The organism is Novosphingobium sp. KN65.2 (assembly GCF_001368935.1).
In the GTDB taxonomy this organism is placed as follows: domain Bacteria; phylum Pseudomonadota; class Alphaproteobacteria; order Sphingomonadales; family Sphingomonadaceae; genus Novosphingobium; species Novosphingobium mathurense.
In genome coordinates, this window is sequence record NZ_CCBH010000152.1 from 1 (window position 1) to 56,632 (window position 56,632).

At 61.5% G+C, this 56,632-nt stretch carries 54 protein-coding genes and 1 pseudogene (1 of these 55 cut by a window edge); 18 read left to right on the forward strand and 37 right to left on the reverse strand.

From position 1 onward, the window contains the following. Positions 1-48: 48 nt before the first annotated feature. Positions 49-987 carry a phytanoyl-CoA dioxygenase family protein gene (locus SPHV1_RS11825; RefSeq protein WP_197277712.1) on the reverse strand — a complete coding sequence of 313 codons (939 nt, stop codon included), beginning with the start codon at positions 985-987 and terminating at the stop codon, positions 49-51. Positions 988-1,104: 117 nt separating this feature from the next. Beyond that, positions 1,105-1,794 carry an SDR family NAD(P)-dependent oxidoreductase gene (locus tag SPHV1_RS11830; RefSeq protein WP_054946251.1) on the reverse strand — a complete coding sequence of 230 codons (690 nt, stop codon included), beginning with the start codon at positions 1,792-1,794 and terminating at the stop codon, positions 1,105-1,107. A gap of 270 nt (positions 1,795-2,064) precedes the next feature. Between SPHV1_RS11830 and SPHV1_RS11835 the strand changes: the two genes are divergently transcribed. The 5 genes from SPHV1_RS11835 to SPHV1_RS11855 all read left to right on the forward strand — a co-directional run bounded on the left by SPHV1_RS11835 (position 2,065) and on the right by SPHV1_RS11855 (position 6,585). Continuing rightward, a complete protein-coding gene (locus tag SPHV1_RS11835; RefSeq protein WP_054946252.1) occupies positions 2,065-2,604 on the forward strand; it encodes a cupin domain-containing protein in 540 nt (179 codons plus the stop codon). A 63-nt stretch (positions 2,605-2,667) separates the two neighbouring features. Then, positions 2,668-4,188, forward strand: a complete 1,521-nt coding sequence (locus tag SPHV1_RS11840; RefSeq protein ID WP_054946253.1) for a fatty acyl-CoA synthetase — start codon at positions 2,668-2,670, stop codon at positions 4,186-4,188. A 25-nt stretch (positions 4,189-4,213) separates the two neighbouring features. Next, positions 4,214-5,023, forward strand: a complete 810-nt coding sequence (locus tag SPHV1_RS11845; protein WP_054946254.1) for a TauD/TfdA family dioxygenase — start codon at positions 4,214-4,216, stop codon at positions 5,021-5,023. 256 nt (positions 5,024-5,279) lie between these two features. Then, complete coding sequence (locus SPHV1_RS11850; RefSeq protein ID WP_082430977.1) at positions 5,280-6,002, forward strand: glutathione S-transferase family protein; 723 nt, start codon at positions 5,280-5,282, stop codon at positions 6,000-6,002. 118 nt (positions 6,003-6,120) lie between these two features. Continuing rightward, positions 6,121-6,585 carry a nuclear transport factor 2 family protein gene (locus SPHV1_RS11855; RefSeq protein WP_082430978.1) on the forward strand — a complete coding sequence of 155 codons (465 nt, stop codon included), beginning with the start codon at positions 6,121-6,123 and terminating at the stop codon, positions 6,583-6,585. Between the two features lie 114 nt (positions 6,586-6,699). On the opposite strand, the gene SPHV1_RS11860 is transcribed toward SPHV1_RS11855, so the two are convergent. The 4 genes from SPHV1_RS11860 to SPHV1_RS11875 form a co-directional block, all read right to left on the reverse strand. Beyond that, a complete protein-coding gene (locus SPHV1_RS11860) occupies positions 6,700-7,323 on the reverse strand; it encodes an EthD domain-containing protein (protein ID WP_054946256.1) in 624 nt (207 codons plus the stop codon). A gap of 74 nt (positions 7,324-7,397) precedes the next feature. Next, a complete protein-coding gene (locus SPHV1_RS11865) occupies positions 7,398-9,062 on the reverse strand; it encodes a class I adenylate-forming enzyme family protein (protein ID WP_054946257.1) in 1,665 nt (554 codons plus the stop codon). 3 nt (positions 9,063-9,065) lie between these two features. Continuing rightward, positions 9,066-9,488, reverse strand: a complete 423-nt coding sequence (locus SPHV1_RS11870) for a nuclear transport factor 2 family protein (protein WP_054946258.1) — start codon at positions 9,486-9,488, stop codon at positions 9,066-9,068. Positions 9,489-9,528: 40 nt separating this feature from the next. Beyond that, positions 9,529-10,284, reverse strand: coding sequence for an SDR family NAD(P)-dependent oxidoreductase (locus SPHV1_RS11875; protein ID WP_054946259.1), 756 nt, complete (start codon positions 10,282-10,284; stop codon positions 9,529-9,531). Between the two features lie 240 nt (positions 10,285-10,524). Here SPHV1_RS11875 and SPHV1_RS11880 point away from each other — a divergent pair, with 240 nt between their 5' ends. The 4 genes from SPHV1_RS11880 (at position 10,525) to SPHV1_RS11895 (ending at position 14,407) form a co-directional block, all read left to right on the forward strand. After that, positions 10,525-11,349: an alpha/beta fold hydrolase gene (locus tag SPHV1_RS11880; protein ID WP_231634648.1), complete on the forward strand. Its 825-nt coding sequence runs from the start codon at positions 10,525-10,527 to the stop codon at positions 11,347-11,349. Positions 11,350-11,513: 164 nt separating this feature from the next. Next, the gene (locus tag SPHV1_RS11885; protein ID WP_054946261.1) at positions 11,514-12,290 is read left to right on the forward strand and encodes a nuclear transport factor 2 family protein; all 777 of its coding nucleotides are present in this window, start codon (positions 11,514-11,516) and stop codon (positions 12,288-12,290) included. A 59-nt stretch (positions 12,291-12,349) separates the two neighbouring features. Further along, positions 12,350-13,882 (forward strand): class I adenylate-forming enzyme family protein, encoded by a 1,533-nt coding sequence (locus SPHV1_RS11890; RefSeq protein WP_054946262.1) that lies wholly within the window; start codon positions 12,350-12,352, stop codon positions 13,880-13,882. A 69-nt stretch (positions 13,883-13,951) separates the two neighbouring features. Continuing rightward, complete coding sequence (locus SPHV1_RS11895) at positions 13,952-14,407, forward strand: VOC family protein (protein ID WP_054946263.1); 456 nt, start codon at positions 13,952-13,954, stop codon at positions 14,405-14,407. Between the two features lie 302 nt (positions 14,408-14,709). Here the strand turns inward: SPHV1_RS11895 and SPHV1_RS11905 are convergent, their stop codons facing one another. The 3 genes from SPHV1_RS11905 to SPHV1_RS26045 form a co-directional block, all read right to left on the reverse strand. Then, positions 14,710-16,152, reverse strand: coding sequence for an aldehyde dehydrogenase family protein (locus SPHV1_RS11905; protein WP_054946265.1), 1,443 nt, complete (start codon positions 16,150-16,152; stop codon positions 14,710-14,712). 151 nt (positions 16,153-16,303) lie between these two features. After that, the gene (locus SPHV1_RS11910) at positions 16,304-17,404 is read right to left on the reverse strand and encodes a CaiB/BaiF CoA-transferase family protein (protein WP_054946266.1); all 1,101 of its coding nucleotides are present in this window, start codon (positions 17,402-17,404) and stop codon (positions 16,304-16,306) included. Positions 17,405-17,492: 88 nt separating this feature from the next. After that, positions 17,493-20,162 carry a LuxR C-terminal-related transcriptional regulator gene (locus SPHV1_RS26045; protein WP_082430980.1) on the reverse strand — a complete coding sequence of 890 codons (2,670 nt, stop codon included), beginning with the start codon at positions 20,160-20,162 and terminating at the stop codon, positions 17,493-17,495. A 266-nt stretch (positions 20,163-20,428) separates the two neighbouring features. Here SPHV1_RS26045 and SPHV1_RS11920 point away from each other — a divergent pair, with 266 nt between their 5' ends. Continuing rightward, positions 20,429-21,208, forward strand: a complete 780-nt coding sequence (locus SPHV1_RS11920; protein ID WP_054946267.1) for an SDR family oxidoreductase — start codon at positions 20,429-20,431, stop codon at positions 21,206-21,208. Positions 21,209-21,302: 94 nt separating this feature from the next. Here the strand turns inward: SPHV1_RS11920 and SPHV1_RS11925 are convergent, their stop codons facing one another. From SPHV1_RS11925 to SPHV1_RS11945, 5 genes are all read right to left on the reverse strand, one after another. Continuing rightward, positions 21,303-22,130 carry an SDR family NAD(P)-dependent oxidoreductase gene (locus tag SPHV1_RS11925; RefSeq protein WP_054946268.1) on the reverse strand — a complete coding sequence of 276 codons (828 nt, stop codon included), beginning with the start codon at positions 22,128-22,130 and terminating at the stop codon, positions 21,303-21,305. 35 nt (positions 22,131-22,165) lie between these two features. Continuing rightward, on the reverse strand, positions 22,166-23,323 hold the full coding sequence (locus SPHV1_RS11930; RefSeq protein ID WP_054946269.1) for an acyl-CoA dehydrogenase family protein: 1,158 nt from the start codon (positions 23,321-23,323) through the stop codon (positions 22,166-22,168). Beyond that, the gene (locus SPHV1_RS11935) at positions 23,320-25,476 is read right to left on the reverse strand and encodes a 3-hydroxyacyl-CoA dehydrogenase NAD-binding domain-containing protein (RefSeq protein ID WP_197277713.1); all 2,157 of its coding nucleotides are present in this window, start codon (positions 25,474-25,476) and stop codon (positions 23,320-23,322) included. The genes SPHV1_RS11930 and SPHV1_RS11935 overlap by 4 nt, the downstream gene beginning before the upstream one ends. A 23-nt stretch (positions 25,477-25,499) precedes the next feature. Next, positions 25,500-26,702 carry an acetyl-CoA C-acetyltransferase gene (locus tag SPHV1_RS11940; RefSeq protein WP_054946271.1) on the reverse strand — a complete coding sequence of 401 codons (1,203 nt, stop codon included), beginning with the start codon at positions 26,700-26,702 and terminating at the stop codon, positions 25,500-25,502. Between the two features lie 120 nt (positions 26,703-26,822). Further along, on the reverse strand, positions 26,823-27,692 hold the full coding sequence (locus tag SPHV1_RS11945) for a tyrosine-protein phosphatase (RefSeq protein WP_054946314.1): 870 nt from the start codon (positions 27,690-27,692) through the stop codon (positions 26,823-26,825). Between the two features lie 228 nt (positions 27,693-27,920). Here SPHV1_RS11945 and SPHV1_RS11950 point away from each other — a divergent pair, with 228 nt between their 5' ends. From SPHV1_RS11950 to SPHV1_RS11960, 3 genes and pseudogenes are all read left to right on the forward strand, one after another. Beyond that, a complete protein-coding gene (locus tag SPHV1_RS11950; RefSeq protein WP_054946315.1) occupies positions 27,921-29,603 on the forward strand; it encodes an MFS transporter in 1,683 nt (560 codons plus the stop codon). A gap of 65 nt (positions 29,604-29,668) precedes the next feature. Continuing rightward, positions 29,669-29,986: pseudogene (locus tag SPHV1_RS11955) on the forward strand (transposase); the annotation flags it as partial. A gap of 80 nt (positions 29,987-30,066) precedes the next feature. Next, positions 30,067-31,194, forward strand: a complete 1,128-nt coding sequence (locus SPHV1_RS11960; protein WP_054946272.1) for an IS5 family transposase — start codon at positions 30,067-30,069, stop codon at positions 31,192-31,194. 173 nt (positions 31,195-31,367) lie between these two features. Here SPHV1_RS11960 and SPHV1_RS11965 read toward each other — a convergent pair whose 3' ends face one another. The 4 genes from SPHV1_RS11965 to SPHV1_RS11980 form a co-directional block, all read right to left on the reverse strand. Beyond that, positions 31,368-31,898: a lytic transglycosylase domain-containing protein gene (locus SPHV1_RS11965; protein WP_369817899.1), complete on the reverse strand. Its 531-nt coding sequence runs from the start codon at positions 31,896-31,898 to the stop codon at positions 31,368-31,370. A 31-nt stretch (positions 31,899-31,929) separates the two neighbouring features. Next, positions 31,930-34,893, reverse strand: a complete 2,964-nt coding sequence (gene mobF, locus SPHV1_RS11970) for a MobF family relaxase (RefSeq protein ID WP_054946273.1) — start codon at positions 34,891-34,893, stop codon at positions 31,930-31,932. After that, a complete protein-coding gene (locus SPHV1_RS11975) occupies positions 34,890-37,007 on the reverse strand; it encodes a type IV secretion system DNA-binding domain-containing protein (protein ID WP_054946274.1) in 2,118 nt (705 codons plus the stop codon). Before SPHV1_RS11975 ends, mobF begins: the two co-directional genes overlap by 4 nt. Positions 37,008-37,155: 148 nt before the next feature. Then, positions 37,156-37,455, reverse strand: coding sequence for a hypothetical protein (locus SPHV1_RS11980; protein WP_054946275.1), 300 nt, complete (start codon positions 37,453-37,455; stop codon positions 37,156-37,158). A 514-nt stretch (positions 37,456-37,969) separates the two neighbouring features. On the opposite strand from SPHV1_RS11980, the gene SPHV1_RS11985 reads away from it, so the two are divergent. Further along, positions 37,970-38,212, forward strand: coding sequence for a hypothetical protein (locus SPHV1_RS11985; protein ID WP_054946317.1), 243 nt, complete (start codon positions 37,970-37,972; stop codon positions 38,210-38,212). Between the two features lie 224 nt (positions 38,213-38,436). Here the strand turns inward: SPHV1_RS11985 and SPHV1_RS11990 are convergent, their stop codons facing one another. From SPHV1_RS11990 to SPHV1_RS12005, 4 genes are all read right to left on the reverse strand, one after another. After that, positions 38,437-39,417: a DUF2493 domain-containing protein gene (locus tag SPHV1_RS11990; RefSeq protein ID WP_054946276.1), complete on the reverse strand. Its 981-nt coding sequence runs from the start codon at positions 39,415-39,417 to the stop codon at positions 38,437-38,439. Positions 39,418-39,826: 409 nt separating this feature from the next. After that, entirely contained in the window at positions 39,827-40,069 is a 243-nt protein-coding gene (locus SPHV1_RS11995) for a DUF6117 family protein (RefSeq protein WP_054946277.1), read from the reverse strand. A 68-nt stretch (positions 40,070-40,137) separates the two neighbouring features. Further along, the gene (locus tag SPHV1_RS12000) at positions 40,138-41,136 is read right to left on the reverse strand and encodes a DUF2493 domain-containing protein (RefSeq protein ID WP_054946278.1); all 999 of its coding nucleotides are present in this window, start codon (positions 41,134-41,136) and stop codon (positions 40,138-40,140) included. 92 nt (positions 41,137-41,228) lie between these two features. Beyond that, a complete protein-coding gene (locus tag SPHV1_RS12005) occupies positions 41,229-41,690 on the reverse strand; it encodes a DUF736 domain-containing protein (protein ID WP_054946318.1) in 462 nt (153 codons plus the stop codon). 195 nt (positions 41,691-41,885) lie between these two features. Between SPHV1_RS12005 and SPHV1_RS25455 the strand changes: the two genes are divergently transcribed. Further along, positions 41,886-42,077, forward strand: a complete 192-nt coding sequence (locus SPHV1_RS25455; RefSeq protein ID WP_054946279.1) for a hypothetical protein — start codon at positions 41,886-41,888, stop codon at positions 42,075-42,077. A gap of 84 nt (positions 42,078-42,161) precedes the next feature. On the opposite strand, the gene SPHV1_RS12015 is transcribed toward SPHV1_RS25455, so the two are convergent. The 15 genes from SPHV1_RS12015 to SPHV1_RS12085 all read right to left on the reverse strand — a co-directional run bounded on the left by SPHV1_RS12015 (position 42,162) and on the right by SPHV1_RS12085 (position 51,924). Then, the gene (locus SPHV1_RS12015) at positions 42,162-42,374 is read right to left on the reverse strand and encodes a DUF5818 domain-containing protein (protein ID WP_054946280.1); all 213 of its coding nucleotides are present in this window, start codon (positions 42,372-42,374) and stop codon (positions 42,162-42,164) included. Between the two features lie 186 nt (positions 42,375-42,560). Then, entirely contained in the window at positions 42,561-42,701 is a 141-nt protein-coding gene (locus SPHV1_RS12020; RefSeq protein WP_231634649.1) for a hypothetical protein, read from the reverse strand. Between the two features lie 77 nt (positions 42,702-42,778). Continuing rightward, the gene (locus SPHV1_RS12025; RefSeq protein WP_054946282.1) at positions 42,779-43,168 is read right to left on the reverse strand and encodes a type II toxin-antitoxin system VapC family toxin; all 390 of its coding nucleotides are present in this window, start codon (positions 43,166-43,168) and stop codon (positions 42,779-42,781) included. Further along, positions 43,165-43,410 (reverse strand): AbrB/MazE/SpoVT family DNA-binding domain-containing protein, encoded by a 246-nt coding sequence (locus SPHV1_RS12030; protein WP_039286629.1) that lies wholly within the window; start codon positions 43,408-43,410, stop codon positions 43,165-43,167. The genes SPHV1_RS12025 and SPHV1_RS12030 overlap by 4 nt, the downstream gene beginning before the upstream one ends. Before the next feature lie 144 nt (positions 43,411-43,554). Further along, on the reverse strand, positions 43,555-43,761 hold the full coding sequence (locus SPHV1_RS12035; protein ID WP_054946283.1) for a hypothetical protein: 207 nt from the start codon (positions 43,759-43,761) through the stop codon (positions 43,555-43,557). A gap of 59 nt (positions 43,762-43,820) precedes the next feature. Then, complete coding sequence (locus SPHV1_RS12040) at positions 43,821-44,210, reverse strand: hypothetical protein (protein WP_054946319.1); 390 nt, start codon at positions 44,208-44,210, stop codon at positions 43,821-43,823. A 113-nt stretch (positions 44,211-44,323) separates the two neighbouring features. Continuing rightward, positions 44,324-46,003 carry an ATP-binding protein gene (locus SPHV1_RS12045; RefSeq protein ID WP_054946284.1) on the reverse strand — a complete coding sequence of 560 codons (1,680 nt, stop codon included), beginning with the start codon at positions 46,001-46,003 and terminating at the stop codon, positions 44,324-44,326. A gap of 165 nt (positions 46,004-46,168) precedes the next feature. Continuing rightward, on the reverse strand, positions 46,169-46,480 hold the full coding sequence (locus SPHV1_RS12050) for a type II toxin-antitoxin system RelE/ParE family toxin (RefSeq protein ID WP_054946285.1): 312 nt from the start codon (positions 46,478-46,480) through the stop codon (positions 46,169-46,171). Continuing rightward, positions 46,477-46,731: an antitoxin gene (locus tag SPHV1_RS12055; protein WP_054946286.1), complete on the reverse strand. Its 255-nt coding sequence runs from the start codon at positions 46,729-46,731 to the stop codon at positions 46,477-46,479. Before SPHV1_RS12055 ends, SPHV1_RS12050 begins: the two co-directional genes overlap by 4 nt. A gap of 131 nt (positions 46,732-46,862) precedes the next feature. Then, complete coding sequence (locus tag SPHV1_RS12060) at positions 46,863-47,150, reverse strand: hypothetical protein (protein ID WP_054946287.1); 288 nt, start codon at positions 47,148-47,150, stop codon at positions 46,863-46,865. 73 nt (positions 47,151-47,223) lie between these two features. Continuing rightward, complete coding sequence (locus SPHV1_RS12065; protein WP_054946288.1) at positions 47,224-48,429, reverse strand: hypothetical protein; 1,206 nt, start codon at positions 48,427-48,429, stop codon at positions 47,224-47,226. 116 nt (positions 48,430-48,545) lie between these two features. After that, complete coding sequence (locus SPHV1_RS12070) at positions 48,546-49,247, reverse strand: hypothetical protein (RefSeq protein WP_054946320.1); 702 nt, start codon at positions 49,245-49,247, stop codon at positions 48,546-48,548. A gap of 55 nt (positions 49,248-49,302) precedes the next feature. Next, the gene (locus SPHV1_RS12075; protein ID WP_054946289.1) at positions 49,303-49,917 is read right to left on the reverse strand and encodes a hypothetical protein; all 615 of its coding nucleotides are present in this window, start codon (positions 49,915-49,917) and stop codon (positions 49,303-49,305) included. Beyond that, entirely contained in the window at positions 49,910-50,395 is a 486-nt protein-coding gene (locus tag SPHV1_RS12080; RefSeq protein ID WP_054946290.1) for a hypothetical protein, read from the reverse strand. The genes SPHV1_RS12075 and SPHV1_RS12080 overlap by 8 nt, the downstream gene beginning before the upstream one ends. Before the next feature lie 113 nt (positions 50,396-50,508). After that, entirely contained in the window at positions 50,509-51,924 is a 1,416-nt protein-coding gene (locus SPHV1_RS12085; RefSeq protein WP_082430981.1) for a strawberry notch C-terminal domain-containing protein, read from the reverse strand. Between the two features lie 30 nt (positions 51,925-51,954). Between SPHV1_RS12085 and SPHV1_RS12090 the strand changes: the two genes are divergently transcribed. From SPHV1_RS12090 to SPHV1_RS24995, 3 genes are all read left to right on the forward strand, one after another. Then, the gene (locus SPHV1_RS12090) at positions 51,955-53,949 is read left to right on the forward strand and encodes a hypothetical protein (protein ID WP_054946292.1); all 1,995 of its coding nucleotides are present in this window, start codon (positions 51,955-51,957) and stop codon (positions 53,947-53,949) included. A 119-nt stretch (positions 53,950-54,068) separates the two neighbouring features. Further along, positions 54,069-56,231, forward strand: a complete 2,163-nt coding sequence (locus SPHV1_RS12095) for a site-specific integrase (protein WP_197277715.1) — start codon at positions 54,069-54,071, stop codon at positions 56,229-56,231. Beyond that, positions 56,228-56,632 carry the 5' portion of a hypothetical protein gene (locus SPHV1_RS24995; protein ID WP_152567572.1) on the forward strand. The gene runs 39 nt beyond the window's last position, so the window shows 405 of its 444 coding nt (coding positions 1-405); it begins with the start codon at positions 56,228-56,230; its stop codon lies off the right edge, out of view. The genes SPHV1_RS12095 and SPHV1_RS24995 overlap by 4 nt, the downstream gene beginning before the upstream one ends.

Here is a 56,632-nt window from a genome sequence, read left to right on the forward strand (position 1 = left end):
CCCCCCCCAGCCATGCAGCGAGCGCGTCCTTGCATTCCTTATTGTATCTCAGGGTTCACCGATGATCGGGAAATTCGGGTGATCGAACGGTTCGTTGACGCCGATACCCAGTCCATCGAAGGAACGGTGCGGCGCGCCAGTGTAAAGCGCATCCGAGGGAAAATAGGTCATTGCGAGACCCCAGCGGACATTATCGGTAAGGTTCGGACCGGCCGAATGTGGCGTCAGTGCATCGTGAATGGTCGCGTCACCCGCATTCAGGTGTAGCGGCGGGCTGACCCCACACTGCTCCTCTATTCCCGGATAGGCTTCCACCATGTCCTGATCCTCGATATGTGAGTAGCGGCCCATCATGCCCAGCCGGTGCCCGCGATCGATGAAACGCAGCGAGCCCATTTCCGGGCTGACCGGTGCGAGCGCGAGCCAGAGCATCACCATCGATTCCCGATCGAACGGAAAATAGGGGCGGTCCTGATGCCAGCCCGTCGAACCTGACCCGGTCGACGCCTGACGCCCTTTCACGAAAAGCGTGTTGCCGATGCGCCGCGCCTTGCGCGGACCCGTGAACGGATTGCTCATCAAACGCGCCGCGACATGACCCAGACTGCGGGAATCGTAAAGGCGCTGGAACGCCTCGCTGGCCTTCGACGGTTCGTTATAGATGTGGAACTGCGCCATCTGGTGACCGCGTAGCCCCTTATCCGCGGCGTTGCCGACGCGACTGACATTTGATTGCAGTTCACCGTTGGCATCACCCATCATCAGCCGCTGCGCTTCCGACCGCAACAACTCGGCATCTTCCGCGCTGATGAGCTGCGGCAGCTTGACCCAGCCATGCTCGTAAAAAAATTCGCGCTCTGCCTCCGTGACATCGCGCGCCACGATTGTCCGATCCTCCACCATCAACTCTGTCATATCGAAAATATCCTCATCCTTGTTCAGATTACACGCGCACGGCGATGCGACAGAAACAGATGCCCGGCTCAAGCTTGCCAAAACATCCTATAGCACCCTGATTTCATATATTACATGTAATTTTATGTCAATATCTCGCCAAGATCTCTAACGCCAGGAGAGTATTATTCCTGCCGGGCCGACGTCAAATCAGGTGGACTGGCCGCGCGTCACGGGGAGCAATGCTCCACTGATCGAACGAGCCGCAGGCGAGGCAAGGAACAGGATCACATCTGCTATCGCCTGTGGCTGCACCCATTGTGCAGTATCCGCGTCCGGCATGTCGGCCCGATTGGCCGGTGTATCGATGATGCTGGGCAGTATCGCATTGACCGTGACGCCGCTGCCCGCCAGTTCAGCCGCCAACGCCTCGGTCAACCGATGTACGCCAGCCTTGGACGCGGCGTAGGCGCCCATGCCCGCGCCCGCCTGGACGGCTGCCTCAGCCCCGATATTGACGATCCGGCCTGCGGGCGAGCGTTTTAGCATGGGAAGCGCCGCCTTGGTGATCGTCATGTTGGAGCGAAGGTTCATGGTGAACATCTTCTCCCAGACCTCAGCCCCGCCCTCTTCAACCGTCTGCCAGGTGAAACCTCCAGCAACATTCACGAGGACGTCTACGCCGCCGTGCGCGTCCGCCGCGTCAGCCACCGCGCGCTCAGCCATAGCGGAGTCGGTCAGATCAATCCCTGCGAAATCCAAGCCCCGCTCAAAGCTGTCCGGGGCAACAGGTGCGAAATCGACTCGCGCGACCCTGTCGCCCTGATTGGCGAAGGCGGCTGCCACGACGCGGCCCAAAACCCCAAAAGCACCCGTTACAATGATACTGCGTCCACTCACGAATTAGCTCCCATATTGAAAATTGTGACAGATAACAGTCGACATCCTCTCCGTGCTTTATTCAAATCGCCGGCGGCTGCACCGCACTTATCGACTGTCGGGATCGCTTGCACAACGCCTGTTATACCCGATCAGAACTTTGGAACCTACGTTCGGCTTGGTCATGAATGGCGTATCTGGCCGAAACGCTCGCAGCCAACGATCCCCGATTGACTCACCTCCGATTACATGTAATATTTGATATGTGCTACCGATGATAGGAGAGAAATCTTGCCTGAACTGATCACTCCCAAGAATCCCGCGGCTGCGCCGGAAGGCGAGCGCCCCAAAATCAAGCTTTTCCGCTTCGCGGACACCTACCCCGTGCAGTGGCACGAGAACAAAATCGGTGCGACGCACCGCCCCTGGTGGTTCTACGACGTTCGCGACTCATCGGACTGGTTCAACATTTTCTGCATTTCCTGCCTCCAGCCCGGCCAGTCGGAAGGCTTCCACAGCCACCTGCCCGAGAATGAAGGCCCGTATGAGTGCTGGTACTTGGTCTATCAGGGCAAGGGCCAGGTGCGGACGGAATTTGCCGACTATAATGTCGAAAAGTTCGATGCTGCCTTCATTCCGCCGCACGCTTCGCACCAGATGCGCAACAATTCGGACGAGCCGCTCTGGTACGCCACGCTGTCGTCGCGCGGCGGCCATCCGCTGCGTGTTGATACCTATCAGATGGAATGTTCCGAAGCGCGTCCGGGCTACATGGAAGAATATGAGCGCATCATGGCGGTCCGCCGCGAGAATGGCCTGCCGGTTCCATAAGCGGGCCAGTCTCCAACCTTGAACAAAACGAAAAGCCACTAAAAAAACGACACAGGAGTGGACATGGCCGGGGAACCGAATGCGATTTTCAGAGGCGTCGTGCGCAGTGCCCGACGCGCACCCGGCGCAGTGGCTATTCGTTTTGTTGATCGTAGCTGGACATATGGGCAGTTGGTTGCGGCCGCGGTTGCCTTTGCCGATGAACTGACCCGTCAGGGCGTTCATGCGGGCGACCGCGTCGCATTTCTGGGGCGCAACAGTGACGCCTACGCAATCGGCTATCTCGCTGTCCAATATCTGGGTGCGATCCACGTACCGATAAACTTCATGCTGCGGGAACATGAGGTGGCCTATATCCTCAATCACAGCGCCCCGCGGCTGTTGTTGACGGACGATGAATTTTCAGCCGTCGCGCAGGCCGCCGTCGCGGCCACCGGTCCGCACGTCGATTGCCTGCCGCTGAGGGCGCCACAGTCGTTCCAACCCTTCGACTTTGCCGAAGATCAGCGCGAACCGACGGAACTGCCGCGACCGGCGCAGATCGCCTATACCAGCGGCACAGAATCCGCACCCAAGGGTGCGTTGCTCTCGGACCAGGGACTGGTCCATCAATATCTGAGCTGCATCGCCGTAGGTGAATATCTGGAAAGCGATGTCGTCGTCCACGCGCTGCCACTCTACCATTGCGCCCAGCTTCATTGTTTCCTGATACCGTCTTTGTTCCTCGGCAGCGAAAACATCATTCTCGATCGCGTCGACATTGGCGAAGTCATCGAAACGATCCAGACGGCCGGCGCCACTTCCTTCTTCGCGCCGCCGACGGTCTGGATCAGCATATTGGGTCATCCCGGTTTCGATCCGCAGAAATTATCCTCCCTGCGCAAGGGCTATTATGGCGCCTCGATCATGCCGACAGAGGTCATCCATCGGATGCAGGAGCAACTGCCCTGGCTACGCTTTTGGAACTATTATGGCCAGAGCGAGATCGGTCCGCTGGCGACCGCGCTTCGGCCTGAAGAACATGAGGAGCGGCCCGCTTCCGCCGGTCGGCCAGTGCTGTTCGTCGAAACACGCGTGGTCGACGACGACATGCACGACGTGGCGCAAGGCGCGGTGGGCGAGATCGTCCATCGCTCTCCGCAACTCCTGATGCGCTATTATCGCGACCCAGAAAAGACCGCAGCGGCCTTCGAGGGGGGCTGGTTCCACAGCGGCGATCTCGGCGTGATGGATGACAAGGGCTATATCACGATCGTCGACCGTAAGAAGGACATGATCAATTCGGGCGGTGAGAATGTCGCATCGCGCGAGGTGGAAGAAGCCATCTACAAGCATCCCGCTGTGGATGAAGTTGCGGTGGTTGGCCTGCCCGACGCCAAATGGGTGGAGCGGGTCTGCGCCGCCGTCGTATTGAAGACAGGCAGTTCCGCGACCAGCGAGGACATTTTGCACGTCTGCAAGGACATGGCCCCGTTCAAACGCCCCAAGGACATCGCCTTTGTCGAAAGCCTGCCGAAAAATCCGTCGGGGAAGATTTTGAAGCGAGAACTGCGCCTGTTGCTTTCCGACGCGGCGAATATCTGAACACCTTAGTTTTGGGAGATCGACGATGAGTATTCATGCAAAACCGCTTTCATCCTCGTTCGGCGTCGAGATCATTGGCCTTGACCCGCGCAATCTGGATGCCGAAGGCAAGGAAGCCGTCAAGCTTCTGTTTGACAATCATCATTTTCTTCTCTTCCGCAATGCCGGCGTGGACGAGGACCAGCATCTCAACATCGTCAAGGCAATCGGCCCGATTTCGGGCGGCGATGCGCTGATGAAGGACGGCAAACAATTCACTTACATCTCCAACGTCCATACCGACGGCCGCCTGCCCAATGGCGAGCTTTTCTATCATTCGGACCACATGTTCCTGGCAAAGCCGCTCAAGGGCATCTCGCTCTATTCGATCGAAGCGCCACGACAGGGCGGTGAAACCCGCTTCTTCAACGCGGCCGCCGCTTATCAGGGCCTGCCGGCCAGTCTCAAGGAAAGAATCAAGGACCTGTCGGCCCGGCACGTCTACGACTACAGCGTTAATCGCGGAGACAAGCGGCCAGATGCAGAGCATCTGAGCGACAATGCCGACACCTACATCCACCCGCTTGTCTGGCATCACCCCGAAAGCGGCACGCCACTGCTGTTCCTGAGCCGCCTGTTCACGACCGACATCATTGGCCTGGACAAGAAGGAGAGCGACGAACTGCTGGACCAGTTGCTGGACTATGTCGACAGCCGCGGCGACGACTATGTGCACAAATGGGAAGCAGGCGACCTCATCATCTGGGACAATCTGCATCTCCAGCATGCACGCAACGATTTCCCCGCCGGGGAGCGCCGCGCCCTGCGTCGCGTACCGATCGCCTTGGCCGCGTAAATGACAGGCGGGAGGGACGGATGGCCCTCCCCCGCTTATGCGGCGCAGATGTGGTTAGGCTCAGGCCTGACACGATGTTTTTGTGTACCGTCCATGCCGGGAATGGTCGTGTTGTCATGCGCGACAAACAACGGGGCGCGATTATCGACGACTGAATACTAGCTGAAAGATAGGTTCAGGTATATGGCATGCGCAATACCGTCAAGCGGTACTCAAGCCGAAATCGGCAATAAGCGGGCCATAATAGGAGCAAAGGATGATTGAACTATTTGGTGGCGACACGCCCAATGTTATGAAGGTCGTCATTGCTCTGGAGGAACTAGGTCTAGAGTATAAGCATAATTATTTTGATATCGTCAACGACAAGGATGATCCGAAATTTCGTGCGGTAAACCCGAACGGCCGGATTCCAGCGATTATCGATAGTGAAGGTGTTGACGGTAGCCCGCTGCCGTTAGCCGAGTCTGGCGCAATTCTCTACTATTTGGCAGAAAAGCACGGAGCATTCTATCCTACCGATCTTAAGAAACGCTATGCCACCATGCAGTGGCTGATGTTTCAGATGTCGGGTATCGGCCCGATGTTCGGTCAATATGTCTATTTCAGCCGTCGTGTTCAGAACCAGCAGCATGGTCACGATCGCTATGCAACAGAAGTGCTTCGCCTTTATGACGTTGTGGAAAAACGTCTCGGCGAAAGCCGTTTCCTGGCATGCGACGAATATACGATCGCGGATATGGCGACTTTCCCGACGCTTCACTATGTCAAGGTAACGGGCATGAATCGCGCCGATTATCCCAATATCGGGCGTTGGATGGAAGAGATCGCCGCTCGGCCGGCTGTGGATCGCTCATTCAAGGCGATGGGTGATATAGATCTGGAGGCCCCCATGAGTAGCTATCCTTTGACCGAAGATCAGTGGGATCGCATGTTCGGCCGAGGCAAATATTCCCGAGCAGATAGCCTCCGAGACGCCTGATCGTCTCGGTCTTGCCGGTTGTGTAGAAATTTCCGGATCACCAAAGGAGCGGTCGCCAAACTGTCGCCAGATGGTTTGGGGCCGCCACATCATGTTATGAAGAAGGAAGCGCGCTTCCATGACTGTTTCAGGATTGACCGATCGAGAGCAGATTTACGACCTTAAAGTCCGCTATGGTCGCGCCGTCGATACTTACGACACGGACCTGATGCGCTCCTGCTTCACCGAAGGCGCCACCTGGCGCTATGATCCGATCGGCGGCGAGGGCCAGCTCATGCGCGGTTGGGACGAGTTTTCGATCTTCTGGGCGCAGATGCAGGAACCGATGCAGTGTACGCATCAGTTTACCAATTTCACCTTCGATATACAGGGCGATGACGCGGCCTATTCCTGCCTGCTGCTGGCGCAGCACTGGCCACGCGATGCGGATTTTGCCGGCGGCAAGGTGCCTCTTTTCACTGTCGGAGGACGCTATGACAGCCGCGCCCGACGGACGAAAAGCGGATGGCGCATCTATGAGCATCGCGAGACGACGCTGTGGGAATGTGGCGAGGCGGGCGCGATATGGGGTCAGTCCGGTTAGGCTTCTGCCCGACCACACTTCCGACCGGTCAGATAGCCCCCAGCGTCATGTGCCGAGCGCGATATGACCGCGAGGACGCGACCCACCTCACCTTTCATCCATGGGGCCGCATGGTCACGATCCTCCCCAAGAGGATGGTGCGCCGATGAAACAATATTCGCTAGCGTACAATGCGTCGCCAGTATCCTCACCCACGCTCTCCATGTCGGGGAACCAGGACATGCGGATGATCCGGGCAGCCGATTCCACCTTTTCCCAGTCATAGCTGTCGGTCATGACAAGCTGGTGGGCGACCAGATTGTCCACGACCCTGCATGCGCGGGAATGCGGCGGCGGCACATTGTCAGCGTCAGCAAAGGTCTGGATCAACTTGATGCCGGGCGTCCGCTGCTCCAGCGCGGAATCGATCGGCGTTCCGGCAACCATGATGTTCTCCTCGGTGACGACATAAAGTTCGAAACCGCTGAACAGTGACTGGTCGTCCACCAGCACCTGCTGGAAATCCTCCATCGACTTATAGGCCTGAGCGGGCGTCAGTAGATGCATGACATCAGGTACGACCCAATGCTCTGTGACGGCAGCAGGAAATCCGTCACCATCGACGATGTTGACGGTGTAACCGCGAAGCCCTTGCGTCAGCTTTTTCCCCAGTGGCGCATGGTTGTTGATGTAGTGATGGACAAAGTTCTCAGTCGTCCTATTAGGATGTTTCCTGAAAAAAAATATGCTCTTTTCCATGATCGATCCTGCTCCTTTTCAATTATTTGACCTTCCATGCACCTTCCCGGAAAATCATGCTATCGAGCGCGTCGTTATTTCTTCCCCATATAGGCCCCGACATCGATCTTCCCATCTGGAACGAAGCTCTCGGACAGTTTGAACTTCTGGATTTTGGTTGCGCTCATAGGCCATTCGGTGACAAAACGGACATAGCGGGGGACTTTGTAGCTCGCGATATTGCCTGCGCAATATTCTATGACTTCGGCCTCTGACATGGTTTCGCCGAATTTGAGCTCGATATAGGCGGCTACAACTTCTACCAACCGGTCATCCGGCGCGCCGATGATCTGGGCCATCTTGATCTTGGGGTGGCGCGACAGGAAGCCCTCGACCTCAACTGCCGCGACATTCTCGCCGCCGATCTTCAGCATGTCCTTGATGCGACCGCCATAGGCAAGTTGGCCATCCTCATCGATCCAGCCGGTGTCCCCGCTGCGGAGCCACCCGCCGGGCAGCATCGTCTTGGCCGTCTGCTCCTCATCCTTGAAATAGCCGGAAAAGAGAGGGCCCGCGATCTGAATTTCGCCCTTTACGCCGGTGGGCAGTTCTTCGAGCGTTTCCGGGTCTACGATGCGGATGCGATGCGTGCGCAGAGGCTTGCCGACGCGTTCGACCCGCTGGTCGAGCGTGTCGTGTGGGCTGGCCATAGCGCTGATGCCGCCGCTTTCGGTAAGGCCATAGCAACCGATCTGCGTCGCCTGCGGAATGGCTTCGGCAAATTTGCGCAGCAAATCGGGCGCGCCGATATTGATCATCAGGCGCAGGCGTGACAGGTTATGGCGCTTGAAATCGCGATGGTCGATCATGGCCGCGGTCAGCGCCGGGAAAGCCGAATAGCAGATGGTCGCCCCGGTGCGAGCTATTTCCTCTAGAGCGGGGCCGGCCTGGAAATGAGTCTGGCATACGAAGGTCGCGCCCACCAGGCGGCAGGCGTTGAGCGGCAGATGCGACGACAGGTGATAAAGCGGAAGTGGATCCCAGAAAACATCCTCCTCGGCCAGTTCCAGACGCTCCGCAATCGCCCCCGCCACCTCCTCGACCACGCCATGGCTGATCATGCACGCCTTGGGCTGCGCCGTGGTGCCCGATGAGAAGATGATCATCGCGGTGTCATCGGGCGAAACCGCCGCAACACGCTCGGCCAGCATCTCATTCGAAATGTTGAGGCCCCCCTTTTCGAATTCGACTTCGGTCGGCCACTTGTCCTCATCGCGCGCGTTAAAGTGAAATACGCTGAGAAGCCGCGGTGCAGCCTCCACACGCAATTCTTCGCCGGCGCGCCATTTGCCGAGTTCCGGGAACTGACTACACAGCAGCGCGCGAAGGTCCAGATGCGGACGCGCCGCGCCAGTAATGAACAGCTCCGTGATTTCTGCGTGGCGCAAGACATATTGCAGGTCTTCGCCGCGATAGCGCGCATTGAGAACGACCGCACAGGCGCCGATCATGTTGATGGCGCCGACAAGGATGGCATATTCCCAACTGTTGGGCATCAATATGCCGATATGTTCTCCCGGCTGGATCCCCAGCGCCAGCAGGTTTCGCGCACAGGCGATCGTCTGGCGCGCGAATTCGGCATGGCTGGCCTGACGGTCGCCCAAGATGAAGGCAGTCCGGTCAGGCCATTTTTGCGCGGCCTGCAAGATGGAATGGCCGATAGTATTGGGTCTCGCATGGAGATCCAGCGCAGAAGTCATGTTTTATTCCTTGGCTGCAAATATTGTGTCGCGGTAGCCAATCTTCCATTCGCCATCCTCGACCACGAACTTGTCGACATATTTCGCGACGACATAGGGCGCCTCCAGCTTGGGCTGGCCCGTCGCATTCTGGCGATAGCTGCGATAGACGGTGACATAGGACACTGCTTCGGCGGTTTCAGGGCCGGTGACAGTCACCAGCAGGTTGGTCGCCGCATGGATCAGCGGATCGGTCGTCAGCTTGTCGAAGAAGGCGCCGATCGCGGCATGGCCCTTGATCTCGCCCGTGTCGGTGCGGTTGAGTACCCCGTCCCGCGCGAACAGCGACACCAACCGTTCGAACTGACGCGTGTCGACACATTCGCAATAGTCCAGCATCAGCCTTTGGCACGCGCGCTCGGCCAGAAGCGTGTTCAGATCAGTCATTTTCCGTCTCCCAAGTTGCAAGAGCTCACCCCGAATGAGGTCACAGAGATAAACCACCGTCGGCGATGATTGTCTGCCCCGTAATGAAACTTGCCTCGCTCGAACACAGGAAGGCAGTGATGCCGGCGACATCCTCGCCGCTACCGAAACGGCGTAGCGGCGTATTTTTCCTGGCCTGTTGCCAGATTTCGTCGCTGTAGATCGTGTTCATCAGCGCGCCGCCGATGCCGACCTCCATGATGCCGGGCGCGACCGTATTGGCGCGCACGCCGAACCGCCCTTCCTCCTTGGCGACGGCGCGACAGAGCGTTTCCGATCCCGCCTTGGGAACGGCGGACAGGGCATCGCCAACGACGAACCAGTGCGGCGCGACCGATCCGATATTGACGATGCTCCCGCGCGTCTCGCGCAACACGGGAAGGACCTGCCGGACGAGGGCAATGAATCCCATCAGTTCCGCCTGCACGGCCTCATGCCACTGGCCGGGCTGCAATTTCGACACATGAATCTGCGGGATGTGGACGCCGGAGGAAAAGATCACCGCCCGCAGCGCCCCGCTGCGTGCGTGGGCGGACCGGACGATCTCGGCCAACGTCTGCTCATCGGCGACATCGAGCCGGTGGGACGCAACATCGGCGATCCCGCCAAGCTCCTCGCACAGCGCCTTCGCCTTCGCCTCGCTTGACCGATAGGTGAAGTCGACGTGATCCCAATCCTGGGCCAGACGGCGGACGATAGCGCTTCCCAGCCCCCCCGTGCCGCCCAGAACCAGAGCACCACCTTTCTCCTTGTTCACCCCTCACTTCCCTTCCCGAGGGCGCGGACGACCCCCATTCAAAACTCTTGACGCCAATCTATCGGAGCCGCCGCGCCCAAAACCTATCTTGCGACGAGTATCGGTGGGAACGGCGAATCCGACGCCAGCAATTTCGTCGTTCCATGGACCCGGGTGGATTATGACCTTTCTTTGGGTAGGTTACGGCGGGGAAGCGGTCGCCATCATGGACGCATGAAAAGGGCTACACCCCTTCACCAAGTGCGCCTGCTCGGCGACGGCCTGTCGCTGGCGGCCGACATCTATGGCCCAACATCGGGGCAGCCGGTGCTGTTCTTTCACGGCGGCGGGCAGAGTCACCGGTCCTGGCGCGGCCCGGCACAACTGCTGGGCGCGGCAGGATACCAGGCGATCGCGGTCGATCTGCGCGGGCACGGCGAGAGCGATTGGGCAACGGACGGAGACTATCTGCTCGACGCCTATGCGCGCGATGTGGAGGCACTGATCGATCGGCTGGAGGGGCCGGTCGTACTTGCCGGCGCTTCGCGCGGCGGACAATCGGCGTTGGTCGGCGGATCGCGCAGGCCGGGCCGCGTCGCGCTGATCATGCTTGCCGATGTCGCCCCAGCGCTGCGCGATAAGGGGGTTGATGAAATCCGCGCCTTTTTCGCTGCGAGCATGAATGGATTTCGCAACGCTGATGCTGCAGCGGACGCACTCTCCCGTCACCTGGGCCGCGAACGGATCGCCGACACGTCGGGCCTGCTCGCGGCGATGCGCCGGGGCGAGGACGGGCGGCTCTACTGGCGCTGGGACCCGGCGACGGTGAGGCCCGAATTCCTCCATCCGCCATCGGAGGGAGAGGCTCTGCTGGCCGCCGCCCGCCGGCTGCGCGATCCGGTTGTTCTGGTCCGGGCGGAGCTTTCCAGCATCGTCACCGATGAAAGCGTCGCCCTGTTCCGCAAGCTGACGCCGCAACTGGAGGTCGTGGTCGCCCATGGTGTCGGCCATATGTTCACCGGCGATCAGAATGACGCCTTTGCCGAGACGCTGCTGGAGCGGTTGCGGCGGATGGCTGGCGGCTGACGATCCTCGTCGCCTATCGTCGGAAAGGTGCGCGCACGCCCACCCCGGCGTCATGCCATCCGATGTTGAGATGCCCGTTGCTTCATTGGCAACGGCAGCACGAAAATGACCCGAGACTTTTCAAATCACGAAGGGAATGTGAATTGGACCCCTTAAGCAAATTGATGCAGAGATACTGCTTCGCCTATACGGCGACCCATGACTTCAGCGTCGCCGACAAGATCATGGCCGACGACTATACATTCTATATGGGCGAGCACGTCTTCACCGGCCGTGAGGAAGCCTACAAGCCCGCCGCCGACCGTCAGTTCAAAGCCTATCCGGGCCTGGGCTTCACCGTGCATGATTTCTTTTCGAACGGTGATCGCTGCGCCATGTTCTTCAGCGAACATGGTCATTCCCTGCAATATGACACCCCGACCGCCTGGCACGGCGTCAGCCTTTATCGCTGGAATGGCGAGCGGCTGACGGAATGCCGGATCGAGCAGGATTATTATGGCCGCCGCCGTCAGCTCAACAGCAAGCTGCCCGACCCGATCGATCAGGCCGCCTACGCACCCTGGACCGTGCCGGTCGAAAAGCCGAGCGCCGAAAATGAGCGGATCGTCACTGACTGGATCGAAAAAGGCGGCCTGCTGCGCAGCGCGATCGGCAGTCTGGACGATGAGGGCGTCGCGCCCTCCATCGACCGCGTACTGTTCAGCGATGAAAGCGCCAGGATCGTCGACATTCTCTCGGCGGGTAAGCGGGTCGCCTTCCAGGTTGCCATCGACGGCGCCTATGCCGGCGGCCTGCCGGCGCTGGCCGGCCAGGAAGGCACCCGCGCGTCGCTCTATGCCACCGGCATCGCCTATGTCGAAAATGGCGAGATCGCCAAGGTCCACGCCGTCACCGATCGTTACACGATGGAACGTCGGGTGCTGGCGGCGGCCAAGGGCTGAACAACAGAAAAATGGGGTCGCCGCCGCGAAAAGGGCGGCGACCGTCGGGGAGAGAGACTATGTTCCAGTTGGACCTGATTGCGCCGATCGGCGATCTGCTAGGTCGACAGGCGGCCAAGGCCGCGACCAAAATCGCATATCAGGATGCGACCCGGGGCGTGACCTATGGCGACCTGCAACACCGGACCCGCAATCTGGCCGGACATCTCGCCGACAACGGTGTCCAGAGCGGGGATTGCGTGGCGATCCTGCTGCCCAACTCGGTCAACTGGGTCGAATCCTGTTTTGGCATCGTGCGCGCGGGCGGCATCGCTGTGCCGATCAGTATCGAGGCCAGCGAGAGCGAAATCCTCTACCGGCTGACCGATGCGAAGTGCCGCGCCGTCATCACGACGGCGGCGATCGCCACGACTGTCAGGACAATCGCCGCAACCGCGAAGATCGATCTGCTGGTCGTACCGACAGGTCCGGCGGAAGAAGGCGATGCCTCCTTCGACAACTGGAGCCAAAGCCCCGCACCTGCTCCCGCGCGCGACCCACTGGACATCGATGCAACGGCGTTCATCGTCTACACGTCCGGCACCACCGGCCAGCCCAAGGGCGTGCAGCTATCGCTGCGCAACCTGTTGTGGGTTACGGCCGCCTGCTGGTCGCCGATCCTGGGCCTGAATGATCAGGACAAGCTGCTCTCGCCATTGCCGCTCTACCATAGCTATGCGCTGAACCTGACCGTCATCTCCATATTGGCGACAGGCGCCTCCATCCATCTGATGGAAAAATATTCGACCCGGGAAGCCGTCGATCTGCTCGGTTCCGGCGACTTCACCATCTTCCCCGCCGTGCCCACGATTTTCCACTATCTGCTCGACACCGCCAGAAACGGTCAGGTCACGCTGCCGGGTATCCGCGCCTGCGTGACGGCTGGGGCGATCATGGCCGGCACCGCCAATGCGGAGTTTGAAGCGAACTTCGGCGTCCCGCTGCTGGACGGATACGGCATCACCGAAACCGCAACGATGGTGACGATGAACAGCGCCACTGGCGGAAGGATCATGGGGTCCTGCGGCCTGCCGATTCACGGATTGGCCGTGCGCATCGTCGACCCGGTCACCCTGAAGGACTGCGCACCGGGCGAGGAAGGCGAACTGATCGTGCGGGGCCCCAGTGTCATGGCGGGCTATCTGAACAAGCCGGAGGAAACCGCCAAGGCCCTGCGCGATGGTTGGTATCATTCGGGCGACCTTGCCTGTGCGGACGCCAACGGCTTCCTGACGATCACGGGGCGGATCAAGGAGCTCATCATCCGAGGCGGCCAGAATATCGCGCCGGCCGAAATTGAGGAAGTCGTGCAGACGCTCGACATTGTACTGGACTGCGCGGTGGTCGGCTTGCCCCACGCCCATCTGGGTGAAGTGCCCGGCCTGTTCATCATCCCACGCGACAAGGAATTCGACGAGGCAGTGGTTATCGACCATTGCCGGGCGCACCTGTCGTCCTACAAGGTGCCGCAGGTGATCCATATCGTTACGGAAATTCCCCGCACCGGATCGGGCAAGATCATTCGCTACAAGCTGAGAGAACTGGTTTCCTGACCGAAGCCGGACCCCGCGGTGCGGGACCGAAAAAATAACGCGCGATGCGCGACGGGAGAGGAATGACATATGCTGGGACGACTATCCCATACCGTCATCTGCGTTCGCGATCTGGATGTGTCGGTGGCCTTCTATGAAAAGCTTGGCCTGCACAAATTTTTCGAATTCACGCATGATGATCCGATCGCTGGTGCGGTCGTCGGAGTCGAAACGCGAAAGGTGCGGATGGCCTTCATGCGGCTGGGCGACGAGCCCCATGAACCGTTTCTGGACATTGTTCAGTTCGTTGATCCTCCGACCTATGGCGAACCCTATCCGACGCTGAACAATGTCGGGATTTGCCGTGTCGCCTTCGTGGTCGACGATATCGATCCGGTTTATGAGCGGCTGAAGGCAATGGATGTCGAATTCGTGACGCCGCTCCAGTGGCTGACGACGCCAACTCGCGATCCGCTAGCCATGGTCTGCTTCAAGGATCCGGACGGAAGCTTCCTGGAAATCATTTCCGGACTCAAGGTCGAATAGTGCGGGAGCAGCAGATCCGTACGCGGCATTCGGACGAAGCGGATATCCGCCGCCTGATAATCCTCTACGGCTTTCTGCTGGACGATCGCCGGTTCCATGAGTGGTTGGTGCGGGACAAGGATCGCTGGCGCTTTGCCCGGCGCGATGTACACTTGGCGGGCTACCCCCCGACAGAAGGGGCGGTGAGGGTGCCGGCGAGCTGACAGGCCGCGCTCTGCCCTATCTGATTGACGCGCGAAGTCCTGTGACGAAAATGGCCCGCCCCCCCCTTGCGTGCCGGGCCAGCTGCCGCATCGGCCGCCTCAGGCGATCGTCACGACAGGCGACCGTCGCGTTACCACGGTCTGCGTGTTGGTATATTCGGCAAGCCCCTCCAGCGAGTTTTCCACGCCCATGCCCGACTGTTTATGACCGCCAAAGGCTGCGTGCGGGGAGAAGGTGTGGATTTCGTTGATCCAGATCACCCCCGCCTCGATCCGCTCGCCGATGGAGCGGGCAAGGTCCGCGTCCGCCGACCAGACCGACGCGGCCAGGCCCATGTCGGTATCGTTGGCGCGGGCGACGACATCGTCAATATCGTTAAAGCGCAGTAGCGGTAGCACCGGACCGAACGCTTCTTCCTTGACGACACGCGAATCCTCGGGCGGATTGTCGTAGATGGTGACGGGCACGAAATAGCCCCGCCCTTCGGGCACATCGCCCCCCAATACGGCGTTGAGGCCGTTCGCCTTGGCATCGGCCAGCAGATCCTTTACCTTTTCGAACTGCATCTTGTTCTGGATCGGGCCCAGATCGGTGCCCTGTTGCAGGCCGTCGCCGACCTTCACCGTGCGCGCATAGGCAACCAGCTCATCGCGCAGCGCATCATAAATGTCGTCATGGATGTAGAGCCGCTTGGCCGCGCAACAGAATTGCGCGCTGTTCTGGAACGCGGCCCAGAACAATTCCTTCGCCATCTGCTTGGGATCGACGTCGGGCAGGACGATGGCGGGATCGTTGCCGCCCAGTTCCAGCGTCACGCGCTTGAGGTTCGAGGAGGCGGACGCCATCACCTTCTTACCCGTGGCGGTGGAGCCGGTGAAGGCGATCTTGGCGATGCCGGGATGTTCGGTCATCCAGGCGCCCAGGTCGTTGCCGCCCGATATAACGTTCAGGACGCCCGCTGGCAGCACGTCCCGCAGCAGTTCGCCCAGCTTTAGCGTGCAGAGCGGTGTGTAGGGCGAGGGCTTGAGAACCATCGTGTTGCCCGCGACCAGCGCCGGCGCGATCTTCCAGATCGCCAGCAGGATCGGAAAGTTCCACGGCGTGATCGCACCGATGACGCCCAGCGGCACATGGCGCATCTCGACCATGCGCTCGTCATCCTTTTCGAGCACCGTCGTGGGGAGCGACTGGGACGCGATGCCGCCGCACCAGGCAGCGGAACCACCGACTTCCCAATCGGCGCCGGCCTTCGCCTTGCCCTGTTCCAGCGTCAGCAGGCGGGAAAATTCCTCCGCATGGGCGGTCAGCACGTCGCCGATCTTCGCCACCAGCGCCTGACGTTCCTCGATCGGGCGCGAACTCCAGGCCGGAAAAGCTGCCTTGGCGGACGCCACAGCTTCGTCCAGTTGCGCTTTCGATGCGTCGGGCACGGTCGCGATGACGGCCTCGGTCGCGGGATTATAGGCTTCGAAGTTGGCCAAAGCGCCCACGGCCTTACCATCGATCGTCATCGAATAATCGGAATAGAAATCGACAGACATCCTGCTGCTCCTATCAAATACTTCGCTTTTTCACCCCCTGTTACGGCGTGCGCCCGTGGCAGCGCGCCTATCCTAAGGAGGGAACGGCCTTTGCACCGCAATTCCACGACGTGACGTGCCGTTGCGCGGGTAGATACCGGGGCCGGTCGCCTTATGCCCCCCAGCGCGCAGCCGCCTCTGCCATGGATAGCAACCCCGGTTCGCTGATGGACGGCGGCGTGCCCAGAGTGCGGGGCGCGGGCGCGGGTTGTGCGATGCCGCCGCGCTGGACAAAGCTTTCCCGCGCACGGTTATGGGGATGCAGCGGGGCTTCCGTCATGGACAGAACCGGCGTCACGCAGGCGTCGCTCTCGGCGAACAGCGCCGCCCATTCATCGCGCGAGCGGGTGGCGAAGGTCATGGCGAAGTCCGCCTCCATCGCGGACCAACCGGAGCGGTCATTCTGGTCGTAACCACGATCCTCCAGCCCCAGTCCTCGCACCATCTGCGCGAAGAATTGCGGTTCCAGACAAGCCACGGCCACGTCCCGCCCATCCGCACAGCGATAGCAGCGGTAAAAGGGCGCGGCGCCATCCAGCAGGTTCAAGGCGGGTGCGTCCTGCCAAAGGCCCTTGGGCGCCCAGGCGTAGAAGAGACTCATCAGCGACGCCGCACCATCGCTGATACAGGCATCGACGACCTGCCCCTCGCCCGTCCGCCGCGCCGACAGGATCGCCCCCAGCAGCCCTGCGATCAGGAACATCGCGCCGCCGCCATAGTCGCCCACCAAATTGAGCGGAACCGGCGGCGGGGAATCTTTGGTGCCCATGGCGTGAAGCGCGCCGGTGATCGACAGATAGTTGAGGTCGTGCCCGGCGCGCAGAGCGAGCGGACCCGACTGGCCCCATCCGGTCATGCGACCATAGACGAGCCGGGGATTGCGCTGCAGACAGACGTCCGGCCCCACGCCCAACCGCTCCATCACGCCGGGTCGGAACCCCTCGATCAGCGCGTCGGCCTGTTCGATCAGCAGGAGCAGGCTTTCAACGTCGCGCTCATCCTTCAAATTCATATGCACGACATTGCGACTACGGTGAAGAATGTCGCCGCCCACATCCTCCCATGCGCCCACACCGGCGCTGGCGGCACGCGCGACACGGATGATGTCCGCCCCCATGTCCGCCAGGATCATCGCCGCCAGTGGCACCGGACCGATCGCGTCAATCTCTATGATGCGGATACCCGCCAGCGGTCCTTGGGCGCAGTGTGTCACGGGCTATCCTCGCTTCATGGCAGATCGCGATGCTGCATGGGCGAGAGGTTGCGGAGGAGAACCTGCTTTTAGATAGGCGCCCCATCCCTTACACGAACAGACCCAGCCGCTTGGCCCGCAATGCGGCCTGCGACCTGCGCCGGACGCCCAGCTTGTCGTAGACCTGTTGCAGATACCATTTTACCGTTCCCTCGGTCAGGCCCAGCCGTTCACCGATTTCCCGGTTGCGCAAACCCCCGGCGACCATCGTCAATATCTCTTTTTCCCTGTCCGCCATGCCGGACATCAGGCAGGAGTCGGCTACGTCGTCATCCTCATCGTCGGTTTCCAGAACCGGTTCGCCATGGATGAACGACACGATGCGCGATGCGAAGACATCGGCCGGAGTTTCAATATCCGCCTTGCATCCATAGGTTTCGCTTAGCAGCGAGCAGATCACCTCTCCTTCGTCCAGGAAGATGCGGATCCAGCCACAGGGTTCGGCAAGCTCGATCGCGCCGCGAACCGCTCGCCGCGCCTTGAAACGGTCACCCTGCTGAACCGCAATTTCCGCCAGTAGCAGATAGAATATGACCATGGATCGCTTCGCGCCGTTGCGCTTCGCCAGTTCGAACCAGCGGGTCGCCACCTTCTGCGCCCGCGCGAGATGGTGGCGCTGGATCTCTATCCTGATCCAGGCGATCGCGATCGCCTCGTTCTTCTTCGTGGGCGTCAGCGTGGGCACGGGTTCCTCATCGACCCGGATATCGCCGGCCAGCAACGCCGCCTCGGCCGCGGCAACCTGTCCGGTCTTGACCAGCACCCGCACCTGTTCGGCAACGACCAGCGCCCGCAGCCTGTCGAGACCACATTCGATGGCAACGAGATGCGCTTCTTCCAGACCCGCCAGCGCCTCTGCCATATCGCTCCGTGCGCAGGCGAGGCGAGCCCGGACGATATATCCCGCCGCGACCTCGTCGACCAGACCCCACTGGCGGATGACCGGCTGATACTGGTCGATCAGTTGAGCCGATCGGCCCAGGTCTCCCGCATCGTAGAGCAGTTCCGCCAGCGGAAGCGCCGGCACCGCGGCAACGCTCGATCCGCGACCGACATGCTCTTCGGCGTAGGACAGCGCTTCTTCAAGGAATTGGCGCGCCACGGCCGTCTTGCCCTGTTCCACCAGCGTGGGCGCCACCGTGGCCTTGAGCGCAATCGAGGCAAATTCCGACCCCGGGCGCGCCAATGCGCGCTTCGTTTCAGCTTCAAGCTTCAATATGTCATTGAAATGATACAGTTCGCGACGGGCCGACATGAGCTGAGCCACCAGCGTGCAGCTAAGATAGGGTTGATCATCGCCCAGTTCGAGCAGCAATTTCCCTGCATCGGCCTCGACCAGATGCAGATTGTCGCGCGCCGATTCTAGCACCAGCCGGCGATGCCGAACCAGATGCCCAAGCAGGACATTGTCGGGTTCGCGTTCGGCGATTTCAGCGGCCGCGTTGATGAAGCGCTCCGCCGTCGCATAGGCAAGCGAACGGGTACGCCGCCATGCCAGTGCGAGCAGCAGCATCGGCCGCGTGCTCAGCACCGACCAGGGCAGGTCCGTCGCCAGTTCATCGATATAATAAAGATAGCCCGCATTGATCATCCTGTTCGCCAAGGAATCAAGCCGGTCGGCAATGAATTCGCGGTCCCTGGTCATCTGGGCATGCTGTAGCGCCAGGAGGCCATCGCCGTTTTCCGCGTAACAAAGACTGGCGCGTCGATGGAGCTCGACCGCCAGTTCGGGCATGCGCTCCGCCATGAAATCCGCGGTCATCTTGCGGAACAGCGGGTGATAGACATAGCTGTGCCGTTTGTCTTCCACAGCGGTCAGAAACAGGCCGCCACGATACACCATATCCAAGGTCTCGCGGGCGCTTTCGTCCGCCATGACCGCCGCGCAAGTCGAAGGCGTGAGTTCCGTCAGCACCGATGTTTCGAGCAGGAAGCGGCGGATCCGGTCGGGCAGGTCGGCGACGACCTCCTCCTGAAAATAGCTCGTCAGCTCCGCATGCAGGCTTTCCGAAGGCGGCTTCCAGTTCCCCCCGCGTGCCTTTTGCCAGAGGTAATTTTCCCCGGCCATCACGAGTCCGGATGCCCAGCCATCCATTTCCTCGACGATCTTGCGCATCGCTTCCGCATCGATCGGAATACCGGCGACGCGCGATACCAGCTGGGTCGCTTCTTCAGGTCCTAAACGCAGGTCGGCCGGGCCCACTTCCACCAGGAAACCGAGTGCGCGGATACGGGAAATCGGGATAGCGATGGCCGCGCGCGAAATCAAAATGGTCGTGATGGCATCACGCGCGCCGGCGACAAGAGCGCTGAGAAATTCCCAGACATCGGGCGGCAGCAATTGCGCGTCATCGACGATGAGAATCAATTTGTCGGTATATTGAACCGCGAGCCGAGCAAGCCAGATGTCAACATCGTCGCTCGCGTCAAACGCGGGCCAGTCCAGACCGGCTGCCCTGCCCGCTTCCTTCACTGCAAGAAGGAAGGAAGGAAGATCGCGGATGCCTGCCCTCACCGCCACCCAGAGTGCAGGCCGGCCCTCCTTTCTCAGGCTTTCGAACCATTGGAGAGCTGCCGTGGTCTTGCCGCTGCCCGCGTGCCCAATGATCGTGGTGAGGCGAGATTCCGCGACCTTGCGGGTCAGCCCGTCCAAGGCGGTACGTTTTACCAGAACCGTCCTGGGTTGCGGGGCAACGATCGCCGTGGGCACGAGCGCCATTTGACCTCTCCTATCTTTCGCCGGGTTTCCCGGCTTTGAGGACCAATCAACCAGCAACAGCGGCTTTTCGCTCCTATCTTTGGATAGGATAAAGACAAGAGAGGCCGTTCGGCAAGGGAAAGCTTTGCCTCGGGCGCGGCAAAATATGGAACGACGCGTGGAACCCTATCCGCCGACAGGTCCGCTTTTTTGACATCCCGGCATCAGGAAAGCAGACACTCAGGGAGAACCTCGATGACCATCTCATGCCGAAAGGCCAACAAGAAATGAGCCAGGACCTGTTCCGTTTGGACAATAAGGTCGCCCTGGTCACGGGCGGCGCTCAGGGCCTCGGCCGTATGATCGCCGAAGGGTTGCTGCGCGTCGGCGCGACCGTGGCCATCACCTCGCGCAAAGCCGACATTTGTGAAAAGTCGGCAGAGGAAATGACAGCACTGGGCCGCTGCGTGCCGCTACCCGCCGACCTGTCCACGCCGGAAGCCGCCGTCGAACTGGCCGCGCACTTCCGCGAAACGCTGGGCGCCTGCCATATCCTCGTCAATAATGCCGGCAAGACCTGGGGCGGCGCGATCGACAGCTTCCCCGACAAGGCATGGCCCAGCGTCATGAGCGTCAATGTACAGACGCCCTTCACGCTGGTGCGGGAACTGCTGCCCGAACTCAGCGCGGCGGGCACCCCCGACGATCCGGCGCGGATCATCAATATCGGGTCGGTGGCAGGCGTGAAGACAGAGAAGCTGCAAGCTTATAGCTATGCGGCATCGAAGGCCGCGATCCACATGCTGACCCGCGATCTTGCCGGCGACCTGGCGGCACGCAACATCACGGTCAATGCCGTCATCCCCGGCTATTTTCCGACCAAGATGACCGCCCATATGCGTGAAGAAGACACCGTCGATCCCACATTGCTGTCGCATATCCCGATGAAGCGGCTCGGCAGGCCCGAAGACATCGCAGGCACCGTCATCTTCCTCTGCTCGCGCGGCGGTGGCTATGTGACGGGGACTCTGCTGCCGGTGGATGGTGGCTTGGTCGGTTGCGGATAAAGTAATCGCCCAATCCCGTCGGAAACTATCCCGATCGGGCTGAGCCCTTCGACAGGCTCAGCCCGAACGGAGACCGAGGGTCAGGGCCGGCCCTTCAAAGCGACCATCCGCCGCCGGCAACGATCGTCTGGCCGGTGATATAATCCGCCTCGGGCAGGCACAGCAGATAGACCGCGCCCGCCGCCTCCTCCGGTGTGCCCGCGCGGCCCAGCGGGATGCCGCTTTCCATCGCGTCGAGAATCTCCTGGCTGACCCCGGCCTTGATCTCCTTGCCTTTCATGGTGATGGAGGATTTGCCCGCCTCTCCCGCCGTCATGCGCGTCATGATGACACCGAATGCAACCGCGTTCACCGTGACATTATAACGGCCCCATTCCTTCATCAGCGTGTTGGTGACGCCCACGACCCCCATCTTGCCCGCCGCATAGGCGACCTGCCCCGCATTGCCGCCAAGACCGGCCACGGACGAGATGTTGACGACGGTGCGGCGCTGCGCCCGGCCGGTGGCGGCGATTTCCGCCTTGGCCGCTTCCGCAATGACGGGCTGCGCGGCGCGCAGGATGCGGAAGGGCGCGTTCAGGTGGACGTCGATCATCGCCGCCCATTGTTCATCGCTCGTCTTCTGGATCACCGCATCCCAGGCATAGCCCGCATTGTTGATGACGATGTCGATCGTGCCGAAGGCATCCATGGCCGCGTTGACGAATTTCTGCGCGAAATCGGGCGCGGTTACGTCACCGATACAGGTGACCGCGCGTCCACCCGCCGCCTCGATCTCGCCGGCCGTCTCGTCCGCGAACACCGCGTCCAGATCATTCACCACGACGCTGGCGCCCGCACCCGCCAATTTAAGCGCGATCGCCTTGCCGATCCCCCGACCCGAACCCGAAACCAGTGCGACCTTATTCTGTAGAACCTTCAACCAAACTTCTCCCTCGCCCGCCTGGGCGCGCCCTGTCAACTAAGCTTGCGCTCATCCAGTCCCAGCGACCGGCCGATGATCTCGCGCATGATCTCCGACGTGCCCGCGAAGATGCGGCTGATCCGCGCATCGGTATACATGCGGCAGATGCGATATTCGTTCATATAGCCCGCGCCACCGTGCAACTGGACACATTCGTCCATCACCCGGCCTTCCAACTCGCTGGTCAGCAGCTTCGCAGCAGAGGCATCCTCGGCCTTCAATTCGCCCGCGTTGAGCAGAAGCACGCACTGGTCGACATAGGTCTGCGCCATGTCCAGCTCCGCGCGCATCGTCGCCATCTTGAAGCGGGTATTCTGGAACGCGCCGATGGGTTTGCCGAAGGCGCGGCGTTCCTTGACGAAGTCCAGCGTGATGTCGAACGCCGTCTGCGCCGTCGCCAGAAAGCCGATCGCCGCGACGATCCGTTCCTGCGCCAGGAAGCGGGCAAGATAGGCGAAACCCTGGCCCGGATCGCCCAGTACATTGGCCTTTGGCACCTTCACATCGTTGAAGAACAGCTCGGCGGTATCCTGGGACTTGAGGCCCATCTTGTCGAGCTTGCGCCCGCGCTCGAACCCTTCCATCCCCCGTTCGACGACGAAAAGGCCCAGGCTGTGCTTCACATCGGGGTCGGTGCGCGCGGCGACGACCACCAGATCAGACAATATGCCGTTGGAGATATAGGTCTTTGCCCCATTGAGCAGCCAGTGATCGCCCCTATCCTCCGCCCGTGTGCGGATGCCCGCCAGGTCGGATCCGGTCGACGGCTCCGTCATCGCCACGGCCAGGATCTTCTCGCCGCTGACGATGCCGGGCATCCAGCGGTCCTTCTGCTCGTCGGTGCCGAGCTTGGCTATATAAGGCGCGACAAGATCATTGTGCAGGTTGATGTAAAAGCCGATGTCGCCATGGTGCATATTCTCTTCGATGATGATCTGCTCGAAGCGGAAGTCGTCGATGCCGGCGCCGCCATATTTCTCATCAGCCCAGGTGCAGATCAGTCCCTGCGCCCCGGCCTTCAGAAACAGTTCCCGGTCGACCATGCCTTGCTCGCGGAACCGCTCGACATGCGGCGCCACTTCGGCAGCCATGAACTTGATGACGCTTTCGCGGAACTGTTCATGCTCCGCTTCGAAGATCAGCCTTTTCATGCCATTTCCCGATCCTTGACGGACGCGGCTTCGCCATAGAAAGGCTCGCGCCGTTCAGCCTTCGCCCGCAGCCAGGCGGACGGCAGGAAGCGGTCGCCATATTTCCAGGCCAGCTCGTCCGCCCACGCCACGAAATTCTCGATGCCGACGGTGTCGATATAGCTGATCGTGCCGCCGGTCCAAAGCGGGAAACCCCAGCCATAGACCGCGCCCAGATCCGCGTCCTGCGGCGTTTCCAGCACGCCTTCCTCCAGGCAGCGGGCGGTTTCCATCGCCTGCGCGAAGAGGAAACGCTGCTTCAGCTCCTCCTGATCGGGCTGCCGCGCCGCGACCGGGAAATGCTCGGCAAGGCCCTTCCAGATATGCTTCGACGCGCCCTGGGGATAATCATAGAAGCCGCCGCCGGCCTTTCGGCTGCCGCGTCCCATGCCGATCATCTTCCGCAACACCGGCAGGCCGCGCTCGATCGTGTAGGTGTTGCCTTTCGTGCCGGCCGCGTCGTCGACAATCTTGACGGGCAGTTCCATCGTCACCTCATCGAGCAACGCCAGCGGTCCGGTGGGGAAACCGGCCGCTTTCGCGGCGTTCTCGATACGCGCGGGCTCGATGCCCTCCTCGACCATCGCCACACCTTCGAAGATGAACATGCGGAACACGCGGCTAGTGTAGAAACCCCGGCTGTCGTTCACCACGATCGGCGTCTTGCGCAGCTGGGCGATGAAGTCCAGCGTGCGCGCCAGCGTCTCGTCCGACGTCTGCTTGCCGCGGATCACCTCGACCAGACCCATCCGGTCGACCGGCGAGAAGAAGTGGGTGCCGATATATTTGTCGGGCCGGCTCGATGCCTGCGCCAGCTGGGAAATCGGCAGCGTCGACGTGTTCGATCCGAACAAGGCGCCGGCCGGGATCACCGCCTCCGCCTTGCGGGTCGTGTCGGCCTTGATGCCGATATCCTCGAACACCGCCTCGACAATCATGTCGCAGCCATCGAGCAGCGCATAATCGTCGGTCGGGGTGATCCGTGCCAGCACCTCGTCCGCCCTGGACTGGGTCAGCTTGCCTTTTTCGACCAGCTTGCCCTGCACCTTGGCCGAATAATCCTTGCCCTTCTGCGCGGTCGGCACGTCGCGGTCGAGCAGCACGACCTCTATCCCGGCATTGGCCGAGACATATGCGATGCCCGCCCCCATCATGCCCGCGCCCAGCACGCCGACCTTCTTCACCTCGCTCTTCGCGACGCCTGCGGGGCGGCGGGCGCCCTTTTCGGCGGCCTGCTTGGAAATGAAGCTGGTACGGATGATGTTGCTGGCGACCGGATCGCTCAGCAGTTTGGCGAAATATTTGCCCTCGACGGTCAGCGCCTTGTCGAACGGCAGTTGCAGCCCTTCGAACACGCAGGACAGGATGGCGAGCGGCGCGGGCGTGTTATAGCCCTTTTTGGCGATGTTCGCCGCCGCGAGCGTATAGGCCAGCGCGTCCTCGGGCACGGTCATGCCCTTCTTCTGCGGGGGCACCCAGCCCTTGACGTCCCAGGGCTTCACCGGATCCGGTCCGGTCGCCAGCCAGGCGCGGGCACGATCGATCAACTGGTCCGCAGGAACGACCTCATCAACGATCTTGAGCTTGAGCGCTTCGGCGGGCGCGACCGTACGGCCCGACAGCAGCAGGTCGAGCGCGGCCTTCATGCCCGCGATGATGCCCAGGCGCACCGTGCCGCCCGATCCGGGCAGCAGGCCGACATTGATTTCGGGCAGGCCGACCAGCGCCCTGGCATCGTCCACCAGGATGCGGTGATGGCAGGCCAGCGCCAGTTCGAAACCGCCGCCCAGCGCAAGCCCACCCAGAGCCGCGACCCAGGGCTTGCCGGACATTTCCATGGCGCGATGCATCTGCGTCGCCTTCTGCGAGAAGGCATAGGCCTCCTGCTTGCTGTAGCCGCGCACCAGTTGCTTGAGGTCCGCGCCCGCCATGAACGCTTTCTTCGCGCTGGTCAGGATCACGCCCTTGATGCTGTCGTCGGCGGCAATCGCGGCGGTCGCCTCCGCCATGTCGGCGATGAAGGCGTCGTTGACGATGTTCATCGATTCATCCGCATTGTCGAGGATGAGGGTGGCGAAGCCGTCGGCGGCCTTTTCGATCTTCATATGTCGCATGTTCTTGGCTTTCCGCTTCGCGCTCAGACGCGCTCGATGATGCAGGCCGTGCCCAGGCCGTTGGCCGCGCACAGAGAAATGGCGCCGGTATTGAGGTCGCGCCGCTCCAGTTCGTCGAGAACCGTGCCGACCAGCATCGCGCCGGTCGCGCCCAGCGGATGGCCCATGGCGATGGCGCCGCCATTCACGTTCATCCGGTCATGCGGCACGTCCATTTCCTTCATGAAACGCATGACGACGCTGGCGAAGGCCTCGTTCAGTTCCCATAGGTCGATGTCGTCCTTGCCCATGCCTGCGGCCTTCAGCGCCTTCTGGCAGACCGCCGTCGGGGCGGAGAGCATGATGGTCGGTTCCGATCCGATATTGGCATAGGCGCGCACGCGGGCACGCGGCTTGAGGCCCGCCTTTTCCCCGAATTCCTTCGATCCGATCAGGACGAGACCCGCGCCGTCGACGATGCCGGAGCTGTTGCCGCCATGATGGACATAGTTCAGCTCCTCGATTTCCGGATAACGGTCCTTCACCACCGCCTCGAAGCCCGCCTTGCCGAAGCCTTCGAAGGAAGCCTTGAGCTTCGCCAGATTGTCCAGCGTCGTGCCAGGGCGCAGATGTTCGTCATGATCGAGGATCACGTCGCCCAGCACGTCCTTCACCGGCACGATCGCACCCTTGAAACGGCCCTCGGCCCAGGCCTGCGCCGCGCGGTTCTGGCTTTCGACCGCGAAGGCGTCCACATCTTCGCGGCTGAATCCTTCCAGTGTCGCGATCAGGTCCGCGCCGATGCCCTGTGGCGCATAATGGTTGGTGTAGGCGATGGTCGGATCGGCGGTCCAGGCGCCACTGTCATAACCCATGACAGTGCGGCTCATCGATTCGACGCCGCCGCCGATGCCCGCCTGGATCATGCCCGAATGGATCTGCGCGGAGATCAGGTTGACCGCGTCAAGGCCGGTGGCGCAGAAGCGGTGAATCTGCTGGCCGCCGACCGTCTGGGCATAGCCCGCCTGTAGCACGGCCGCGCGGGCGAGCACGCCGCCTTGCTCGCCGACCGGCTGGGCCATGCCGATGATCACATCGTCCAGCAGCGCGGTGTCGAGCGCATTGCGGTCCCGCACCGCCTGCAGCAGTTGCGTCGCCAGCTGCACGGAAGGAATTTCATGCAGCGCGCCGTCCGGTCGACCTTTGCCACGGGGGGTGCGCACATGATCGTAAATATAGGCTTCCATCGATCTATCCTGCTAAACGCTGGGCCCTGTTGAGCTAGGCCTTGCGTTCACATTGAATAGACCGACGCTCTCGCCACCTATCTAAGGGCGGGCCGAGAGCTGCCCGCGCGGCGGTTTCCCCTATTCGGTATATAGAGCGCGAAGTCGCGCGATCTTGAGCTGGTCCAGCCCCAGCCGGTCGCGCAGATAGGCTTTCGCTCCACCGGGATATCCGTCGATGACCTTGAACACCGCCTCGATCGACGGCCGCGCCGAACTGACCATCACCTTCGCCATGGCAGGAGGAATCTTCCCCCAGGTCTGCGCGGCAGGACCGACCTGGGCCAACTGGAAATATCGATTCGTCAGAAGGTAATCCTGGATCACGGTTTCACGCGGAACGCCGAGCGCCGTCAGCACGAGGGCGGCGGCAATGCCCGTGCGGTCCCGCCCGGCGGAACAATGGAAGACGAGCGGCGCATTGCCGGCCAGCAACTGGTCGAACAGCCGCCGATACTGGCCGTTGAACTGGTCGAGGATGACCGGATACATCTCTACCATCTTGGCCTGGACTTCGTCGGGCGTCATGTCCTGGAGGTTGGTCATGTGTCGGCCCAGAATGGCGAAATCATAATCGTCGGCTAGGATTCGCGGCGCCTGACCCGTCGGCCAGTCTGTCGGTTCCGCCGCACGTTCCTGCGTCGACCGGAAATCGACCTCCATCTGCAGGCCGAGCATTTTGAGATAGGCGAAGTCGGCCGGGGTAAAGCCATGCAGGGACCCCGACCGGAACAACAGGCCCCAGCGAACATGGCGATGATCTTCGGTGGGATAGCCCCCCAGATCTCTGAAATTCTGTCCCCCGTCCAGAGGCAGCGCCCGATCGTAGCTGTACTGCGCCGGCGGTTGAGGCAGCGCGGCAGGCGCTTCTGCGGCGGTGACCTCAAACGGCAGCGTCAGGACCAACAACAATCCGGAAAAGCACCTGGCCGTGGATCGGGAAATTTTCATCATCTGCCCCTCATGCAAACTGCTGCTTTGTCGCTTGATCGATTTTCGCACCTTCGCCACTCACGCGCCCATTCCAAGCAGCCCCATCGAAATAGCCATGATATGTGCTGGTAACTTCTTCCAACCTATCGTGCGATAGAGGGCGGATCCTCCCCTGCTGTCATGTTGTGAGTTTGATCGTCCGGGCCAGCCAAGCCTTCGGTCTATCCATCCACTTTGGGGGGCATCGTGAAAACACGGTCAAATCGTGAAGGTTCTGACAGCGGAGCCCCCCTTAGTCCGTTGCGGGAGCGGACCTTCCGTAACATCTGGTCGGCCAGTATCTTTAGCAATCTGGGTCAGTTGATGTTCGGTGTAGCCGCAGCCTGGGAAATGACCCGGCTCAGCCATTCGCCCACTATGGTGGCTATGATCCAGACCGCAATGATGCTGCCCATGGTCGCTGTTACTCTACCCGCTGGTGCGCTCGCCGATATGTTCGACCGCCGTAAGGTGGCAATCGCAGGGCTTAGCTTTTCGGCTCTGGCAGTCAGCGTTCTGGCCGCCATCGCCATTCTGGGCGCCACCACCTCCTGGCTCCTCCTGGTTTTCTGCGCAATGCTTGGAATTGGCACGGCGCTCTTCTCGCCATCATGGCAAGCATCGATCCCGGAACAGGTTTCGCGACCCAATCTCACTGCTGCCATTGCCCTGTCATCGATCAGCTACAATATCGCACGCAGCTTTGGCCCGGCGCTTGGTGGCATTGTCATCGTTCTGTCAGGAGCGAAGGCCGTCTTCGTGCTCACCGCAGGGTGCTATGTTCCCCTGCTTGCAGCCTTCTTCTGCTGGAAGCGAAAACAGATTCCTTCCCGCCTGCCGCCGGAACGGATTGACCGCGCCATTCAATCGGGCATGCGCTACGCCCTTCATTCTCCGGGCATCCGCGCCGTTCTTGTCCGTACGCTACTGTTTGGCTTCGGAGCCAACGCGACAATATTGGCGATGGCCCCCCTCATCGTCAAAGACTTGCTTTCAGGAAACGCGATCACCCTCGGTGTCCTGCTGAGCTCGCAGGGAGCAGGCGCAATCGCGGGCGCGACGATGGTCAGCCGCATCCGGGCTCGGTTTGAAACGGAAGCCGCGATTCGAGTCGCGGCCGTTGTCGCCGGGTTCTCGCTGATGCTGATTGGGTTCAGCCACTCGATAGCCCTTACTGTTGCGGCGTTCTTCATTTTCGGCATCGTGTATATCATCACGGCGGCTCTGCTGAATGTGAGCCTCCAACTCTCCGCGCCTAGATGGGTGGTTGCACGGACATTGTCGCTGTTCACGTGCGCAATGACTGCAGGCATCGCCGCCGGCGCCATAGTTTGGGGGATGATTGCGTCCGCGCATGATGTGGGTATCGCCATCATCTCGTCGGGCGTCTTCTCAATTCTCAGTTGCGGTGTCGGACACTTTCTCGGTCTTGCCGGCAACATGGAAGAAGTACAGGCGCCAGCTACGCTCACCCACGAACCCGACGTCGGGATGCCGCTGACCATACGCTCGGGGCCAATTGTGATTGAGTCCGAATATGATGTCGAACCGGAACAGGCCCGCGCATTTTATGAAATCATGATGAAGCTGCGGCGCGCGCGCCAGCAAATAGGCGCCTTCAACTGGTCGATCGCACGGGACATTGCAAATCCGGCCATCTGGACCGAGCGCTATCAGTGCCCGACATGGGGGGATTATCTGCACATGCGCGATCGCTATTCCGGAGCGGAATTGGAGTTGCAGTTGCAGGCCAATGCCTTTCATCGCGGGGGAACACGGAAAGCAACTCGGCGCCTAGAGCGACCCTATGGCTCGGTACGTTGGAAGGCGGATTCGTTGGATTCAAAGCAAGAGCTTCTTCCGTATTTCGGTCCCGCGGGTTCCGCTTAACTCGGCTTTGTTGCGCAAATGGAGGCGGGATTCCGTTTGTGAATCCAGAATGTTAAGGCGAGGGGATGAGCAAGCCGCTGCGCGCACGCTATCGTACGACGAATTGGAAATCCTACAACGCAGCGTTGGCTCGGCGCGGGTCGCTTCAGATATGGTTTGATCCCGGGATGCAGTGGTTGTCGCCGCCAACCGGCAAGCGGGGACGTCAGCCTGTCTTCTCTGAGGCTGCGATCCAAGCCTGCCTGACGCTGAAGGCGTTGTTCAAGCTGCCTTTGCGCCAGACGACAGGCATGGTCGCAAGCCTTCTGGAGATGCTCGGGCTCGATTGGCCGGTGCCGGACTTCAGTACGCTAAGCCGGCGGCAGAAAACCCTTCTCGTTGAACAGGCTGCGGAAAAAGGAGCTTGCACTGAGGTGACATTGCTGATTCCAGGATCGCGTAGAGTGATGTTGAAAGGATCGGGATGCGCGGCGGTGATGAGGGGAGCGAGGGGCTGTTCTCGTGCGTGAGTTGCGAGGCTCGGGTGCCGGCGAACCATCCCCTTCGCGCGATCCGGGCGATTGTCGATGAAGCGCTGGAAGTGCTGTCTGCGGATTTCGACGGCCTGTATTCTCGTATCGGGAGGCCTTCGATCCCGCCCGATAAGCTCCTTCGCGCTTTGCTCTTGCAGGCCTTCTATTCGATCCGCTCGGAACGCCAGTTGATGGAGCAGATGGACTACAACTTGCTCTTCCGCTGGTTCGTCGGCCTGGCGATGGATACGCCAATCTGGGATGTCACGGTCTTCACCAAGAACCGCGAGAGGCTGCTGTCCGGGGACGTTGCCGCCAAATTCCTGTCAGCCATCATCAGCCAAGCGCGCGTACAGGCTCTTCTGTCGGACGATCATTTCTCGGTGGATGGCACGTTGATCGAAGCGTGGGCCAGCGTGAAGAGCTTCAGGCCCAAGGATGAAGGCGGCCTTGGGGATGACCATGACGGCGGGTCGATCTCCAGCCACAGCGAGCAGGGAACAGCGCCGGCCGGCCGCAATGCCGAACGCGATTTTCGCGGCGAGAAGCGCAGCAATGCAACCCACGCATCGACCACCGATCCTGATGCCCGGCTGTTCAAGAAGGCGCGCGGCCAGGCTGCGAAGCTGTGCCACATGGCCCATGTCCTCATGGAGAACCGCAACGGCCTCGTTGTCGATGCGCTCCTGACCCACGCCACCGGCACCGCCGAACGCGAGGCCGCGCTGACCATGCTGGGCCGCATGGAAGGGCGCCATCGGATTACACTGGGGGCGGACAAGAACTATGATACCGCCGCCTTCGTCGCGGCGCTGCGTGAGATGGACGTCACCCCACACGTCGCCCAGAACAACACCAACCGGCGTTCTGCCATCGACGGGCGCACGACACGCCATACCGGCTACGGCCTCTCCCAGAAAATTTGCAAGCGGATCGAAGAGGTGTTCGGATGGGCAAAGACCTGCGGCAACATGCGAAGGACCCGCCATCGAGGTCAGGATCGCGTCGGATGGTCCTTCACGCTCACTGCTGCCGCCTACAACCTCATCAGACTGCCGAAACTGCTGGCTGTGGCCTAACCGTGCCGCTCACATCACCAAGACCGCGCCAACATGGCAGGCAACTTCGAATTACATCCTCGAATGAGCGACATCCTCGCCCCACACCCTCGAAGTCCAGGCACTGGCGGCCACTGCGCCGCCTTTTTCCGCAACCTGATAAACATACGACGCGTTCGTGCAGGACGAATATCTCACCGTTCAACAAAGGCATCTTTCCCAAATCTTTGCTGCATGCGCTTCGCCACGCTCAGCGAATAGCGTCGTTGCCGCCAGGCCGTCGGGCTGTGATAGACGCCAACCGCTCGCCAAAAGTCTCCTGTATCCCGCAGCGCCGCCAGAAATATCCAGCGGGCCGCTTCCACGTTAAAGCAAGCATCGAAGCGGAGCCAATTGCGGACCTCAGGGCCTGACCTGCCCATCAGCTCTGCAATCCTCGGCACCCACCAACTATTGATCTGCAACGGGCCAAGATCGTGCGTGCCATTCGTGTTGCTGACCTCGGCGCCAATCCAGCCCGCCTCCTGGTCGCGCAGGCCCCAGAGGGTTTTTTCAAGCCAAGGGCGGCCCTCTGCAGCGTCGTGGATGCAACTGGCAAGGCGGGCCTCATCGGCCTTACGCACCGCAGCATGCACCGGCGTTGCCATAAGCATGAACGCCGACGCCGGCAACCAAAGACGAGACACCTGCCCGAATAGCATAGGTCGAAAGACATTGGCGATCATGGGCGAACTCCTTCACAGTCAGGCAATGGCATCAGCGGTCAAAACCGGAACGATCATTGGATTTCTGGTGATCATGATCGGCGGCGGGCGAAGCATGTCCTCTTCCCGCGTGCGCATGACTGCGATCGGCGCTGGCTCGGCGCTCAAGCGCCGATTTCAGGATACGATCCATGATTTCCGCAATGCCGCGCGCACCTTCTGCGAGATGCTCTCCCAGGCCCTGTGGGGAGCGGCGCTGATCAAGCTGGCGTCCCAGCAATTGATCGCGCCGGTCCTGTCGCAAGCGCTGCTCCTCCTCCCGTGCCTGCGCCAGGCGGCCTGCATGACGATCAGCATAGGCCCGGGCGGTATCACGATCGAGCCGACCCAGCCCCTCCAGGGCCGAGGTCTTCTCGCCGGACCGGGCTTCGAGCCTTTCGACGAGTTTCTTCTCGTTTTCGGTCCAGAGCTTCACGCCAAGGCGCGCGCGGGTGATCGCGGTGTAGTAGTTCTGGCCATTGACCAGGGTGGAATTGACCGGCGCCAGGACATAGACCCGCGCATAAGTCTTCGACTGCGCGGAATAGACCGTCTCGGCATAGCCATGGTCCCAGGTCTTGTGCTCGATAAGATCGATGGTCTGGACGCGCTCCCCGCGATCCCAGCGGATGGTGGCGAGGCTCCCTTCCAGCTTCTCGACCGTACCGCGCTCTGCGTTCTTGAGGTCCAGTTCGCGGTTGACGAGCCGCCACTGGATACGGTCGCCTTGCGCAAGGTCACGCTCTTCGCGGTGGAACACATTGACGTGATGCGCTTGCCCCAGGCGCGGATCCCACCGGATCATGCGGCCATTCTCATCGACAAGCCTAACGACCTGTCTGCCATTGGCATCCTGGCTGAGACCGGCCACGCGGTACTCGGTGTCGCGGGCAATGCCGGGACCAGCCAAATCGCGCGCGAAGGTCACGACCTGCCCGCCAGAATAGAAGCGCGCGAAGTGCTTTTCCTGGGCGGTCATGCCCGCCGGCGTGAGCACGGAAAGTCGGGTATCCTCGGCCGCAATTGCACTCTCGGACTTCAGGGTCTCCCGGATCTTCGCATTGACCAGGAGCCTGGTTTCGTTCTCGAGCACGAGAATATTGGTCGTCGCGCGCGTCTCCGGCTTGAGCCGGGTCCATTCCTCGACGAGTCCCCTCGCCAGACGCTCCGCGCTTGCCCCGCTGACCACCTTGTCGAGCTGTTCAAGCGAAGCGGCGTAGTTGCCGGCGCGGGCTTCGGTGACCGCGGATTTCATCGTTCGCGTTTCCTGACGCATCGATTCCGTCAGCTCGGCAGTTGGCAGCCCCAGTCGCTGGAGGAGCCAGAACGGCTTGCCCTGCTCGATCGCGCCGGTCTGCCGACTGTCGGCCAGCAGGATGATCCTGGCGCCAGTCTCCCGGCTGATCTGGAGCAGACGCTGTGCCTGCCGGTTCCCCAATTGCCCCGCCTCGTCGACCAGCAGTACGTGGGCATCGGTGATCCCGCACCCGCCGCCTGCCAGCAGGCTGGCCACGGTTCTGGCATCAACGCGTGCCCCGTCGCCTAGATTGGCGGTGGCCGAGGACGTCGGCGCCAGAGCAAGAAAGCGCGTGCCAGGTTCGGCCGCCTCGGCAAGCGTTCGCATCAAGGTCGACTTGCCTGCACCGGCGACGCCGTGGAGCCCCGTGACACGATCGCGCGACGACGCGAGCGTGACCAGCGCCTGCTCTTGCGCCGGATTGAGCCCTGCGTGTTCGAGCCGTGCCAGCAGGCGATCGGACGAAGCAATGGGCTGGGCGTCATCCAGTGCAAGGGCGAGTTCGCGCGACAAAGCCTGCTCGAGGCGGGCACTGCGCCGCGTTGTGCGCCCTCGGGTCAGGGAACGGTCGCCAGTCGGCTCGGGGGCCGCGAGCAGCTTGCGCCGTGCTTCATGCTCGCCGATGAGTAGCCGCACTTCGGCGAGACGGACCTCCCCGACATGGCTCGCCAGTGCATGGCGATAGAGTGAGCCCAGGTTGGAGACGGCCTCGCGGGTTTCAGCCTGGCGGATCCCGAACAGGGCTGCGCGTCTGCTCGCCATGGGATCGAATTCGATCCCCTGCCCTTCGCGATCTGCCGCTCGGGAACCAAGGTCAGCCAGCTCCTTCACATAAGGCTTTGCGCGCTCGGCCCATTGCTCTTTCAGATCGTCGAGCCCCACTTTCACTTTGGCCCCGCGCGTTTCATAGAAGGAGGCCCGGCGCGCGGCCTGCCCCGCCAGGCCATGCTCCTGCGCATGAGCATCGATCTTTCGGGAACGCTGCGACGTATCGCGGATGAAGTCCTTGGGCACGCCGGCGATCTCGAATAGGCCCCGGCGCGGGTCGAATTCGATTTCGAAACCCTGTTCGCGCAGGTCCCGTGCGAGTTCATTGCGATAGACCTGACCTGCCACCATCTGCTCGGCGAACATGGCCCGGGTCTCGAGGCTCGCCATGGGGCCGTCCACCTCACGATTGGTCATGTTGAGGACGACGACATGGGTATGAAGGTGCGGATCAAGGTCCCGGCTCGCATGCTCGGTAAAGCGCGCGAAGAGCAGCCTTCCGGTCGTCTCGTGGATGATCTCACCGTCCTCGCGCCCGCGGAGCGAGGCATGTTCTTCCAGATAGGAGAGCGCCGCCGTCACCGCGCGTTCGTGCGCCCCGGTGATCCGATCATCACCTGCGACCAGCGCCATGATAGAAACGGACTTGGGTGCATTGACGGCAAAATCCCACCCGGGATGGTGCTGGATTTGTCCGTCGCCGCGATGCCGGCCTAGTTGTTGTCCCGCCACCCGCCCGGCAAGCAGTTCGGCGAAGACATGGGGATCGACTTTGCCCTCGAGGCCAAGCTCGGGCGCGAGCCGTCCTCCCCATTGGCTGGGTTCGTCACCGCCCTTGGTGTAATAGTCACCCACCGTATAGTAGCGCGCGATATTACCCGAAGTGCCCTTGAGACGGCGGGGATGTATCATGCCGGCCGGGCCTTGCGATGAGGCCCATCAGTCCGGTCGTAAACGTCGATCTCGATACGAGGATGGCCTCGCCGCGGTGCAAGCGCAAAGTCCTGGATCTGTCGCGCTTGCTCCGGCTTTGGTTCTGGATCCGATTCCAGTTCTGGTTCGCTCTGCTGGGGGAGCGGTATTGCCTCCGGAACGGCTTCGACTGGATCATCACCAGCTGATGGGCCTGCTGCAAACAGGTCCGGTTGACGCCCGTCCGCTTTGCTCTTGCTACCCGGGTTTAGAGTTTTGTTGGGAAGCCTGTACTTTTTCGCCGGGGTGCTCTCCTCGCCCGGCATGCCGGAGTGATCGTCGCCTCCTTCGGTATGAAGTGTGGCGAAGATCGCCTCGCCATCGCTGTCGCGCCGGGGCGGCGTATCGCGCTCGACGAACCCTTCCGTCACGGTCGGCACCGTGTTGAAGGTATCGGCAAAACGCACCACGGGAAGATTGCGCCCGAAACGCAGGTAGCCCGAGAGGTTGGGGAGATTGGTGACCTCGGTGTGCATGACCAGCGGGCGCGTCACCTGCATGCGCGAGAGGTTCACCCCGTCGCGCATGTCGTTGACGCCGTAGGACATGCCTTCGTTCGCCTCGATCTGCTCAACCTGCCCCAGGTTCTCCGAGACATGCTTGGCAGTGGGCGTGTCATTGGCGCGAAGGGCCACCCAGGTCGAGCAATAGCCGGTGATCGCGGCTGCATCCTGAATGCCATAAGTCGCTTCCAATTGCGGATAGGACTGGAAACCCAGGATCCCGCAGCCCCCGTACTTGCGCGCGCGGGCCAGGAAGTCGGACAGCGAGGGAAGCTTCTGTAGGGAAGGAAGCTCGTCGATGATGCAGTAGAGCCGCCGCCTGCGATCGGGCGCTAGGCTCATGATCGCCGAAATGGCAATGTCGAGCCAGACGGTGATGAGCGGGCGCAGGGAGGGGAGCTGGTCGGCCTTGACGGTAATGAAGAGCCAGTTGTCCCCTTCCTCGTTAGTCACCCAGTCGCGGATCGAAAGCCCCGTCCGGGTATCGTCGAGGTAGGAGAAGCTGCGCATGACGGACGCCAGTTCGGCCTGAATGCCGGCCGAGGTCCGCTCGCCCTCAAGACTGATGAAGGCGGCGGCATCGGTTCCCGCGGCAAAGGCAGCCAGATCCTTGAGCGGGGAGCGCAGCAGCTGGTCGAGGAGGACCGAGACCAGCATCTCGCCTTTGCCCGCGAGCTTTCTCAGGACAGCGACAAGTGTCCCGCGTGCGGCCTTGGCCCAGAAGGGATCACCGGCCTTATCGGGGATCGTCGATTCCGCGATCTGGTCGTAGTGATACTCGCGCGGGACGTCACCCCAGGGCGACCAGTGCGCGGTGCGGGCATCGAGCGGATTGAGGATGATGTCCTTGCCCGGGCGGTAGAACTTCTCAACGAAAGTCCCGGCAGTATCGTAGACGATCGCGCGCTTGCCCTCTCGGCGGATGCCATCCAGCATCTTGACGATAAGGTTGGTCTTTCCGGTTCCCGGCGCGCCGCATAGGAGAATGTGTTCAGGCTCGAAGGCATCGGGCACGGGAACCCCGCCGATCGAGAAGCTCCCTTGCTTCTGCCTCCAGAGGGCGCGGCGTACCTGCCTGACCGTCCCGAAACGCGCCCCGCGCAGGTATTCATTGGAACCCAGCCCCCGCCCCGTCCGGGTGAAGGCGAACCAGGCGAACAGGAGCGCCACGAGCGAGAAAACCCCGGCGACGATCGCACCGTGGATGAGCTCGATCTCGAAAGCGTGAAGCGTACGCTTGGCGATCGGCGAGGCCATCAGCACGTCAGCCGACGTCCAGTAGGGGTGGCCATCGGGTGTCTTGAACAGGACCGGATCGTTGGTCCCCGGAGCAGCATCGGTCTTGAAGCTCGCCTCCACGATCTTCATCGCGACGTAGCGCTGATAGGCCGTGGTATGCTCGAGTGCCCACCACACCGTACCCATGACCCACAAGGCGAGACCGGCCATGAAGGTCTGGAAGAAGACCTGGGTCGTCATCCTGACGTTGTGGACGATGGACTGGCCGCCGCGCGTCCAGCTCCCCAGCGTGTCGTTGCGAAAGATACTCATCGCCGCGCCCCCCGGGTGAAGCAGACGAAAGCTTGGCCCCTGATTGCTGACCAGCCCCCAGCGGTCATCGGGTGGTTCTCCGGCCGTGACTGATGAGCAGAATGACCGGGCACAGACCGGAGTCCGAACCCATGCAGCGACCCGCCGGTCACTGGTCCTGGTCCGGATCAAGGAGGCCGCGTTCGCCGAGGATCAACCTGGCGTCTGCCATTCCCCGCTCCAGGAGCTCAGGCGAGCGCGCGCCGATCGACGTGGCGAGCAAGGTCAGGATCTGGATGGCGGTGGCCAGAACCTCGTCCTGCGAGGAATAGATGTAGCGCCCCTGTGGATCGGCCGCCTCGCCCAGAACCTGGCGAACGAACTCTGACAAGGTGAGGTTTGCGCCATAGGCCCGGCGCTGAAGCTGCCGGAAAAGGGTGTCGTCCACCCGGATGCTTATACTGTGCATACCGTTGCTCCGCTGTGCGAAGCCCGGCGTCAGAATGTCATGAAGCGGGACATCTATAGCTGAAGATGGCCGAATTCTCAATAGATTGAACTGAACTACCGGTCATACCGCTCAAAAGTCATCGGTTTCAATGTGTTGATGGTGGCCGCTGAAATTTCGGTACGACGCGTATTTCAAATGCCACGTCCAGCGTATGACACGGCATACTTTGCAACCCTCTGACCTTGCGCGAGAAATCGGCGCAGCACCCGTGCGTACGGTGCATTACAAAACGGCCACGGCCGTGCGTCCTTCCTTGCGCAGCGATTTCTCGCTGCGTCGCCACGTCCCGGAAGGGGCGCGGCTCCCCCGAAGGGGGCCTTGTCCTTCCGCCGGTGGGACACCGGCAGGTTGATCATCGTGCCGCATAGGGGAACCTTCGATTTCATGATGACCTCCCCGTCCAGGGATTGCAGGCAGGCCGTAAGCGGCCAATAATGGAGACGGCGGGCAGACCATCGAAGGACCGATGGACATGCCCAAGAAGACTGAACGCGAACGCCTTGCCGACCTTGAAGCGCGCCAACGCATGATGGCCGAAGAGGTGGAAAAGACCCGCCGCGCCTTGCGCGGAAAATACGCCGAGATCGTCACTGACCTCCCCGTCGAAGATCTCACCGAGCGCGAATTCCGCGACCTGCTTGCCGCCGCAATCCGGTGTGGCGGCGCGGCTGCTGTGACCGCCCTTCGCGCCCTCCCTGAAGCAAGCGTATCGTAGCAGTCGGGTACTTTAACGAACTCCAAGTCATCCCGTAGGGATGGCCCAGCGACGAGCATGGCGTAGCCACGCGCAGGAGGCCGGAGCCACACTCGTGGCTCCGCATCGCCCCCGCGACGGGCGCGAAGCCGAGAGGCTTCGGGTCTCTGAGCGGGGGCGATATCCACGCTGGCAAAAAAGAGAGACCGACCGAGCTGAAGCCCGACCGGTCCCATCCGTGCCACTTACGCTACGGCCCGATTGGTGCGCTGGTCCTTCAGCGCGAAGAAGTGCGCCGGTACCCGCTTGGCCCTCACCTCACGGGCAAGATGCGACTGCAGCCCGGAGCCCTCGCAGACGATCGCTTCAACCGGACGCAAGCCCAGGAGCTGCTCGTTGCGCGCAAACCCCGCCCGCTTGCCGAGACGCCGGTCAAGCGTGAAGGCGATGAGCATGGTGCCGCTGCGCGCCGCCCAGGCCGCCGCGATGGCATCGCAGCCCTTGTCCTGTGCGGTAGTGGCCAGCACCATGTTCGGCACGCGCGCCTTCACAGCATCGAGTGCTTCGGTGAGGAGTTGGTGATCCTCCCAGACCTGCCCTCCCGAGAAGATCACAACCGGACCTTGCGGGGCGTGCGCCTCGGCCTTACGCATCCGCCGCGCGGCGAGGAAGTCCTGCGCGGCAATGACCGACGCGGTGCGCTTGGAGGAGACTAGCGATCCCCGCACCGACGACCAGGGCCGGCCGCTTTCCGCAAGGTACGTCGCTGCCGCGTGGTCGCGCATGCAGGCCACCGCTTCGCGCGCTTCGTCGAGGGACTGGCAGAGCACCTGCGCCTCCTCAAGTTCACCCATCAGCACCTCGCTGCCGTCGGCATCGCGGGCAAGGTCGCGAACCTTCATTGCCGCCCGGTCGGCTTCGCCATCGAGCTGCTCAGCCACCTTGTGGAAGGAGTTGACGATCCCCCAGGCCAGGCGCGGCGCGAGGCTTTCGATGCGGGTATCGCGCAGCACGTCGAAGAGCGTGGCGACCAGCATTTCGGTAGCAAGCTGGGCCTGCATGGCGTCCGGCATGTCGCAGGTCAGTTCGTCTTCCGCCACGCCCATCCGGCTCGCATCGAGGCCAGTTTCGAAAGCGGTGGTAAAGCCTTCCGCCGGAGCCAGGGTTTCCGCGGCGATGAGATCGGCGATTTCGGAAAAGTCGCGAATGGTGCGCTTGGTGTTCATCGTAGCCTCCTTGAAATCAGGAAAAGAGGCTTCCCCTCGGGCACGGGCTGCGAGCGCCGGGGTCAAGGACCGGGCGCAGCCCGGCCGCGAAGCGGGCGACGGAGGAACCGATTTGCGAAGCAAATTGGAGGGGCCGTCGATCCTTGAGGCCGGGGCTGACCCCGTGCCATACTTGGACTTGTTGGAAGAGAGAATAATACACAACGCCTGCCCCATACGCCCGAGCCTTGGCATGGGCTCGATGCCCATGACGGGGCTCTTGACAGTCAAGGGTTGCATCTTTGACGGACGGATCAGCGGAAGGTGTGAACTCCCCGGCAGCACAAAAATGGGCTGGCGCGCGAGGAGTACGGCCAGCCCGAATTGCCCTGTTCCGTCGCGCGGACCAAAGCTGTCCGCGCTGGCCTGGTCACGCCAGTGGTAGTGCGCCATCGCCCGGATCGGGCGGAATATAGTCCTCGAAAGGGTTCCCATCGCAGAGATGTCCGAACGGGGTCATGACGTAATCGCCTTCGTCGCGGCCCATGGCCGTGACGACGTAGCGGGGAACGCCGGTTTGGGCATCCCTGCACTCCAGGAGCGCGAGATTGCCATCGGCCGCGGCGCGAAGCAGCGTCTCGAAATTGCGGCGATAGGGTTCAGGGATTGCCATGCGAACCTCCTGTCATCGGGAAATGATGGGGCGGGCCAAAGGCCCCGCCCCGGATGATCAGACCGGCTTCACGCCCGCAGACGCGGGACAGCGGTGTCAGCGATCTGGTCTGCCTTGCGGAAGGCATGGATCGGAACATTGGCTTCGCGCAGGACCTGATAGAGGTTGGCCTGCAGGCCGGATCCTTCGCACAGCAGCGCCTCGACCGGCTTCAGTTCCGCCAGCTTGCGGTTGCGGGTGAAGGCCGTCTTGCGCCCCGAACCGTAGAGCCCGTAGGCGACGAGCGGCACGCTGTTTTCCGGACGCGCGGCCCAGGCCGCTGCGATGGCATCGGCGCCCTTGCGCTGCCCGGTCGTCACCAGCGTCATGTGCGGTACCCGCGCCTTGATCTCGTCGAGCCGCGCCCACAAGGTTTCCCAGTCGTGCCATTGAGCCGGTCCGGAGAACACTACGACAGGTCCCCTGGGACTGTGCTTCTCGCGCGCGGCGAGTTCACGGGCGCGCAGGAAATCGAGGGCGGCGATCTGACTGGCGGACGACGCCGAGGAGGCCTTGCTGCCGCGCGCCGGGGACCATGGCCAGCCCGACTGCACGCGGTACATCTCGGCGGCATAGTCGCGCATGCATTCGATCGCGGCGCGCTGTTCGGCCAGTGACTGGCACAGGAGCTGCTTTTCTTCGAGCTCGCTGTTGTAGACCTCGCTCATGTCGGGATGACGCGCCAGATCTCCCAGTTCAAGGGCAATGGCGTCCTCGCGCCGTTCCAGCTTTCCGGCAACGAAGTGGAAGCTGTTGACGAAGCCCCAGGCGATTTCGGCGCCAAGCGGTTCGAGCCGGGTGTCGGTGAACAGGTCGAAGATCGCAGCGATCACACCGCCGCATTCGGCCTGCGCCGCGAAGGGTTCCGGCATGTCGTGTTCACCCGGTTCCTCGCCCGGCTGGGTGATGGAAACGGCAAGCGGATCGCCGAACGCCGCCTGGAATTCCGGGGTGGCGGTCATCTCGGCGTAGAGGGTCTTGAGGTCGGCGAAGCGATCGACGCTGCGCGTGTGCGGTGTGCTGTTCATGGCGAGGCCTTTCACATCTCGGGATCTGAACAAGAAAAGGCCGGAGGCGCTGATTGCGCCCCCGGCCTTCGCAAGGTGCTGCTCGTGCAGGATCAGAACAGCGGTTCTTCGCCCTCATCGGCGCCCGCGCCCATCAGTGCGCCATCGGCACCTGCCGTGCTACCGCCGAAGCCTTCCTGTCCACGCTCCTCGTAGGAGCGCTGCATCCCCCCGAAGCCACCGGCGAACTCGGACCGCATGGTCTCGCGCCGCCAGGCGATGGTGTAGCCACCGTCTTCGGTCGGGAAGAGCGCGACGGGCAGCGGTTCGGGAAGGCCCGGATCATCGACCGATCCGGCGAGGAAGGCTTCCCCGGTCTTCTTCGAGAAAGCCTCCCAAAGCGCACCGATCTGGACCCAGCGCCGGGCGACATTGAGCGCCAGGATCTCGTAAGCGGGCGCGCGGTCGCTCATGCTTTCGACCTTGCGCAAACCGATACGCGGCAGGTCTATGGTGCGGGTTGCGATGGAGCCAGTGAGGCGGCCATTGACGCTGCGAACTTCTCCAATGTTCATGATCTTCACTCCTTGATGATGTCGCTCTCGAACCAATTTCTTCGCGACACCATCTTCGAACCTCCTCTCCTCTGTATCCCGCCCGCGCGGCCTCACCCCCGCGTGGCCGGGCGCACCATCCTCGCCTTCCGCACTTCGCCATCCACCAACCTGGGCGGGCTGGCCCGCTGGTCATTTCAGGGGTATTCTTAGACGATGGACTCGGAAACGCTTCGCACCGTGGCGGACCTTGCCCGCAAGCGCGCAGCGCGCGGGTGTTCAGGAACGCGTGACGACGGCATGATACGGCTGGGCGCAGCACACGCCCTCACCCAGCTTGCTGTGGATCTCGAAGTTTCCGCGGCCGAACTTGAGCGCACCTCCAGTTCACGGCGAAGGCGGAACTGATCAGCGCCTTGGGGATGAAAGGGCGATCCGGTCGCGTTCCGGACCACCGCACCTCAGTTTCCAATCACACGGCGCATGTCGAGGTCAGGCTGAAGCGGGAGCGATCCAGGTCAGCGTGAGGCGGTCAGGTCCGGCCATCTGGCCCTCGGCAACAACCTGTTGGTCATGGAATGGGGCAAGATCGTCCTCGGAAACGAGGAAGATCAAATCCCCATCGCCCGTTTCGAGAACGGCGCTGCGGCCGTTGAGGCGCAGCAGGCCAGTAAGGCGGCGATAGGTAGGATGGTGCGACGCCATCAAACCATGGCTTTCAAGCGCAGCGCACCGTGTGCGCCAGTGTGAGCACGGAACGTCCAGCAATTGATTCGCGGCAAGACCATGCGCCCCCTGTCCGGCGATCCTCCGCAATGATCAAGGCTTAACATATGGCCGATGCTATCCTGGTGTTTCCGCGTCGCGGCGCAGAAGAAGGTTGCAGATCGATCAACTGTTCGTAGCGCCGGCGGCGATGCCGGCGATCCGTTTGCGGGCGTTCGCGAATACCTGTTCGGCGCAAATGCCGGGGCCGCTGGTGGCACCATGCTCGATCTCGGCGCGAAGCGCATCGAGCTGCGCCTGACGCATTGCGTCCTGTTCCTTGAGCAAACCAAGGCTATCGCTGGCGGTTCGACGATAGGGTCGGCGGTCCGTTCCTTCCGTTTTCAACGAATGACGACCACTTCAACACCGACCTTTTCGGCAACTGCGCTCCACTGCCTGTCGGACGTCCAGGCCGGCACATTCTCAATCGAGGCCAGAGCAAGACAGAAGCGGTCGCCCAGGGACAGCCCGGCGTCAGCGGTCAAGGCACGCAAGTGCCCTGCAAGCCGGGCGATATCGGCATCGGCCGGAACAAGGGAGATTGGCAAGGGATGCAGCATGTCATCCACTTCGTGTGGGGGCATGCCATTGTGAATGAAGTGGCTGACGACTTCCGCGTAGTTGACCACGCTCATGCGCGCATCGCCAAGCGCTTCGGCCACCTTGTCACCGCCCGGCTCCTCCCGGAGCATGGCCAGGAGCGCGGACGCATCGAGAATGAATGCGCTCATGCCCCGCTGTCTTCACGCCGGTTCGCGAGAAACGCATCGACCGAGGCATCAGGCCGGTCAGCGGTATATTTCCGGGCGAGCGCGCGGGCGTGCGCGACCGACTGGGCGACAGTGCGCAGGATCACGCCGTCAGGGGTTTCCTCGACGATCAGCGAGCCGCCACCTGCAAGGCCAAGCCGCTTGCGGATATCGGCGGGCAAGCTCAGCCTGCCGCTGGGTGTTATCGAAATCTGGATCGTCATAGTGCAAGCCCATATGGCTAATGATCAACATTGCGACACGAATGAGAATATATGCCACAACTTGCGCCTCTTGTCATGCGCCGATGGTTACAGATCAGTTCTACAACGATTGACGGCAGCAGGTCAGGTGAGTGGCCAGTCCCTTCATGCGACAAGCGCGAGAACGACTTCGTCGTTGCCAGGCGCCAGACAGCTTGTGCGGATAGGCTGAAACGAATTGCCGGTCCTGACGATGAACTGGCGCATGCCCGTTTGGCGGCGCGCGCGCAGGGCCACGTTATAGGCCCGATCGAAGCTCGTGAGTTCTGCTCGCCGCGGCGACAGCCCGCGACTGGAATTGGCATTGTGCATGGAGCGTCTCCAGTCCGGGGTTTGTGGTGATCTTCGGCGGTGTCCGAGCCAGCTGATCGTCAACCGCTCGCGCCATTCTCCAGATCGTGTAAATGCGCCATCACCGCATCAGCTTGCCCCGCCGCGATCAGTTCAGCGGCTGTCTTGTGATCGTAACCGGCAATCGGCTCATTGCGATACCAGCAGATAGCCTTCGACACATCGCCGGTCAGCGTCGCGGCCGCCGAAATCACCCGCACCATTTCGCACAGCCTGATCTGCAGGCGTTCGGAACCCGGGTTGCCCAGGGTAATACCATCGACACCTGCGATGATTGCCAGATCTGTCATTTCGACGCCAAGCGCCTGGGACAAACGCTTCGGCGAAATGAAGGATGTACCTGGTTCCCGCGAGCGCTCAACGAACCTTGCAAGGTCAGTGTTTGGTTGTTGCTCCGGCTCTGCGCTCATCAGGTGGCCCTCCAATGTCTCAAGTCTGCACATTCCAGAAATGATGGAAAGCTAGGCGATGCGTGTCGATGGTCGCCCCCTGCGTGTGACGGGTCGCAGGTCATTCAGGCGCGTCACATTCGAGCATCATCGACGAAGGACAGTTCCACGCTGGCTTCTCCTGTCAGAATGGTCACCTTCCGTCCGGCGGGAATGAGCCAGGCGATATCCTCGGAGACGATGTCGCGTATCCGCTCGAGAATTGCGGCGTCCTCGCCAAGCAGCAGAGTATTGGCGCCCTGTCGCGCCCGCATCCGGAATTCGCGCCACTGGGTTTCCCAGCTGTCGTTGTCAGCGTCGTCTCCGGCACAAAAGCAGGCATCCTCAAGAAGAATGGCTAGATCCTCCGGATCGATCGTGCAGCTCTGCGTGAGCAGGACCACGACCGTATCGAGGTCGGAAGACCAGCCATCATCGGGTAAGATCAGCACATCTGCGGGGATTACGTGCGAGGACGCCTTGTCCTCACCGTGATTTGGCAGCCTGACCGCAACATCCAGTCTGATCGATGTTACCCGCCCGGACTCAAGCCCCGTAGACGGGGCTTGATCGTCCTCGAAGCGGAACATCCCGGCTTCGGTCGAGATCGCAAAGGACAAGTTAGCGATGCGCGGCAGGCGGTCATGCCAGCGATAGCCGGTGAACGCGGTGACTTCGCACACCAGCGTTCCGCCCAGGGGATCGCCGCGCTCCAGAACGCGCGCCGCGCATTGTTCTACGGCCGGCCCGCGTTCAGGGAACAGGATCATTGGCACATCTCTCACGCATTCGAACTCATGGTTCCGAATGCCCTCTGCCGTGTGCGGAAACCAGGCCGGAAGCCAGGGTTCTGCCTCGCCAAGATCAACGCCGAGTTCCCGGGCGCGCAGCCACTGTGCATGGGCAAGTCGATGGCCGGAGCTTTCAGCGATCGTCCGGTAGATCGCCCGTTCTGCCGCCTCGCGCAAATTTTCGAGCGCCGCGTTCTGAATCATTTCCCTGCGCGCAGGCAGGACAAGGTGCAGCACTGCTGATTCCAGGATGTCCACACGGACCTGCCAGCACCGGTCGACGCCGACTTCGGTAACGCTCGGCATCGGGCACAGGACGGTGAGGCCGTGAAAGTTGAACCGGGGATAGCTGGTGGGCCACGAACCGCGATCACGGTAGACGCCGATCCGGCAGCCTTGCCATTCCTCGATCCGGCACGCGCCGGCGAGGAAGTCCTCGCGATCGAGTTTGTCGCCGCGATACCGGACCGGCAGCGGATAATGGCGGGCAGCGTTCGACGCCGCGCTCGGAAGATCTCGTTGCCACGCCTCGGGCATGTCGATCCTGATTTCTGTTCCGGAACCGATATCGCACGGTTCGATGGAAAGCGGCGCACCGCTTTCCCAGGCTTCGGGCGGTATGACAACGCACCACCCCGTACCTAGAGTCGGGGAATAGGAGCGGATTTCGACATATCGCCCGGCCAGGCTGAACACGCCCATTCCGGCCGGATCCTCGCTGCGCGCGATATCGCCGCTCCAGCCAGAATCGCCCAGCGTGAGTATCTTTGCGGGATCGTCTATCCCGGAGCCGTCGTCACGAAGAACCAGAAACTTGGCGCCTTCAGCTTCGATTACGTCGATGTCGATCTCATGGGCGCCAGCCCGGAGCGCATTCTGCAAAAGCTCTGCGAGCACGTCGGCGACGCCGTTATTGAACAGGCGGCTGACCTTGCCGATCAGCGACTGGCCGACTGAAGCATGGATTGTGGAAGGAAGGGACATGGCACAGGCTCCGATGTAGCGATGCGGTCCATTCCGCATCGCCGCACCATTCCATCCTCCCTCCCGTTCCCTGGAGAGGCCCGTCCACGATCAAAGCTTGCGCCTGTATACGGATCCTGCCGCTCAGGGATCGCGACTGATGCCCGTAGCGTCGTCCGGCTCGGCCTATCTCAGCCTGCTTTCCAGACGCATCACCAGATCCATAGGTTCGTGAAGGATTGCAACGATGAGTGCCGGCTCGGCACCGCGCGGCAGGCAGAAGATGTAGTGGTGCTCGCAGTGAACCAACCGGAGCCCCGGGTAGAGATCACCCATCTCCTTGAACGGACCCTGCCCGCTTGCAAGGCGAACGATACCTTGTTCAAGCTTTGCAATATAGGATCGTACCTGTGCGCTTCCCCATTGCTTGCGCGTATAGCGGATGATCGAACGCAAATCGTCTTCCGCTGCCGCCGTCAGGACATAGGGGGTAGTCAATCCCGGCGATCCTCACCGAGTTCCTCATCAAGTATCGTACCAATGCTCTTGCCTGAAATGCCGCCTGCAAGGCCTTGGCCGATCCGCTCGCCCAGAAGCTCTTTCAGTTCAGCCCATGGCTGATCGGTGCCACCATCGGCAGGAAAAAGCCTTTCGATCGCATACTGCCGGATCGTCTTGCCCTGCAAGGCCGCCAGGGCCTTCAGGCTCTGGTGCTGCTGCTCGGAGATATCGATGGTGAGCCGACTCATGGGGGACCTCGCAAGTTTCTACAAACCACCATTTACAGAAATGTGGGTCTGTTGTCATGCATGCCAGCAAGGCTGCAATGGTTTCACTGCTCACACTGTGCCTCGCGCTCCTGGCAAACGCAGGGCCGGAGTCACCACGGAAACACCGGCAGGGCATCAATGGTGTCGGCATCGCAGTCAAACAGCAGATAGCTGCATCCCAGATCCCGGGCGAAGCGCATGGCCGTCAGCAGTTCCAAGGGAACCTTCCGGCGGTAGGGTTCGGGGATTTCGCGGCTGGCCACGAACCAGCCTTCATGGGTCGATGCGACAGCCAGGGGCCGAAGCGAGCGATCAAGCGCGGCCCAGGCATCGAGCCGCTTGGCTGTGTTCACGCACACATGGGATGTGCTGAGAACGAGATAGCGCCCGAATTCCACAGGCACCTCCAACGGTAATGGGAATGGAGACGTGCCGACCAATGCGAGGATCGCGTGGCCGGCACGCGGCGGTTCAATTGACCTTTTCGAGGATCTTGCGCGCCTTGCCCTCGATCTCGAGCCGGGCGTCCTGGTTGGTCTTGCTGCGAGCGTGGGCGGTAATGCCCTGCACGAAGTCATAGAGGCTCTCGGGCGGACGACCTTCCTCGGCGAGCACAGTGGCAATGATCTTGCCGGTCTCGGCCTTGGAAAAGCCGCGCTTCCTCAGGAAGTCGTCGCGATCCTCGTCCTTGCGTGCAACGACACGCTCGCGGGCCTTTTTGATCCCGTCGACAAAGCTCCTGGGCGAGGAATCCGCGAAGTGCGCGAGGGCGGGTGCGGCTTCATGCGCGAAGCGATTGGCGGCGAACTTCGAGTGGCGGATGCTGATTTCCTCGAAGTTTTCGACGCCCCACAACGTCCTGTTCTGGCAGACCGCCCTCAGAAAGAAGGTTGCGATTCCCAGCGTCTTGGCGCCCACTTCGGAGTTCCAGGCGTAAAAGCCACGGAAGAAAAGATCCGGCTCCCCGTTGGGTAGCTTGCCGGCCTCGATCGGATGGGTGTCGTCGACGAGAAAAACAAAAACATCCCTATCCGAAGCGTATAGAGTCGTGGTATCCTTCGTCACATCGACATATGGATTATGATGCATGCTGGACCAGTCGAGCACACCCGGCACCTTCCAGCGCGTATCTCCGGTTCCATTTCCAGCAATATTCATAATCGCTTCTACAAGCTCTTTGTCGAATATCCTCCCATAATCGGAGCCCGTTGCAGCCATTAACTGCGACCTCTCGCCCTTCATTTCATAGAGCTTCATTTGTTCGCTGCGATGTGACAATAGTCCGTGCTGCATGTTGATCCCGGCCAAAGCGGCGGGCAGGCCTCGAAGATAGGATGCCGGCGCGCCAACCAGACTGCAAAGCTGCCCGAACGACCAGTGCGTGGGCGCGACCGGTTCATCCTGGCCCGGCACCATCAGCGACAAGCGTTCGGGATTGTCGCTACGCGCTTCGACCCGAACGGACTTGCTTTCGACGATGCGCGTCGTGGAATGCTCTGCGCGAGAGCGAACATGGTCGTGGAGATCGGGAAGCGAAAGAAAGCGTTCATCGTCGGGCCGGGAGAACCATTCGGACGATACGCGGCCAATGTTCTGGCCGCGCGAGATATCGACGCGGTAACCACCACTGACGGGCGCGTCAGAAGGGTTTTCGATGATACGGGCGAATGTGGTCATGACAGGGCTCCTCGGAAGGGGAAAGGGACATGAGCCGGAGCGTCACTGCCCTGCACTCGCCCTTCCCCACCTCCTCCCCCTTCGCTGCATGCTTGCAGGACCTGTCCCGCACGGCGTCACCCGTCGATGGCGTGCCATTCGTAGAGGAGATGCGCATCCGGATCGTGCTCGTTACCGATGGCAATCCGCACCAAGCGTCCATCGCAGGCAAAATTGGTGGCGCGCGGGAAATCACAGTAGCTACGCCCTTCGAACACGAAATCCCGGGAGCGGACCTGGATCACCTTGCGCGCCGTGCCCAGTGCCCGATGGTTGAAGGGCGCGTCCAGGAGAGTGAGGGTATCGCCGGGTTTGAGGCGCTTCTTGAAGCCGGCGAGCGAGACCAGACTATCGACCGGATTGGCCTTCCCGCGCCGGGCCGCAAGCGCCGCCCAGTAGGCCTGCCCGATGGCCACTTCCGCATAGAACGAGCAGTTCCAGTAATCCTGCAGCGGATTGGTGCGGCAAAAACCGAAGCGTTCGATCTGATCGCGCACCGTCGTGATGAATGTCTCTTGCGCTTCGCGCGTGGACAGATCACCCGGAGCGTCGAGAACTTCGGCGGTGATCTTGCGGCCGCCGGTAAATCGCTCGCTGCGAAGGATGAAGCGGATTTCAGGGAAATGGCTCGCAAGGTGCGTCTCGATTCGGCGGCACAATGTGCTCAGGTCCTCGGACGGACGATAGAGGTCGCCCTGGTAGTGAAAATTACCCCGCTCGTCGTAGGGTGTCTCGCTGTAGAGGCGCGCGGGCGCCTCCACCAGGGTGGTGGATGGCATCATCGTGTCCTTTTTCATTGAGTAAGAAGGAGGGTCAGGCCCGGCCCAAGGCAACTCAGGGCCAGTAACCAAGCCGCGTACCGCCGTTGGCCACTTCCGCCTGCCAATCGGCGAGAGGGTGTTCGGGATCCTCGCTCCAGCCATGGCGGCTTTCAGCGGCGGAGGCCGCTTGGGATTTGTGCGACAACATGTCACTCAGCATGGCGCCCGTGGTCTTGAAGGCCATACCATCGGCAAAGATCTCGCAGGCCCCACCCCCGAATTCCCCGACACGAGGCCGAGAACAGCTGCAGGCCCATTCGAACCCGATGGGCGCCTGTTGCAGGGTATCCTGGCAGCAATGCCGGATCAGCTGCGCGAGCGCATCCGGCTGGAAGTCGGTCGTCGAGTACAGGAAGACAGTGGATACCTCCGGACGGCCTCGCGGGTTCCCGGCTTCGAATTCCACGCCGAAGTCCGGAAAATCCGGATCGGGAAAGATGACAAGAAACCCGCTCCACGGATCGTCCAGTTCGACCGGCGGAAAGGCTGCCAGAAACTCCGGCGATGGATCGGCGGGTGTGTCTTCGGCCATGAAAGCGTAGCTTGCCTCGAAAGCCTCCTCGATCAGCGCCAGTTCGGCATGGGTGCAACTGAAGGAGAAACTCCCCTGCACGTAAGAGTCAGCCATTGTCCGTCTCCCCATTCTCGCCGGTGCCCGCAGTGCTGTCTGCGATGGTGATCGACGGGGGCTGGAATTCCGCGCTGTCGAACCATGCTTCGATCGCCTCCATGGTCCTCAGCGCGCGGATCATGCTCAGGGCCAGGACAATTTCCTCGTTCTCGGTCATATCGAACTGCGCGGGCGGGCCTGTGCCGGTAAAGACCACGCGTTCGGGCCCGAAAACACCGCTGCAGCTACCGGAATCGCGCACGAAAGCGATGCCATGGTCCTCGCAGAACTGCTCGGTCCACTCGAACATGCCGCCGGGCTGCGCATAGGCAAAGGCCTCGAGGGTCTCGCCGGAACGCAGCGATGCAGGATCGAGTGGTTCGCCTTCCCAATCGGCCCGCCCGCCGTCGCGGTCGATCGCTTCGAAGAGGCCGGAAATACACGAATGAGGAATCACGCCGCCAATGCGGATGGATGCGCTTGCCCGGTCAGCCATCTGGGTTCTCCATATTTGAAGTTCAGAAATGTGCGCCCGGCCAACCGAGCGCGCCAATCCTCTCCCACTCCCTTCACGAACCTCGGCGTGATGGTACGGATGACGAAGCCGGGTCAGTCGCGTGAGATCGCTGAAAGCACCTCTTCAGCCCGATCGAGGGGGACGAAAACGCGCGTTGCGAACGCCACTATCTCGACGAAACAGCCAAGAGACTTGAGCCAGTTGCGCCGTTCCGGCGGAAAGCTGCGGATCTCGAGGCGGCGTTGCCCGTTGACGAGTGCGGTCACCAGGTGCGCGCCGCCCAGTGCGGGCAATGCCACGCTGCCGCCATCCCTTGCCGCGGCAATCATCGCGGCGGGGGTTAGGCAAACCCCGGTGTCGGTATCGAAGGCCGCACCCAGTGCGCCAAGTGCCCGGTCGGGCACAATGCGACCCAACAGGTTCTGTCCATGCCCGTCGGACAGCCGCCAAACGCGCACGTCATCCGCAGGAAGCTTGTGCCAGACGGGCAGCAGGAGCCCGGTCACGATACTCACCGTCTCGGTATCGATACTGGCATGAACTTCAGCCACCTCCGCGTCCCAGTTGGCACGGAAGTCCTCCTCGCCGATCGGCGTCCAGTGACTGTGCGCAAGCGCGCCTATGGCGGTGCGCTCACTCACCGCGGGCCGCACGAGCCTGCACATGGGAATGATCCGGCCGTCTTCGTCGGTGACCGGCCATGACGGTACGCGCAGCGCCACCCGGCCGGAGCGCTGATTGCGCAAGCGAACAACATCTGCCGTTGCGCCCCACAGATCGAGCAGGCGGGCATGGCTCGTCGCGCGGCGCTTCAGGTGGAGCTCAATACGCTGCAAGCGCGTTTCCGCGCCATGAACTGGATCGCGGCGCAGCAAGCGATCGTCCAGGGTTGCTATTCCTTCGGCAAGAATGGTCTCGACGCCCAGATCCAGCGTGCCCGCCTCGCGCGCTGCATCCACGCGCGTCTGGATGAGCCCGAGATATTCCTCGAAGATCGCGTTTTGGGTAGCGATCCTCAGCGCGAGAATGCGATTGAGCCAGCGCTGGATCGGCGGCAGGCGTTCAAGCAGGGTGCCATCGTCTTCGTTGATCAGCCTGAGGCCAGTCAGTCCCGTGAACTCGGCCAGCCCTATACTGGCAAGCTTGCCGGCATAGAGAAGGTGATACCACTGCGTCAGCGCTTCCCGGGCGTAATCACTCTCCAAATTATCAGCCGGGTCGAAGAGATTTTGCCCGCCAGTCTGGCGTTGTCCGCGCGTCAGCGCGCCGAGGCTGTCGAGCCGGCGGGCGATGGTGCTGATGAAGCGCCGCTCGCCCTTGCAGTCGGTGGTGACGGGTCGGAACACCGGCGCGCTCGCCTGATTGGTGCGGTGCGTGCGCCCGAGCCCCTGAATCGCCGCCGCAGCGCGCCAGCCCGGTTCGAGCAGGATTTTGGCGTTTTGCGATCGATATCGAATCAGATTTTCGCTATCAACACAGCCGCTTAGCGAATCTGCTCGACTCGATATGTATCCTCACAGGCTTGATTGGAGGGTACGTTGGACAGCTTCGAAGTCAAGGTCGACGGCAGGATTTTCGATTTCGCCGTGGTGGTTCCGCTCTATGGCACCGCGGCGGCCAAGCGCCTCGCGTCTGCGTGGGAGCAGCAATTCATCGGCTGTACCGCGTCGACAACTGCGGGTTATTTTCGGGCGTTCGTCCGCTTTCTCCGCTGGGTGGCTCTGAGGGCCGAAATATGCGCAGAATCTGCAGAGGCCCTATTCTTCAATTCGATCCAGCTCGGGCGGTCAGAGCGCTTGACGAAAATGCTCATGTACGAGGTGGGCGAGGCTTGGGCGTCACGGTTACGCGACATCGAGTGCTTCGAAATCATCAACAACACCAACCTGCTTTCCAGGAAAGCTCTCCTCGAAGCCGTTGTCAGTTGCCTGCGGCGGCTGTCCCGCGCCGGCCTCTGGAGCGATCCCGGTAGATTTACACCCGTTGCCCGGGGGCAACTGACGGGACGGAACATTCCATCATTCGGCGAACTCAACAAGGTCGAACTGCCGACGGATCTACAAGGGTGGGTACGACCGAAATACGACCAGCTCGACTGGCGCGAAGTCATCCGTCTCAACGATGAACGACTTTATGCGCTGCGGGCAATCTGCGTGCGTACTCTGCGCGCCGGAATAGCCAAGTGGGAAACTGGTCAGGCTTTCACAGCAGCGCGGGATCTACCGACACCGCGGACACCAGAGGACCTCCTCCAGGAATTGAGCGCGCTTCACGTCCGAAGAGCCACGCTCTCCGACGAGAATCGTGCCAATGCCAGACAGCGAGGCATGGCCATCATGGTGCGCTATCTCGCGCTGGCGGAACCGCATCGACGGAGTTTCAACGACTGGAAGAATACGATGCTGGGCTGCCATGGCACGGCGCTCGGTGGCTGGACGGAAGCCGTCAGTCACGTTGAGGGCAACGTTCGGTTGCTGCTCGCTGCGCAAACCATCGTCATGATCGACACCGCATTCAATGTATCGACCTGTGACCGGCTCGCCGCAGATCCCTTCATCGGTGATATTCACCGGGGCAAAGTCCGGATCATCACCGTCGCCGCGGCAAAATTGCGCGCCCGTGGCGAAATCCAGGAAGGCACCCTTTGGGAAGGCGCCGACATTGACGTCCGCCACAACGACGGCGATCTCAGCGGTGCCGAAGCGATCCGCGCCTGGCAGAAGCTGTCGGAGCGCATTCGGGCAACGGCCCGATACCTCGAATTGCCCACTGCCGATAAGCTCTGGATCGTGCCTGGATATAAATCCGACCGCAACCGTATCGGTCCGATGACAACCGCTGCCATCGATCACCACTGGCAGGCGATGCTGGCCGAGAATTTCGAGCACCCCGTCATTGGCCGGCTACCGCTACGTCGCCAGATGATCCGGCCCACGGTCCTTCAACTGGAAGCGGCGCGCGCCAATTTCGAACATACGGTCGCGGCGCGATTGGCTCAGCACAAGAACTCAGCCACCACCATGCGGTATCTGAGCCGTCCGTGGTTCAAAGCCCTTCTTGCCTCAAAAATGCGGACATTCCTAGCCGCATTAGAAGCGGGCCTCATCGAACCCATCGAAGGAGCGGCCGATACCCTTGGAACATCGATGACGCACGAGAGCGCCTTGGACCACGCCAGAACCACGGGCCTGGGCTTTCTCTGCACGGCCCCCAAGACGTCCAACAACGAGGATACAGGACCCTGCATGGCCATCGACAAATGCGCGACTTGTCATTTCCGGCAGTTCCGGCCGAGCAACGATAGCATCCGGGCGCTTGTCCTTTTCCAACGATCTCTTGGCCGGCAGGAGGAAGCGTTCAAGGCGAACAATCCTGCAAGATGGGCCGAGGTCTGGCTGAATTTCCAGGCTCTCTGCGAAGTCATTCTTGATCGGTTGCGGTCCTCCCATCACCGTCGCGCTCTCAGGATGATGGAGGCCGAAGTCGATGCCGGCCTGACGGCGGGCACTGTGCGGGCCATCGAGTTATGGTGAGCCGGGTCCATCAACCGCCACGACACGCCCGCGAGGCAGGTGCTGCCGCCTTTTGCGAGTTCCTGCAAAACCCGAGGCCGCTCTGGCTCAAGGACGGCACTCTCGAGGATAATGCCTGGTTGGTTGAGCTCGACAACCCGACGATACGCCGGCACGCGAGCACGACGATCCGGTTCGACATCTTGATCGCACCAGACCGACGCCTGACGGACTACGCCGAATGGCGAGATCTCCTTACCGCCAAGAAATACGTCCATTACGCGCTTACCGGGCCGAATGCCTGGGTCCGCTCTGCCTCGACCATCCGGGAGGAATATGCGGGGTTCGTTGCATTCCTTCGTTGGCGCACCGCGTGTGGGCTTCCTGGCATGTCGGATCTGACACAGGCCTGGTTCGAGGAGTTTTGCGACAGCCTGAAGCACGCCGGCATGGAAGGACTGATCCGATCTGAAGCTGCGGCGCGAGAAGCCGTTAAAAGATGTCGTCATGCCGGCCGCGCTCCGCCTGTTCAACAAAGTGACCCGAATACTTTCTCCGTCGAAGCGGCCAGCAGGCTGGCCGGTTTCGAATATAGCAAACAGCTATCGGACAATGCGGCGAAGATTTTTGCTGATTGGGCCGTTGAGAACGGCCTCAAAATCACCCCCTGTCTTCATAACCGGGTAAACAATCGCAAGAGAGATCAGACATTCTGTGGGCAATCCTTAGATCGCTATATGCGCGTTTGGGAACGACTTGGCCGCCTCCAGGAAGAACTCACACATGATCCGATTGGATATAGACCATTCAACAGAAGGATCGACTCCGCCCGGTTAGCCAGGAAGCTCGGTGCACCGCTTTCCAAAACCCCGACCGCGCCGGCAACCCAAACCTGTTTTCTCATTGATCGCGCACTTCGATGGGTATTGTTTTACGCCGACGATCTGAAGACACTTGTCGATGACGTCCGTCATGCCGAGCGAGGGTTCAGGAACGAGCCTGGCAAATGGCGTCGTGCAAAACTGGTCCACGACATCTGGAACAGTCCGGCGCTCAAGCATGTGCGCGAGGATGGAGCACTGGGCATTCCCAGCATCGGCCATTTCGATGGCGCGGCTATCAACAATGTCACGACCAGCCTCCACCATATCTTCCTGCGCCTGCTTCCCACTGCGTGCGTGATCGTCATCGCGGCCTTCTCGGCAAGAAGGATCGAGGAAATTCTCAGCTTACGAGATGATTGCCTGGAGGATGATGGCGGTGAGCTTTGGCTCAAGACCTTCATCGCCAAAAGCGTCCGCGGTCGGGAGCGGATTCCGGCCCCGGCGGCGGTAGCAAAAGCCGTGGAGATATTGATGTGGCTGAGTGCAACCGCACGCAAGGAATCCGGATCACGGTGGCTGCTACAGTTACACAACCCATTCGCCAGGGCCCCGTCGGTCCAGACCCCCAACATCAGCCGCGGCTTGCTGGCCTTTGCCGAGGAGATGAAGGTGCCTGCGCTTCCCGACGGCACTTATTGGTCCTTCGCTCCACACCAGTTCCGTCGGTTTTTCGCGGTCGTCTATTATTATCGGTATCGGGACCGCTCGCTGACCGCCCTATCCCAATATCTTTGCCACTATGATCCGGACAGCACCCGTTCGTACATCACCGAAGCGCGGTTCGGAGGTTTCTTCAAGCTTGTCGACCATGCCCGAGCAGACCTTGAACAGGCCAGGCGTGCGCTTGCACGCGAAGACCTGAGGCTGCGAACATTCGAGGAGGTCGGCCTCGACTTCCGTCTCGAGATCTATCGTCGGGCACTCGATGGTCATGAGCAACTCAGCGGCAGGGCCGGGACAAGGATCCTGAACGACCTTCAACGTCTCAAGGCTGATTGGCAAGCACGCGCCGAGGTCGGCGACTACGGTGCAGACGGGCCGACATTCGATCGACTGCTCATTGAGTTTGCGGGGGCGCAAAGTCTGGAACCGAATGGCCAGGGCCATTCCTATTGCGCGTGTGGTAACTCGGAAAAGGACCTCAGCGTGGCGGGCTGTGTGATTGCGGCCCGAAGAAAGAATCCGGAGGCACAACGACGCCAAGGTCCCGATTTACGGTACGCTGAAGATCTGATCTGCGCCGGATGCCCGCACAATGTGCAGTTGGCCGAGAACAGGAGATACTGGGAAAAGGTGATAGAAAGCGCCAATAGCGCTTGCCTCATGTGCCCGGGAACAGTGCTGGCAGCCAGGATGGCCGAAAGACGGCAAGCGGCCGAAGATCACCTGGCCCGTTTCCATGGAGTCGATCAGAAATGAAACCATCTGCTGCCAGGGAATCCTTTCAGCGCAAAGTTGAATTGCTCGAATCCTGGGCTGCGAAGGGAGGCCTTCCGGAGGGAGAATATTGCCCACGCGGGCCAGCAGAACTTGCCCGTTGGGTCGATATGGAACGGGGGCTCACCGCCTGGTCGAATCCCAATTTGGCAGCTCCGGCCCCGTCCGGTCATTATCCAGAATTGCGCGCGCGTTTTGATACGGTTGCGGCCAAGCTCTTGAAACCCGTACAACGACCGGGCACGGAACTTCAGTCTCTGAAACGAGAGGTCCAGGCGCTCGCCCAGCAAATGGCTGTCCTCTCCAGCGAGCACCGACTTATGGGACAAGCTCTGACCCGTGAGCGACAGTTGAAGGAGATCGCCCAGGCCCAACTTGCGGAA

Excerpts from the sequence above, each read along its gene's own strand:
- SPHV1_RS11840 (WP_054946253.1), top strand. The coding sequence starts at position 2,668 with ATGGCCGGGGAACCGAATGCGATTTTCAGAGGCGTCGTGCGCAGTGCC.
- SPHV1_RS11845 (WP_054946254.1), top strand. The coding sequence starts at position 4,214 with ATGAGTATTCATGCAAAACCGCTTTCATCCTCGTTCGGCGTCGAGATC.
- SPHV1_RS11850 (WP_082430977.1), top strand. The coding sequence starts at position 5,280 with ATGATTGAACTATTTGGTGGCGACACGCCCAATGTTATGAAGGTCGTC.
- SPHV1_RS11855 (WP_082430978.1), top strand. The coding sequence starts at position 6,121 with ATGACTGTTTCAGGATTGACCGATCGAGAGCAGATTTACGACCTTAAA.
- SPHV1_RS11860 (WP_054946256.1), bottom strand. The coding sequence starts at position 7,323 with ATGGAAAAGAGCATATTTTTTTTCAGGAAACATCCTAATAGGACGACT.
- SPHV1_RS11865 (WP_054946257.1), bottom strand. The coding sequence starts at position 9,062 with ATGACTTCTGCGCTGGATCTCCATGCGAGACCCAATACTATCGGCCAT.
- SPHV1_RS11870 (WP_054946258.1), bottom strand. The coding sequence starts at position 9,488 with ATGACTGATCTGAACACGCTTCTGGCCGAGCGCGCGTGCCAAAGGCTG.
- SPHV1_RS11885 (WP_054946261.1), top strand. The coding sequence starts at position 11,514 with ATGCAGAGATACTGCTTCGCCTATACGGCGACCCATGACTTCAGCGTC.
- SPHV1_RS11890 (WP_054946262.1), top strand. The coding sequence starts at position 12,350 with ATGTTCCAGTTGGACCTGATTGCGCCGATCGGCGATCTGCTAGGTCGA.
- SPHV1_RS11895 (WP_054946263.1), top strand. The coding sequence starts at position 13,952 with ATGCTGGGACGACTATCCCATACCGTCATCTGCGTTCGCGATCTGGAT.
- SPHV1_RS11905 (WP_054946265.1), bottom strand. The coding sequence starts at position 16,152 with ATGTCTGTCGATTTCTATTCCGATTATTCGATGACGATCGATGGTAAG.
- SPHV1_RS26045 (WP_082430980.1), bottom strand. The coding sequence starts at position 20,162 with ATGGCGCTCGTGCCCACGGCGATCGTTGCCCCGCAACCCAGGACGGTT.
- SPHV1_RS11920 (WP_054946267.1), top strand. The coding sequence starts at position 20,429 with ATGAGCCAGGACCTGTTCCGTTTGGACAATAAGGTCGCCCTGGTCACG.
- SPHV1_RS11930 (WP_054946269.1), bottom strand. The coding sequence starts at position 23,323 with ATGAAAAGGCTGATCTTCGAAGCGGAGCATGAACAGTTCCGCGAAAGC.
- SPHV1_RS11935 (WP_197277713.1), bottom strand. The coding sequence starts at position 25,476 with ATGCGACATATGAAGATCGAAAAGGCCGCCGACGGCTTCGCCACCCTC.
- SPHV1_RS11940 (WP_054946271.1), bottom strand. The coding sequence starts at position 26,702 with ATGGAAGCCTATATTTACGATCATGTGCGCACCCCCCGTGGCAAAGGT.
- SPHV1_RS11945 (WP_054946314.1), bottom strand. The coding sequence starts at position 27,692 with ATGAAAATTTCCCGATCCACGGCCAGGTGCTTTTCCGGATTGTTGTTG.
- SPHV1_RS11960 (WP_054946272.1), top strand. The coding sequence starts at position 30,067 with ATGCGCGGCGGTGATGAGGGGAGCGAGGGGCTGTTCTCGTGCGTGAGT.
- SPHV1_RS11965 (WP_369817899.1), bottom strand. The coding sequence starts at position 31,898 with ATGATCGCCAATGTCTTTCGACCTATGCTATTCGGGCAGGTGTCTCGT.
- mobF (WP_054946273.1), bottom strand. The coding sequence starts at position 34,893 with ATGATACATCCCCGCCGTCTCAAGGGCACTTCGGGTAATATCGCGCGC.
- SPHV1_RS11975 (WP_054946274.1), bottom strand. The coding sequence starts at position 37,007 with ATGAGTATCTTTCGCAACGACACGCTGGGGAGCTGGACGCGCGGCGGC.
- SPHV1_RS11980 (WP_054946275.1), bottom strand. The coding sequence starts at position 37,455 with ATGCACAGTATAAGCATCCGGGTGGACGACACCCTTTTCCGGCAGCTT.
- SPHV1_RS11985 (WP_054946317.1), top strand. The coding sequence starts at position 37,970 with ATGCCCAAGAAGACTGAACGCGAACGCCTTGCCGACCTTGAAGCGCGC.
- SPHV1_RS11990 (WP_054946276.1), bottom strand. The coding sequence starts at position 39,417 with ATGAACACCAAGCGCACCATTCGCGACTTTTCCGAAATCGCCGATCTC.
- SPHV1_RS11995 (WP_054946277.1), bottom strand. The coding sequence starts at position 40,069 with ATGGCAATCCCTGAACCCTATCGCCGCAATTTCGAGACGCTGCTTCGC.
- SPHV1_RS12000 (WP_054946278.1), bottom strand. The coding sequence starts at position 41,136 with ATGAACAGCACACCGCACACGCGCAGCGTCGATCGCTTCGCCGACCTC.
- SPHV1_RS12005 (WP_054946318.1), bottom strand. The coding sequence starts at position 41,690 with ATGAACATTGGAGAAGTTCGCAGCGTCAATGGCCGCCTCACTGGCTCC.
- SPHV1_RS25455 (WP_054946279.1), top strand. The coding sequence starts at position 41,886 with ATGGACTCGGAAACGCTTCGCACCGTGGCGGACCTTGCCCGCAAGCGC.
- SPHV1_RS12015 (WP_054946280.1), bottom strand. The coding sequence starts at position 42,374 with ATGGCGTCGCACCATCCTACCTATCGCCGCCTTACTGGCCTGCTGCGC.
- SPHV1_RS12020 (WP_231634649.1), bottom strand. The coding sequence starts at position 42,701 with ATGCGTCAGGCGCAGCTCGATGCGCTTCGCGCCGAGATCGAGCATGGT.
- SPHV1_RS12025 (WP_054946282.1), bottom strand. The coding sequence starts at position 43,168 with ATGAGCGCATTCATTCTCGATGCGTCCGCGCTCCTGGCCATGCTCCGG.
- SPHV1_RS12030 (WP_039286629.1), bottom strand. The coding sequence starts at position 43,410 with ATGACGATCCAGATTTCGATAACACCCAGCGGCAGGCTGAGCTTGCCC.
- SPHV1_RS12035 (WP_054946283.1), bottom strand. The coding sequence starts at position 43,761 with ATGCACAATGCCAATTCCAGTCGCGGGCTGTCGCCGCGGCGAGCAGAA.
- SPHV1_RS12040 (WP_054946319.1), bottom strand. The coding sequence starts at position 44,210 with ATGAGCGCAGAGCCGGAGCAACAACCAAACACTGACCTTGCAAGGTTC.
- SPHV1_RS12045 (WP_054946284.1), bottom strand. The coding sequence starts at position 46,003 with ATGTCCCTTCCTTCCACAATCCATGCTTCAGTCGGCCAGTCGCTGATC.
- SPHV1_RS12055 (WP_054946286.1), bottom strand. The coding sequence starts at position 46,731 with ATGAGTCGGCTCACCATCGATATCTCCGAGCAGCAGCACCAGAGCCTG.
- SPHV1_RS12065 (WP_054946288.1), bottom strand. The coding sequence starts at position 48,429 with ATGACCACATTCGCCCGTATCATCGAAAACCCTTCTGACGCGCCCGTC.
- SPHV1_RS12070 (WP_054946320.1), bottom strand. The coding sequence starts at position 49,247 with ATGCCATCCACCACCCTGGTGGAGGCGCCCGCGCGCCTCTACAGCGAG.
- SPHV1_RS12075 (WP_054946289.1), bottom strand. The coding sequence starts at position 49,917 with ATGGCTGACTCTTACGTGCAGGGGAGTTTCTCCTTCAGTTGCACCCAT.
- SPHV1_RS12080 (WP_054946290.1), bottom strand. The coding sequence starts at position 50,395 with ATGGCTGACCGGGCAAGCGCATCCATCCGCATTGGCGGCGTGATTCCT.